This window comes from Idiomarina sp. H2, from assembly GCF_004364275.1.
Lineage (GTDB): Bacteria > Pseudomonadota > Gammaproteobacteria > Enterobacterales > Alteromonadaceae > Idiomarina > Idiomarina loihiensis.
In genome coordinates this window covers 57,672-115,342 of record NZ_SNZY01000006.1, presented here as the reverse complement: position 1 = coordinate 115,342, position 57,671 = coordinate 57,672, and the positions used below count along the sequence as shown (strand labels likewise).

Genomic DNA, 57,671 nt, shown 5'->3' with positions numbered 1-57,671 from the left:
TGACAACTACGCGTTAGAGCAAGGAGATGACGCAGATTTATTTAATGTGCCTTTTATTGACCGTACTTCATGTTTTATCACCAAGCTTCTGGCAAATGCTGATAGGTGGATGCAGAAACCTTATAAAGACATATTTGATTTGATTGTTATGTTTGAAAACTGGGGGGAGATACCACCCGAGGCGTACGCGGAAGCTCACACCCATTATGGAATTGATGCCGTAAATAACAGCTTAAGGCGGGCACTTCAGAACCTTCTGAATAATCATGATACCTATAGAAAAGAAGCAGAAGCTATGGGGGTGAAAAAAGAATACTTTGATAGTGTGGTGGTTCCTGGTTCTGAGCGATTACTTTCATCAGTCAGTGGTATGTAGCCTGACATTCATGTCAGGTGAGATATCTTTCCTGACGTAAACGTCAGGCTTGTATCTGTCAGTGCCATTTGATTAGCTACCGAATGTCACAACCGGGGCTGGTGAGTCAGTACGTCAGGCAAGCATTTAATGCTGCGCCGTAGATTCAGACCCCAGCCCCATTTCTCTTAGACACTGAATGGTATCCAGGTCCCCATTATAAGTGGTGAGGCCGTATGAACAAGCGGAGTAAAAAGAGAGATGACAGCATACGTTGGCATTGATGTAAGTAAAAAGAAATTAGACGTTGGTTTTTATTCCGACAAGCTGGGTAAAAACGGACAGAGGAAGAAGAAAACAAAGGTCTTTAAGAACGACCGTCAGGCGTTCTCTCAGCTGGAGAGCTGGCTAACGCAGCAGACTCAACATAAAGCACAGGACATCGCGATAGGGATTGAAGCGACCGGGATTTATCACGAAGCTTTGATTTATACGCTGAACGAGCAGGGATTTAAACTCTTTATTGCCAACCCGGGGCGGGCAAAGAAATACTTCGAGTCGCTTGGCGTTACCCATAAAACGGACAAATCCGACAGCCTCCTGCTGGCTCGTTTTACGGAAGATAAAGCTCATAACGGTGACATTACCTGGTGGAAGCCTGAATCGCCGGAAGCCCGGCATTTAAAGCTTTTACTCAGACGCCTGAAGGCCTTGCAAAAAGACGCTCTACGCGAGAAGAACCGGCTGGAAGCCTGCGCCAATACCGACACTTCACCACGGGTGGTGAAATCGATTGAAGATATGATAGCCGTGCTTAATGAGGAAATTAAAGCACTGCTAAAAGAAATCGACGACCATATTGACGGGCACCCGCAGTTAAAGAAAAACCGTGAGTTGCTTGAGAGTATTGATGGTGTGGGACCGACGGTCTCCCGAGAGCTGACCAGCTTGTTCAGCGTAAAACGCTTCAGCAGCGCCAAAGAGGCGGCGGCCTATCTGGGGTTGATACCCAGGCTACAGGAGTCCGGCTCACATAAAGGGATGACCCGGTTAAGCAAAATCGGGCCTTCGGCTATACGAGCCTTACTGTACCTGCCGGCCGTAGTTGCCAGCCGTTGTAACCCGGACATCGCTTATCAGAAACAAAGGTTGTTAGCTCAGGGTAAGACGAAAATGCAGGCGCTTGGTGCCGCCATGAGGAAACTGGTACAAATCTGCTTCGGCGTTATCAAGCATCAGGAAGAATATCGACCTCAAACATCATTGAGTGTTTGAAGTCGATTGGTACAAGATGGTATCTACGAAATCAACGTAGTCAGGCTACTTGCATTCCACGCACTAAACGGGTAAAATCCACCCGCAACATGAATCCAGTCACGGAGTGTTGCACATGCTGCGAATTGCCCAAGAAGCCTTGACCTTTGACGACGTTTTGCTCGTTCCCGGTCATTCCGAAGTTCTCCCCCATACCGCTGATTTACGCACGCAATTAACGCGTGGAATTTCTTTAAATATTCCTTTGGTTTCAGCTGCGATGGATACCGTTACTGAATCGGCACTGGCAATTGCGCTGGCGCAGGAAGGCGGGCTCGGATTTATCCACAAAAATATGACCGCAGAGCAACAAGCCGCGCACGTTCGTAAAGTTAAAAAATACGAAAGTGGCATGGTCTCTGACCCGGTTACCGTAAGACCTACTACCACCATTGGTGAAATTAAAAAGCTGACTGCCGAGCATGGCTTTCAGGGTTTTCCTGTGGTTGAAGGTAATGGCGACTTGGTTGGTATTGTTACCGGTCGGGATACGCGTTTTGAAGACGACGACAGCAAAGAGATTCGCCACGTAATGACCGGCAATGATCGCTTGGTAACTGTGCACGAAACGGCAGAAAGCGAAGAAATTCTTCAGCTTATGCACAAACACCGCATTGAAAAAATTCTGGTTGTGGATGACGCGCACAAGTTGAAGGGTATGATCACCCTGAAAGATTTTGAAAAAGCGGAAAACAAACCGAACGCCTGTAAAGATGAACTAGGCTCATTGCGTGTTGGTGCTGCTGTCGGTGTTGGCGCGGGCACAGAAGAACGTATTCAATTACTGGTTGAGGCGGGCGTTGATGTATTGCTTATTGATACTTCGCACGGGCACTCTCAGGGCGTATTAGACCGCGTTAAGCAAACTCGTAAAGACTACCCGGAATTACAAATTATTGCCGGTAACGTAGCAACTGCCGCTGGCGCTAAGGCGCTGGTTGAAGCGGGCGTTGATGCGGTTAAAGTTGGTATTGGTCCGGGCTCAATTTGTACTACGCGTATTGTTACGGGTTGTGGTGTGCCGCAGATTAGCGCTATTAGCGATGCCGTAGATGCCATTAAAGGCTCGGGTGTTCCGATTATTGCTGACGGCGGTATTCGCTTCTCAGGCGATATTGCTAAAGCTCTGGCTGCCGGCGCGCATTGTGTGATGGTGGGCAGCATGCTGGCCGGTACGGAAGAGTCGCCGGGTGAAGTTGAGCTTTACCAGGGACGTTATTACAAATCGTACCGTGGTATGGGCAGCCTGGGTGCAATGAACCAGCGCAATGGTTCGTCTGACCGTTACTTCCAGAAGAGCGATGAAGCCGATAAGCTGGTACCTGAGGGAATTGAAGGGCGTATAGCTTACAAAGGACCAATTTCTGCGATTATTCATCAGCAAATGGGCGGCCTGCGTTCAGCTATGGGCTTAACCGGTTGTCCGACAATTGATGACATGCGCACTAAGCCGCAGTTTGTAAAAGTAACTGCAGCCGGCATGGGCGAATCACATGTACACGATGTGCACATTACCAAAGAAGCACCGAATTACCGCAGTTCATAACAGGATGACTAATGACTAGAGATATCCACGACCACCGAATATTGATTCTGGATTTCGGCTCTCAGTACACTCAGCTGATTGCCCGCCGTATTCGCGAAATTGGCGTTTATTGTGAGCTTTGGGCCTGGGATGTTGACGAAGCTGACATTCGCGACTTTGCGCCTAAAGGCATTATTTTGTCGGGTGGCCCTGAAAGCGTTGCTGAAGAAGGCTCGCCGCGAGCACCGGAATATGTTTTTAACGCTGGCGTACCGGTGTTTGGTATTTGTTACGGTATGCAGACCATGGCACACCAGCTGGGTGGTTCGGTGCAATGCTCGCTGGAGCGCGAATTCGGCTACGCGCAAATTGAGCTGGTAGAGCAAAGCCCGCTGTTTAAAGCTATTGAAGATGCTGTGTCTGAATCTGGCGCGCCGCTGCTGGATGTGTGGATGAGTCATGGCGATAAAGTGGAAATGATTCCGGAAGGTTTTCACACCGTAGCAAAAACCTCGTATTGCCCTTATGCCGCTATGGCGGACGAAGAACGCCGTTTTTACGGCGTACAATTTCACCCGGAAGTGACTCATACGCGTCAGGGCATGCGTATGCTGGAGCATTTTGTCAGCGATATCTGCGCTTGTGAGAAGCAATGGACCCCGGCGAAAATCATTGAGGACGCCGTAGAGCGTATTCGTGAGCAAGTGGGTACTGATAAAGTCATTTTAGGTTTGTCGGGCGGTGTGGACTCTTCTGTGACGGCGATGTTGCTGCACCAGGCCATAGGCGATCAGCTAACCTGTGTATTTGTGGATAACGGTTTGCTGCGCTTAAACGAAGCGGAGCAGGTCATGGAAATGTTTGGTGACCATTATGGCCTGAATATTTTGCCAATACGTGCCGAAGATCGTTTCCTGGATGCTCTGGCGGGCGAGAACGATCCGGAGAAGAAGCGCAAAATTATTGGTAATACTTTCATTGAAATTTTTGATGAAGAAGCCGGTAAGCTGACCGAGGTAGACTGGCTGGCGCAGGGCACTATTTATCCCGACGTTATTGAGTCTGCAGGCTCTAAAACCGGTAAAGCTCATGTCATTAAATCGCACCACAACGTAGGCGGTTTGCCGGAAGACATGAAGTTAGGTTTGGTTGAGCCGCTACGCGAGTTGTTTAAGGACGAAGTGCGTAAAATTGGGCTTGAGTTAGGCTTGCCTTACAACATGCTGTACCGGCATCCGTTCCCGGGCCCCGGCCTTGGTGTGCGTGTGTTGGGTGAAATTAAGAAAGAGTACTGCGACTTACTGCGCCGAGCCGATGCCATTTTCATTGAAGAGCTGCATAATGCCGACTGGTACAACAAAGTTAGCCAGGCTTTTGCTGTGTTCCTGCCGGTACGTTCGGTCGGGGTCATGGGTGATCAGCGTAAATACGATTGGGTTATTGCTATTCGTGCTGTAGAGACTATCGACTTTATGACCGCACGCTGGGCACACCTGCCGTACGAGCTGCTGGAGAAGGTTTCTAACCGGATTATCAACGAAGTAAATGGTATCTCCCGCGTAACTTATGATATTTCTGGCAAGCCACCAGCTACCATTGAGTGGGAATGATATTGCCCTGAATGAATGTTGGGCAATGTGGGATTGGAAATTGCGTCTCACCTGACGTTCACATCAGGTGAGATATAGAAAACGGAAACACGTAGCCTGATGTTCACATCAGGTGAAGTCTTTCACTTTTAGAAGTGGTAAGTCACACCTAAATGCACTTCGTTGTCGATGCTGTTGAAGTTTCCGCGGAAACCAGCGTCGGCAGAGAATTGCTCAGTAAATGCATAGCGCAAACGTGCACCAACAGATGCAAAACCGTCTAAGCCCCAGTCATAACCGGCGTCCACAATAGCTGTGGTTTGCTGGCTTAACTTCGTCATAGTACCTATACCGGCATAAGCGCTGGTGTCGTCGTAGTTGCCAAAGTCATAGTGGCTAACACCGGCTTTCAGGAAAGTGTTGAATTGCTTGCCTGCGCCCATGTCCATGAAGTATTTCGCACCAGCACGAAGTGAGTAGTCACCCATGTCTGTTAGTTGTACTTCGCCCACCCAGTTTGGGGCGATCGTTTTAGAGCCTTCTACGTAGAAGTCGGAATCGTAGAAATCAGAGAAACCGCCGCTAACGTAGTTTAAATCATCAGCTTTGCTGGCTGCTGAAAACATAAGCGAGCCGCTTGCGAGTAGAGCTGTTGTTAGAATAAGCTTTTTCATAGTTTGCCTCCTTGGATATGACATTTGTATTATGGCACCTGAGAGGCTGAATAGCAGCCCTTAAACTGTAAAGGTTCAGTAAAATAAAGGGCTGTAGAGGTTTTTGTGTGCTTACTGACATTATTTTTTTGTGGCGTACATTGTTCGTAGTGATAAGATCTCACCTGACATAAATGTCAGGCTACAGGGTGCGCGTAGCCTGATGTTCACATCAGGTGGGATATGGTTCCTGACATAAATGTCAGGCTACAGGATGTGCGTAGCCTGATGTTTACATCAGGTGAGGTATGGTTCCTGACATAAATGTCAGGCTACAGGGTGCGCGTAGCCTGATGTTTACATCAGGTGCGGTGTCCCCACATTAGATCATTTAACGATATCCAGCCAGACCATGCGGTGGTCTGAAGACGCGCTGCGCTTTTGCATTAGCTCGTTACCGGCTTCATCACCGACAGGCCAGAACACGCCTGCGTCTTTAACGACCAAATCGTTAGACGGTAGCACGTAGTCCACGCGCTTGCGCCAGGCCGCGGTGTGATACTGCGAGCCTTGTTTATCTGGTGAATGCTGTTCACCACCGCGGCTTTGAGGCTTAACATCGTTAACCCGCGGGTGTTGCAGTAATTGCTCAATAGCGCCATCAACACCGCCTGAACCGGCTTCTGCGTTCATGTCACCCATAACGATAAAGCTTTTGTCAGCTCCCAGGCCACCACGCAAGCCATTGTCATCGTACAGATAGTTGTCACTGCCGGGAGTAAGGTAGTCAGCAAATAAGCGAATTTCATCGTAGTTACGCATGCCGTTGCTGTTTTCCGGACCGTCGAACGCTGGCGGTACCGGGTGCGCAGCTAATAAGTGAATGACTTTGTCGCCCACTTGCACAGGAATATCCCAATGCGACTTCGAACTTAAAGGATATTGCGCCATAACTTCCTCGGGGTACCATTGTTCGTCAGTAGGCTGTTCCTGTTCATTCATCACGTAAGGAATATGGCGGCCGGGCATGTCTTTCCACAAAAAGTGCTGAAAGGTTCGGGCTTTATCCGTTAGTAACGGATATTTCGATAAGATAACCATGCCGTACTGACCCGGATACCAGCCAAAGCCCCAGGCGTCGATGCCTTTACCTTGTGCTTTGCCGTCGCGGTTTAAGTCAAAAGGCGAGGGCACCCCCGTATTTACCGGAGCGATATAAGCGTAAGGATACTCAATGGCTTTTTGTCCATTTTGTGAAACCGCCAGATACTTTTCCTGAAAGACATTAACGCCAATTTCCTTATCAACGTAGTCGAACTCGTTCAGCAGAACAATGTCTGGTCGTACACGTTGAAGAATTTCGGCAATACCACGAATTTGTTCATGATTCTGCTGTAACACCTGAGGTACCGGAGATTTCTCCAACTGCGGGAGCTCATCATCACTCAGGTAGTTAGATGCGTCCATACTGACATTAAAAGTCGCAACCCGAAGGGTTTCTGGTTCGCCTTTGCCGGAACCGGCGAATGCATTAAAAGAAGTAGGAATCATAAGAACAACGAATGTTAAAATTAATAAAAACCGTATAAAGCCCATGGGATAACCGTTTGAGAGCAGCCTAAGACAGTGGGTGAGAATAAAGGTTCCCGGATGACTAGGCAAGAGCTAATAATTTGATTAAAATATGTCACATATCTGACACAAAAATGTCTTAGAAGTGTAATGAAACCAGCCCGATCCCATACAGCTCCGACCTCTTGCCGCGTACTGAATACCTTTCAGGCTATCAGCTTCCCGGTAATGAATCAGCTGCTATGTCGTGGCTCGTCATCCAATATCAGGCGAACACTCCTTTTTCCTCTTCTGCGTTCGCAAAAAAGTTCCATCGCTTCATACATTTTAACTGAGTTGTCGCATTTCTTCTTTATCTCGTTTCGTCCATTTAAATACTTTCTTTTTATTGTTGCTAAAAAACTAGGAAATAACTCATGAGATTGAACTCCAAGGTGAGTCGCATTTCTGCAGCTATTGCTTTAGCTGTGGGAATTTCGACAAGCGCTTTTGCTCAAGAAACATCATCGTCTATGCGCGGTGTTATCACTGGCCCACAGGGTAACCCTGCAGCAAACACAAAAATTATTATTATTCACCAGCCGACAGGTACAGTGAATGAGTTTACAACAAACGAAGACGGTACTTTCATAGCGAAAGGCCTGCGTGTTGGCGGACCATACCAGGTCATTCTGGATTCTGAGCAATACCGTGATGCGGTTCTTGAAGATGTTTATTTAAACCTTGGTGACACTTACCGTTTAACACGTCAGCTTGAATCAGCTGATATGGAACGTCTGGTGGTAACTGGTTCAGCAATCTTGATGGAAAGCGGTGGGGCTAGCAGTAGCTTCGGCGAAGACACTATCAATAACATGCCTAGTTTGAACCGGGATTTAAAAGACGTTGCTCGTATTAACCCTTTAGTGACTATTAATGGCGCTGGTGAGATGACGATTGCTGGTGGCGATCCTCGTATGAACAGCATCACGGTAGATGGGATTGGCCAGAACGATGACTTTGGTTTGAATTACGGTGGCTATCCCACAGAACAACCTCCTGTCTCTTTGGGTGCTATAGAACAAATCTCAGTTGACGCTGCACCGTTCTCTGTTAAAAAAGGTGACTTTTCTGGTGGTACAATTAATGCCGTTACTAAATCGGGTACTAATGAGTTTAAAGGTGAAGTTTTTTACGAATACACAAACCCCGATTTAAAAGGTGACGTTGATGTTATTCGTGAAAACTATCGTCAGACTGACGAGAACGGCTACCGTACCTATCGAGAAGAAAGTGTTGAATCGAATGATACGATTTCAACCTTTGGCTTATCTTTGGGTGGCCCAATTATTAAAGATCAACTGTTCTTCTTTACGAATTACGAAGAATGGACAAACGAAGTTGACCTTGATTACGGGTTTGAAAACAGTGGCGCCACTAATGAGTTTTATATCACTGAGGCCGAATTTAATGAGTTCATGAGTGTTCTCGACAATTACGGTTTAAGCGATTCGCTTGGTGGTGATCCTGAAAGTAAAGATCGCAAGTGGCTGACGAAGCTCAGTTGGAATATTAATAATAACCATCGTTTCGATGTCACCTATCAGTGGCAGGACAATGCTGATGAGCGTGAGTTTGCTACCGGCGGTACGACGATTCCTTTGAGTTCTCGTCGTTATACCTACCATACTCGCATGAACAACGTCAGCGCACGTTTGTACAGTGACTGGTCCGCAAATTTCATTACGGAAATTGGCATCACATATAAAGATGTTGAAGCGAACTCGTTGACCAACTCGACTCTGGGTGCCATTGAAGTCGATCTTGAAGAGCGCGGTCCGACATTTGAACTTGGGCGTGATCGTTATCGCCATGCGAATGTCGCAAAAAATGACAACCTAACCTTTAATTTCGATGCAACTTATTTGTATGGAGAGCACGAAATTGTATTTGGCGCGCAAGTTGAAGAGCTGACTTTATATAATAAGTTTGTTCCCGACTCACTAGGTTACTGGAAGTTTGATTCTCTTGAAGATTTTGCCGCAGGCATCGTAGGTATTGACGACGATGGAAACCGCAATTTCGCTTACCAGAATGCGTACACTAATAATCCAGAAGATGCAGCGTATGAAGTTGATAGAACAACCTATGCACTTTATGTTGGTGACACATTTTACGTTACACCAAACCTGGAAGTGAATGGCGGCCTGCGCTACGAGCGTTTGAGCTCGAGTGATAAGCCAACTCTGAATGAGAACTTTGAGCAGGCTTACGCAGAGCAAGGTATAACAAACCAAGAAAATCTTGATGGCCTGGACATTATTTTGCCTCGTGTCGGCTTTAAGTACTTCACAGATAGCAGCTTAGTGGTTCGTGGCGGCATTGGTCGTTTCTATGGTGGCGTGCCAAATGTTTGGTATACCAATCCATTTACAAAGGATGGCGTGACCTTGGTGTCTGCACCGACGAGTGTTATCAATAACTATTTCGATGGTCGTACGAATGTGGACTTTACTCAAGTTCCGGATGAGATTCTGAACTCTATGGAACAAGGTAATGGCAGTACCAACTATACGGATCCAAATTTTGAGTTACCCAGTGATTGGCGTGCTCAATTAGCGTTCGACTATGAGTTGGATATTCCGTACTTAGGTGACATGTTTACTGCCACAACGTCATTTATGTACAAACGTGTGGAAGATCAGCCTGTTTGGTATAATACCGCTATAGAAGAAGTGGGTTATGCCGCTGATGGCGAGCGTATTATTTATGAGTCGCGCTATGATGGTGACCGAGCTCAGAATTACGATATTATGCTGACGAATTCACCTGATGACGGTCGTGCATTTATTTTCTCACAGTCTTTAGCTAAGCAATGGAATAACGGTTTAAGCTTCACTGCTAGCTACACGTATCAGGATGTTGAAGACAATGGCGCGGGTTCATCGTCTCAGGCGGCTAGTAATTATAAGCACTACGTTGCTAAAAGCCGTAATCAGGCATTTTCTGCAACAGGCAACTTTGAAGTTGAACACAGTGTGAAAATTACTTTGGGCTACAAGCAAGAGTTTTTTGCCGACTACGAAACGCGCTTTAACCTGTTCTTTGAACGTCGTTCGGGTCGCCCATTTAGTTATATTATGGGTATGTACCAAGACGGGGACTTTGGTGATAGTGCCTTCGAAAATATGTATACGCAATCGGCCTATCTGCCATATATTCCAGCGAATGGTGAAGATCCAAACGTTGATTGGGATAACTCAATTAGCTGGGATGAAATTAAAATGTTGCTGGATAACGCTGGTATCTCATACGGTGGTGACGAGGGCTATATTCTGGACCGCAATACTCACAACCAACCGTGGGTAACGGATATTGACTTAAGCATCCAGCAGGAAATTCCAGGCTTTATGGATGGTCATAAAGGAATTCTATACTTAACGATTGATAACTTCGCTAATCTGCTGAACAGTGACTGGGGTGTTGAGCGTTACCTGACTTACCCACAAGTTGCTTTGTATGACTTTGGTGGTTTAAGTGATGATGGCAAGTACCAGATTGACTCAGTTTTTAATGGGTACTATCCGAATAATTACAGCTCAGTCGATATGAGCAGCTCTTCGTGGAGCGCTAAGCTAGGTGTTCGCTATACCTTCTAAAGAAAAAACAAGCTAAAACCAATAAAAGCCTCACAATTTTGTGGGGCTTTTTTTTTGAAGCGCGTTCACTAAATTGTCATAAATAAGCTTTACCCTCTTCCTCGCATAAATACCCAAAACCAAAATCGGGAAGAACAAAACTATGTTTAACTCTACTTTCAAGCGTACAGCTGTTGCAGCTGCTATTGCTTTTGGCCTTAGCGGTGCGGCCATTGCACAAGATACTTCATCAGTTGTTCGCGGTAACGTTGTTACTGAGTCTGGTGAAGTTGCTGCAAACGCACGCGTTGAAATTATTCACATTCCAACCGGAACTCGTTCCGTTGCTACAACCAACGAGTCTGGTGCATTTTCTAACTCTGGCTTACGTGTTGGTGGTCCTTACATCATCGTTATCGAAAGCAGTGAAGGCAAAAAAGTTTACGAAGATGTTTATCTTTCTTTAGGTGAACCTTACCGCATTAATGCTCAATTAGAATCTAGTGACATTGAACGTCTTCAAGTTACGGGATCTGCAATTATTGGTGGCGCAAACAGCGGTAGCAGCAGTTATTTCGGTGAAGATGATATTGCGAATTCACCGACCTTTAACCGTGACCTTAAAGAAGTTGCACGTATGAATCCATACGTTAACTTGCTGTCGGGGTCTGAGTCTCCATTAAGCATTGGTGGTGCGAACCCGCGTTATAACAGCATTGCTATTGATGGCGTTGGCGTAAATGATGATTTTGGTTTGAACGGCAATGGATATCCAACCCAGCGTTCTCCAATTTCTTTGGACGCAGTTGAACAAATAGCTGTTGATGTTGCACCTTTTGACGCGGCAGAAGGTGGTTTTTCAGGTGGTCGCATCAACGCAGTTACTAAGTCTGGTACAAACGAATTTCACGGTTCATTGACGTATGAGCGCATGAGTGACGCGTGGGCAGGTGATCCTAAAAACCCTGATGGCGAAGAAGTTCCACTAGACTTTGAACGTGACACTTACAGCTTGGCTCTGGGTGGTCCAATTATCAAAGATGAGTTGTTCTTCTTTGTTAACTACGAAAACTCTAAAGAGCCAGCTCAAATTGAATTTGGCCCAGCCGGCGCGGGCGCGGCAAACGACAGCCGGGTGACTCAGGACGAGTATGAGCGTGTGAAAGAAATTGCGAGTTCACAGTATGGCATTGATATCGGTAACTGGGACTCTGTTAAAGATACTGAAAACGACAACTTGCTAGTAAAATTGGACTGGAACGTTAGCAATGAGCATCGTTTAGCTCTTACTTATAATCGTACCGAAGGTAATAACTTACGTAATGTCAGCAGCAGCGAGTCTTCGTTAAACCTTGATACCAATTGGTATGACTACCAGCAAAACATGGAGTTGTACCGCTTAACCATGTTTTCTGACTGGAGCGCAGATTTATCAAGCGAACTTTACGTTAGTCATAAAGCGGTTGAATCTATTTCAGGTTTAGTGACTAAAGACTTTGGCGATGTTAGCGTTCGCACTGAAAACGGCACCTTAAACTTTGGGCCTGACTCAAACCGTCACGCTAACCAGCTTGAAAACGACAACTTGAAAATTGGTGCGAAATTCAATTACTTAATTGGTGACCACGAAATTGAATTTGGTGGTGAATACGATAAAGTTGACGTATTCAACATCTTCGTTCGTAACTCTTTAGGTTCGTGGACTTTCGAATCGATTGATGACTTTGAAAATGGTACGGCTGATACATTCACTTACGAAAATGCCTATACCAATAACGCAAATGATGCTGCGGCAGATTTTAGTATTGGTCAGTTAAACCTGTATGTGCAGGATAACTGGTATCTGAACGATACTATGGAGTTGGGTTTTGGTATACGTTATGAGCGTTATAGCTCTAGCGACAAACCAACCTTGAACGAAAACTTTGTCGAGCGCTATGGTTATAGCAACCAGGAAAACCTGGATGGTATCGATATTATCCTTCCTCGTGTCGATTTCAAATGGTTTGCTACAGATGACGTTGTTATTCGTGCCGGAGCTGGCCGTTTCTCAGGTGGACGTCCTAATGTATGGATTTCAAACTCATTTTCAAACGATGGTTATACCCTGGTTCAGTTTGACCGGGATGCAGTTGCCGAAAGCGACTATCTGACTAACCAGGACGTTAGCCAGGTTCCTCAATCGGTGCTTGATAGCATGGTTGCCGGTGATGGTGACACCAACAGCATCGACCCTAACTATGAGATCCCATCTGACTGGGTTGCTCGCTTAGGGGTTGACTATCGCTTTGATATTCCGGGTCTTGGTAACGATTTCAACATGACTGCGGAAGTTATGCGCAAATGGATGACGAATAACAGTCAGTGGAAAGATATCTCACGCTGTGTTGCAGGTGAAACGGCTGCCGGAGTTAACATTTATGAGCCATGTGATCCGACAGCTCCTTCAGGTCACTATGATTTAATGCTGACTAATGAAGATAAAAATGGTAAGGCGGTAATCTTCACTGCGTCTTTAGCAAAAGACTGGGATAATGGTTTCAGTGCTTTTGCAGCATACACGCACCAGGATATTGAAGAAGGAAACCCTGGAACTTCTTCAACCGCAACCTCCAACTACCAGTACAACATTGTTCGTGACCGTAATCAGGAGTTAATTGGTACAGCAGATTACCAAATAGAACACAGCATTAAATTGGCTTTAGGTTACAGCACTGAGTTCTTCGATGGATATGCATCTAAATTCAATTTATTCTTCGAACGTCGCTCAGGTACTGCCTATAGTTCTGTGTTAGGTCTGTACAATGACGGTGACTTTGGCGACCAGCAGTACTTCCAAAGAGGAAGTGCTTACTTACCATACATTCCTAATGGTGCAGATGATCCAAATATCAGTCCTGAAAGCACTATCTCATATGAAGATATGATGGCTAACTTTGAGGCAGCAGGATTGACTCAGTACGCTGGTGGATTTGCACCGAAAGGTACAGGTCGCTCACCTTGGGTTACCAACATGGACTTCCAGTTCCAGCAAGAAGTTCCTGGTTTCATGGAAGGCCATAAAGGCATGTTTTACATTACTGTTAACAACCTGCTGAATTTAATTGATAGTTCGAAAGGTAAGACTTTACGTCAGCAATACACAAACCAGGCGGTAGTCGACTTCGGTGGCCTGGATAGCGAAGGTCGTTACATTTATGAACCGGTATTCGGTGGATTCGAAGACTCTAACTGGAGCATCTTCGAAGCTGAAGAGTCTACCTGGCGCGTAAAACTGGGTGTTAAGTACAGTTTTTAATTGAGATTTAAGCGCCAAAAGCGCTAAGTAGTAAGATAAAAGCCGTGCCTTGAGCGCGGCTTTTTTTTATACAAAATTCACAAAACTGTCATAAATAAGCTATACCCTTATTTGCAGTTAAAACCAAAAAAACAGAACCGGGAAGAACACACTATGTTTAATGCCACTTTCAAGCGTACAGCTGTTGCAGCTGCTATTGCTATGGGTCTTAGCGGTACCGTTATGGCTCAGGAAACTTCGTCCAGCCTGCGTGGTGTTGTTACCACAGAGTCCGGACAGGTTGTTTCAAATGCTACTGTTCAAATTCGTAATGATCGCACCGGAAGCGTGAAAACTTTGCGATCTAACGAGCAGGGGACATTCTCTTCACGCGGCTTGCCGGTTGGTGGTCCATACACCATCGTAGTAGAAGGTCCAAACGGCCGCACTCAGGTTGTTGAAGATGTTTACCTGACCTTAGGTGACTCTCAAAATGTTAATATCACGCTTCAGTCTCAGGAAGAGATGGAACGCTTAAGTGTTACTGGCTCTATGACCAGCAACGCGTTGTATGGTAGTAACAGTCCGGCGGCAAACTTTAATCTTCAGGATTTAGAAAACGCTCCGGCAAGTGATCGCGACTTACGTGATGTTGTGGCGATAGACCCACGCATTTATATCAATGAAACAAATTCTGGCGCTATTCAGTGTGGTGGTGCTAACCCACGCTTTAATAGCCTGACCGTTGATGGTGTTCGTATGAACGACAACTTCGGTCTGAACAGCAGTGGTTATCCAACGGAACGCATGCCATTTTCTTACGACGCCATTGAACAGGTTGCGGTAGAATTTGCGCCATTTGATGTTCAGTACGGTGGTTTCACTGCCTGTAATATTAACGCGGTTACTAAAACCGGCGACAACGAAATGTTCGGTGGTGTGTTTTATGACTACACCAACGATTCTTTGCAAGGCGACAAGCTGGAAGGCGACAGTATTAATGTCGGCGACTTCAGTGAAAAACGTTATGGTTTCAACCTTGGCGGCGCGTTTATTGAAGACAAGTTATTCTTCTTTACTGCCTATGAAAAACTGGAAGGTTCTGACACTTTTGACCGTGGTCCTGAAGGCTCCGGTTCGGCGACAGAAGTTGTTGGCGTAAGCCAGGCGGACGTTGACCGTATCGCTGATATTGCACAGAATATCTACGGTTATGACCCAGGCGGCTTCCCTGCGAGCCTACCAGTAGAAGATGAAAAATTCTTAGCGAAATTGGACTGGTATATTAATGATGCTCACCGTGCGTCATTAACTTACAACTATAACGACGGTTACTCTATTGCGGAGTCTGATGGTGATGCGGACGAGCTGGAGTTTTCTAACCACTTCTACGAGCGAGGTTCTAAATTTACCTCTTATGTTGGTGAGTTGTATTCTGACTGGAGTGATAACTTCTCGACTGAGGCGCGTATTGGTTACTCTGAGTTAGATGCTCGTGTTAACCCATTGGGCGGCACAGACTTTGGTGAAGTGCAGATTGGCGTTAATGACGCAACGGTATACTTAGGTGCGGATGACTCTCGTCACGCGAACAAGCTGAAGTACGATACGACTTTTTTCAAATTAAAAGGTACTTACTTAACGGGTGATCACGTTATTTCTGCCGGTATTGAGCGCGAAGAATATGACGTATTTAACCTGTTTGTTCAGGAAGCTGAAGGTGAGTACCGTTTCGGCTCTATTGACGATTTTGAGGCTGGTACGCCGAGTACTGTGATTTACGAAAGCGCTGCAGGAACTAACAACCCGCAAGACGCTGCTGCGGAATTTGCTTATGCCGTAAATACTGCTTACGTTCAGGATGAATATTACTACGCGCCAATGGATATTACCTTCACTTACGGCTTACGTTATGACTGGTATACCAGTGATGACTTGCCGGTGAATAACCCATTGAACCAGGAACTATACGGTTTCTCTAACCAACAAAACATGGACGGCCAGGATTTATTGCAACCACGTTTTGGTTTCAACTGGTTTGTTAACCCGGATTTAGAAGTTCGCGGTGGTGTTGGCTTGTATTCCGGCGGTAATCCGAACGTATGGATTTCTAATAACTACTCAAATAACGGTGTAACTCAGTACGAGGCTTCTCGTAGCTTTGCGGACGAGCCGTTATTTAATGTGCCTCACACTGGCGAAGGTCGTCCAATTTTTGATGTTCCGCAGGAACTTTATGACGAAGTCGCAAATGCCAGTGGTCAGGGCCCAATCAATACTATGGACCCTAACTTTGAATTACCAAAAGAGTGGAAGTACGCCTTAGGTGCAACTTACACCTTGCCGGATAATTACATTCTAATGGCTGATTTCTTATACACTGATAAGAAAGACGCTGCGGTTATTTATAACATGGGTCTTGAGCAGGTTGGTACCGCACCAGACGGACGTCCAATTTTTGAAGAGTTGTCGACTGACGGACGCGATCAGGGCGATGACTTCCTGCTGACGAATGTGGATGGTGACTCGGGCTCACAGACGACTATTTCACTGGCGTTGAATAAGACGCACGACTTTGGTCTGGACTGGACCTTTGGTTATGCATACAACAAAGCGGAAGACGTTAACCCAATGACCAGTTCGGTGTCGTTCTCTAACTACACAAACCTGGCAACAGCTAACGCTCAGAACCCGGGCGTTGCAACCTCTAACTACGAAATACCGCACCGCTTTACCTTTAAAGCGAACTACACTAAAGAGTTCTTCGACGGTTATGCAACGGTTGTGACGCTGTTTGGTACACGCAATAAAGGTCGTCCGTTCTCTTACACAATGAGTGATGGTCCTTTTGGTGACATCGCCTACCAGGGACGTAGCTTGCTTTACGTGCCAACGGGTCTGGATGATCCAAACTTTGCCGTCGGTACGGATCGTGACGGTAACCCATTTGAAACCGGTGCTTTCTTCGATTTTCTTGAAGAGTCGGGGTTGAGCAAGTACGCGGGCGGCATAGCACCACGTAACGAGTTCAACAGTAAATGGTGGACTAAAGTGGACTTGCGTGTTGAGCAGGAACTGCCAGGCTTCATGGACGGACACAAAGCGTCTGCGTTCTTCGTTATTGAAAACTTAGGCAATATGCTGAATGACGACTGGGGCGTGCTGTATGAAGCTCGATTCCCACGCGCCATCAATATCGCTGACGTTGAAATTAATGATGCGGGGCAGTACCAGTTCAACAATTTCCGCGATGTATCAAACGTCCAGTCACGCCAGGGTGAACCTTCACTGTGGTCTGTGCGCATAGGCGTAGAATACAAGTTCTAACAGAAGTAACCTGGCGTTTACGTCAGGAACGATATCCCACCTGACATAAATGTCAGGCTACGGGTGGCATTTCAGATTACGGAATGTCAGGTTACGAGTTAGTGTTACGAATAAACCGCCGTTGGTATTGCCCGCGGCGGTTTATTGTTTTAACCTCCCAGTATCAGACACTTATAAATGCACTCTAATGGAACTGAGCTGGACCAGTCTTTTACCTTCCTTATTGGCAATTGTCTTTGCCATAGTTACCCGAAAAGTTCTGTTGGCGCTTATTGGCGGTATTATTCTGGCCAATATTCTGCTGTTCTGGCCTGCCCCTGAAAATATTGCCTACGGCACTTTAAACAGCACCTGGGATACCCTTATTGACCCCAGTAATATGCTGGTCTGGTTTTTTACTCTGGGTATTGGTGCGTTGTTCGGTGTGCTGGAAAACGGTGGCACGTTTAAAGAATTTGTACTCAAGCTGGAAAAGAAACAATGGATAGAAAGTAAACGCCGGGCCCGGTTAATGACCTGGATTTTAGGCGTTGTGGTTTTTATTGAGTCGAATGTCACTATTATGATTTCCGGCACTACGTCGCGGCCTATTTATGACCGCCTGGGTATTGCCCGCGAAAAGCTCGCCTATATTGTGGATTCTACCTGTGCTGCCATTTGTATTTTAATTCCGCTGAATGCCTGGGGGGCGTTTAATTTAACGCTCATTACGAATCAGGGTGTTGAGCAACCGCTGCTGGTGTTCATTCAGTCTATTGCCTTTAACTTCTATGCCATTTTTGCGGTGCTGCTGGCGCTGTTTGTGGCGTTGTTTGACTGGAATATTGGGCCCATGAAAGCCTTTGAAGAAAATGCAGTGCCTGATCAAGTCTCAAAAAACACCTGGGGTGATGGCCCCGATGAGGAAGCTCGCTTCGGTAAAGGTACAGCGGTGGTTATGACCAGCTTGATTTCGCTGGTGGTGATGGTGCCGGTTATGCTGCTGGTTACCGGGAATGGCGTATTGGTTGACGGCAACGGCACTTTAAGTGTGTTTGTCGCTATTTATGTGGCGCTGGGGATTGCCGTAGCCGGTACGCTGATGACACAACAGGTTGGTCTAGTCGATGTTGGCAAGTACCTGCTCAAAGGAGCCTGGAACATTCTGCCTCTGGCGGTCATTTTGTGGCTGTCTATTGCCCTTGGCGGCTTAACCCGTGATTTAGGTACGGGCGAATTCTTAGCGGCGGCGCTGGATGGTTCGGTGGCATTGTGGATGCTGCTGCCGCTGATATTTGTGCTCTCCGCTATTACCGGGTTTTCTATTGGTTCCAGTTGGGGCACTTTTGCCATTATGCTGCCGCTGGCGATACCGCTGGCAATGACTTTAGGACTACCACCCGCTCCATTTATTGCGGCGGCTATTTCCGGTGGCATATTTGGCGACCATGCGTCACCGATATCCGATACCACCATTATTGCTTCTATGGCGTCGGGCGTGGAGCACATTGACCATGTGCGGACACAGTTGCCCTATGCGTTAGTAGCGGGGCTGGCAGCAACAGTGGCTTACGCTATAACGGGGATGCTTATTTAGGCGTTGCAGATTTGCGGCGGGCGCGGAAAAAACGGCGTAAAATATCGCCGCATTCTTCTGCAAGTACGCCACTATGTACTTCAACTTTGTGGTTCATAGAGGCGTGGTTAATAACCTCAATGGCGGTTCCGGTGGCTCCGGTACGTGGGTCGGTTGCACCGAACACCAGCCGTTTTACCCGGGCATGAGTGATTAAACCGGCACACATGGCACAGGGTTCGAGGGTGACGTACAGGGTGGCGTTGACCAACCGATAATTATCGATGGTCTGGCCGGCAGAGCGGATGGCTTGCGCCTCGGCATGGGCGGACGGGTCGGACAAAGAAATCACCTGATTGTAACCTTCGCCAACAATTTTATCGTCCATGACCAACACCGCGCCAACGGGCACTTCGTCTGCGTTTTGCGCTTGTTCAGCAAGTTCTAAGGCTCGCTGCATGTAGATTTCATCGGTTGTCATGAGGGCGATTTTAGCGCAGGATATTACCCAGTACCAGAACAACAATCCGCACTTATGCAGGAGAGAACAATGAAAAAGCTCGTTATTAGCTTAATGCTGGCCAGTAGCTTTGGTTTCAGCGCTCAGGCCGCGGCGCAGCAGTCGCCGGTCAAAGTCAGCAGTGACTTAGAAGCCCAGGTTATTGAATGGCGTCGCCATATTCATGCGAATCCGGAACTGAGTAACCGTGAGTTTGAAACCGCAAAAATGGTAGCTGAACATTTGCGCTCTCTGGGCATGGAAGTGGAAACCGGTGTCGCGCATACCGGCGTTGTGGGCATGCTAAAAGGCGGTAAGCCGGGGCCAACAATTGCCTTGCGTGCGGATATGGACGCGCTGCCAGTGGTGGAGCAAACCGATGTGCCGTTTAAGTCGACGGTAAAATCAGAGTATCGCGGTAAAGAAGTGGGTGTAATGCATGCCTGCGGACACGACACTCACGTGGCGATGTTAATGGGTGCGGCGGAAAAGCTCGCTGAAATGAAAGATGAACTGGCCGGTAACGTCATGTTTATCTTCCAGCCTGCAGAAGAAGGCGCGCCTGAAGGTGAAGAGGGCGGCGCTGCATTAATGTTAGAAGAAGGCTTATTTGCCGACAACAAGCCGGAAAAAGTCTTTGGTATTCATGTGTGGGCGGGCTTTCCTACCGGGCACGTTGGCTATCGTAAAGGGCCGCTAATGGCGTCTTCCGATCAGTTCGAAATTAAAGTAAAGGGTAAGCAGGCGCACGGTTCTACGCCATGGGCGGGTGTTGACCCTATTGTGACCTCAGCACAAATTATTAATAACGCACAGACTATTATCAGTCGCCAGACCAACATCACCAAAGCGCCGGCGGTGTTGTCCTTTGGTATTGTTGAAGGAGGCGTGCGTAATAACATCATTCCTGATGAAGTTACGTTGATTGGTACTATTCGCAACTTCGATATGGACATTCGTTCGGATATTCACGCTAAACTGAAGCATATTGCGGAGAAAACGGCCGAGGCGAACGGCGCGGAAGCCCACGTGCATGTGAACTTAGGCTATCCGGTAACCAGTAACGATGCGGATTTAATTGACGAAATGCTACCGGTTACAAGAGCCGTGGCTGGTGCTGACAAAGTGCAGGAAGTGCCGTTAGTGACCGGAGCTGAAGATTTTTCTTACTACGCACTGGAAGTACCGGGAATGTTTGTGTTTTTAGGGGTTACCCCACCGGAGCGCGATATGTCAGAAGAACCGAGTAACCACTCGCCGCACTTCTATGCCGACGAAGACGCACTGAAAACCGGTACTGAACTCTATGTGAACTGGGCTCTGGAATCTCTCTAATATGCCGAAGTCTGCAGTATCGCTGTTTGCTATTTTACTGCTGGCCGCTAGTGTAATAACGGCCTGCAGTCCTCAAACCCGCCCCGATGCCATGTCCGTAGTTCAGGAACGTCAGGTATTGCGGGTGGGAACTTTGATAAACCCAACCAGTTATTATTTTGACCATGACCGTGAGCAGGGCTTCGAGTACGACCTGGCGAAACGTTTTGCTGATCGCTTAGGCGTGGAGCTGGAAATGGTGCCGCGCTTTGACGTGAATGATTTGTTTACCATGTTGCGCCGCGGCGAGATTGATATTGTTGCAGCGGGGCTGGACCGGACCTCGACGCGCGCTCAGCTGTTCCGCTTTAGTCCGCCTTACGACATTATTAGCCAGAAAGTAGTTTTTAAACAGGGCTCGCGGCAGCGCCCGCGGGACTTGCAGCAAATTACCGATGGCGAAATTGTGGTGGTGGAAGGCAGCTCTCACCATGAGTTTTTGAAAAGCCTGGGCGACAGTATTCCGACATTAAAATGGCGCGCGACTCGTGATCATGATGCGGTTGAATTGCTGCAAATGGTGATTAATGATGAGATTGATTACACCATTACCGACAGTACCGCGTTAGATATTCAACGGCGGTTTCATCCTGATTTAAGTGTGGCTTTTACGGTCAAACATGACCAGGATATTGCCTGGGCTTTACCTCAGGGTACGGATGATTCTTTATTTTCTGCGGTTATTGAGTATTTTGGCGAAATTCGCTCCAGCGGCCGCTTGGCGCATATTAAAGAGCAGCACTTTGGTCACGTAAAACAGTTTAATTATGTGACCACCAGTTTATTTATTGAAGCCGTAGAGCGTGTTCTGCCGCTTTATATTGAGACTTTTAAGGAGCACTCGGGGTCGCTTGACTGGCGTTTACTGGCGGCTATTTCGTATCAGGAATCGCTGTGGAACCCGCGGGCGGTGTCTCCGACCGGGGTGCGCGGCATGATGATGCTGACTCTGCCGACAGCCAAAGCTATGGGAGTTAAGAGCCGCTTGAATGCTGAGCAAAGTATTCGTGGCGGTGCGCGTTATCTGGAGCGTATGCTGAATCGGGTACCGGCAAGAATTCCGCAGCCGGACAGAACCTGGTTTGCATTAGCTGCGTATAATATAGGGTTCGGTCATTTAGAAGACGCGCGAATTTTAACTGAGCACCAGGGCGGGAACCCTGATCGCTGGGTGGATGTGAAAAAGCGTTTGCCACTTTTGCGGCAAAAGCAATTTTACCGTCATACTCGCTACGGTTTCGCGCGAGGCGATGAACCCGTGACCTACGTAGGAAACATTCGCCGTTTTTACGACACATTAAAGTATTTAGACGAGCAAGGACGGCTGTAACCAGCCCATGACGTAGCCTGACATTCATGTCAGGTGGGATGCCGGTTCCTGACGTAAACGTCAGGCTACAAACGACGATGATGCGGCTGGCTGTAGCCTGACATTCATGTCAGGTGTGATGCCGATTCGTGACGTAAACGTCAGGTTATGAACGACGATAATGAGCTGGGTGTAGCCTGACATTCATGTCAGGTGGGATGCCGATTCCTGACGTAAACGTCAGGCTACGTGAACCACAAAATTAGGTGTTTAATATGAAAAAGATAGCCGCTGCAGTATTGCTTAGCCTGGCGCCAGTAATAGCCTTTGCTCAAAGCCTGGGTGATAAAATTGAGTTGTCGGTACAAGGCAGGCTTATCGAAGCAACTCTGGCTGAGCGGCTGTCATCAGAAAACAGCTATCGCCTTACTTTTGAAGACCGTTATGGTGACGCTCAGCACTTAGGTTTTTTGCACAAGCGGGGCGATAACCAACTTATTTCAATAACCCACCCTGATGTTGGTGAAGTGGAAATTCGTCGCATAGACGGCGAGACCTATATTCATCAAAGAAACCGTGCACCATCAGAGCCGTTAAAACCTAAGCGCCGGCCCGAACCTGTGCAGCTGGAAAAGCAATTTCAGGTGGCTCCGCGCAAAGCGGCGTTGATGAAAGCCAACAACGCTCAAATAACCTCGTTGGTAACTCAGTTCGATAACAACATTGATGTGTTGTTTTTGTACGACGAACGCTTATTGGGTTATGCCGAAGACAACAACGAGGATTTAGCTTTACGTATTGAAGCAGCAGTAACCACAAGTAACGCAATTTTTGAACGCTCACAATTACCGGTTGAAATGTCGGTTGCCGGCGTGGACTTCTTTAACCCTGAATCGACCACGAACTTCCCGACAGAAGACCCTAATGCGATTGTCGATGAACTGGTGGATGATCAGCGGGTTCGTCGGTTAATGGATCGCTATCAGGCCGATGTGGTTCATTTCATTGGTGCTGAAAACTCGGAAGTCTGTGGTTTAGCCTTTGTTGCAACCGATTTTAATGTCAGCGACAACCTAGTGAACAGGGTTAGTGGCGCTGCAGGCGCAGGTTATACGGCATTGTCCTGCACGGGCTCGGGAACCGTTGCCCATGAGGTTGGGCACAACTTCGGGCTCAATCATGACCGCTACACATTAGCCGATAACGCAAGTGGCGGTGGTGGTGATCAGGAGGATTACCACATCCCTTATGGTTTTATTGAAGATAATGGGCGTTTTTACACGACAATGTCTTACGGTGGTGTCTGCCGAAGCGAATTTGGTAGCGGTGCGGAGTGCCGGGATGAGGCCGTATATTCCAGCCCCGACATAGTAGATAGTGATTCAGGACTGCCAATGGGTAAAGCGGCTTCCGAAATTGATGCGGCAGACGCCAGTACCGCGACTCAGCGTAGCACTGTAGTCTGGGCTAATAACGCGTCACGTACTAATGTGAATGCCATGGCAGCCAGCCGCACCGGTAACTCGGAGTTAACTTTAAGCTGGCCGGCGGTTGCCAATGCCGACCGTTATGCGTTAGCTGGTGGTCGCTGTGAGCAATATGAATCAGCCAGTCGTGAAACACTTTTAAATTTGCAAAGTTTTAGTGTGAATTCGATTGCGTTAGGCGGAATACCTAATGGTTCGACGGATATCTGCGTTATTGCGATAGAGGAGTTAACCAATGGTGCCGCACGCTGGCGTTTTGTCAGTAACGCCAGTTTTAGTGGCGATTTCTCAAACTCAGGTGCCAGTTATTTGTTACTTGATAGCAACGTTATGAGTTTGGTTAAAGCTGGTGATCAGGCTAGTTTTAACATTGAGTTATCTGATGCTGATACCAGTAACGAGTCGCTGCAGGTGGCTATTCCGACAACTGCCAGCGGCACTTCGGTGAGTCAGGGCGTGGGTATAGCAACTGCGGAACAATGGTTTGACTGGATAGTTACCGGTAGTGGCAGTACTCGTATGATGACGGTAACTTTAAAAACCGATATTGACGAGATTGCGGGGAATCTGGATAAGGACAATATCTATAATCCGTTTCATTGGCGTCTAAAAGTGGTAAACACCAACTTCAATGATTTCGATGTTTCCAGTGGGCTTTGGAATGACCCTTCCGATATGGTTGGCTCGCAGCCGCGGGCTTTTTTAAGTTCGGGCGATACAGTTGGTGAACTGGAAGACCTGGATGCGCAACTGAGCCTGTTTAATGTCAGTAATGATGTGGTTGTTTCGGTGGTGAACTTAGACGACGATCTGATAAGTAACTTTAGCTTTAACGAGGTGAGCGGGGCGGTTGATGGTGAGCGACGCTTCGCTATAGACGGGGTTGCCGGTATTGTTGATTCTGAGCAGACGGGAATACTGAGAGTCGATTTCAGTGACGGCAGTGACAGCCTGAGAGTTGCGTTGACGGTTGAGCCCAGAGCTATTGCGCCGACAATAACTGGCTTCACGGCTAGTGGCACCACAGAAGGGCAGACGGTTCGCTTGGCGGCAATAGTGAGCGATGCCGACTTGAATCTTGCTCCCGCTAGCTTACGGTTGTTCCGGGTATTGGAAAGTGGTGAAGAGGAAGTAACTGATTTTAGCTTCAATGATGGTGTATTCAATGCTTCATTAGGGCAACTTGCTGCAGGAAGTTATCAGTACCGGTTAAGCGTAAGCGACACTGAAGGTAATACCGATTCAGCGACAACTCGTTTTACCGTTGCCGCCGCTGACTCCGGCAGTAGCGGCGGTCATGGCGGCTGGCTGGTCGTGCTGGTCGCCCTGGCTTTAGGTCTGCGCCGACGCTGATCACGTAGCCTGACATTCATGTCAGGTGAGATGCCGTTCCTGACGTAAACGTCAGGCTACAAACGACGATAATGAGCTGGCTGTAGCCTGACACTCATGTCAGGTGCGATGCTGGTTCCTGACGTAAACGTCAGGCTACAAACGACGATGATGACGCTGGATGTAGCCTGACATTCATGTCAGGTGAGATGCCGTTCCTGACGTAAACGTCAGGCTACAAACGACGATAATGAGCTGGCTGTAGCCTGACATTCATGTCAGGTGAGATGCCGGTTCCTGACGTAAACGTCAGGCTACTGAAATTGCAGCTCTTTATAACTGAAATTGGCTTTGACTTCTTTTTGCATCCATTCCAGCATAACGAAGCAGCGCGATTCACCGTCCAGTTTAACAATTTTTGCGAGGAACCCACGGAATGGGCCTTGCTGAATTTCAACTGTGTCGCCTACTTGAGGTGCCTGTTCATCGGTTAGTTGATCAACCCCGCGCATTTGATCAATCCAGCTTTGTGGAACTTTAGGAATGTTGTCGCCAAAACGCAAAACACCCGCTACACCATAAGTGCTGCGTAGTTTGTAGAACTGCTCAATAATATTATCGGGTTTAACAAAGACATAGCCGGGAAACATACGCTCAACCACTGAAGTACGCACACCCCGTCGAACTTTTTTTACGGTTAACTCGGGCGCAAAAACGCCAAACCCCTGATTTTCCAGATTCAATATGGCGCGTTCTTCCTGCTTAGGCTTGGTTCTTACTATGTACCAAACGTCCGATTCGAGTTCATTCATAACAGGTCCTTTTGTGCGTCGGCGGCCGATTTTTCCATATTAACCCGAGTTACGCAAATTCGCCTTATGCGCCCAAAAATTCGTTGCAAAAAACTGTGGTGGCACGGTAAGCTGATAATGTTCTTCAACGCAATAAAGGCTAAAGTCTATGCGAGCCAGCCGTCTCAGACGCGAAAATAACTCACGCCGTCGCGCCGTTATCCGTAAACGTAAACAACGTATTATTGAGCGCCGCGAAAAGTGGTTCCGTATAGTCAACCGCGAAGGCACCCCGAAAATCGAGTAGCCTGCCCCATCAAGCATCGTAGCCTGACGTTTACGTCAGGGCCGGTATTGCACCTGACATGAATGTCAGGCTACGTAGATCCGGTTCGATATCGCACCTGATATGAATGTCAGGCTACGTAGATCCGGTTCGGTATTGCACCTGACATGAATGTCAGGCTACGTAGATCGGGTTCGATATTGTACCTGACATGAATGTCAGGCTACGTAGATCGGGGTTCGATATTGTACCTGACATGAATGTCAGGCTACTGTATAATCTGCCAGCAAAAATCGCCCAGCTTTGGAGACCTTGCTTGTGGAAATCTACCGCGCTGCACCTGCCTTATCAGCCTTCAAAACAACGAAGCAACTTGAACAACTGAAACAGGCAGGAATTCCTGTCAATGAGCTATATGCTGAGTACCAACATTTTGTTGACTTGCATAACGAACTTAGCGACGAACACCGTTCCGTATTAGTGCAGCTACTGAAGTATGGCCCGGAAATGCCGGCGCATGAACCGCAAGGTGCCATGGTACTGGTAACTCCTCGTATTGGTACTATCTCCCCCTGGGCGTCCAAAGCCACCGATATTGCCCATAATTGTGGTTTAAAAAACATTCACCGGGTTGAACGCGGCGTGGCCTATTACCTGCAGGGTGACTTGTCGGCAGAGGAGCTGAAACGCGCGGCGGCATTGTTGCATGATCGTATGACCGAAAGTGTCTTGTACGATATGAACGACGCCCAGCAGCTGTTCCGTTCACAGGAACCACAACCCTTGTCGTCGGTGGATATTCTGGCCGGCGGTCGCGAAGCACTGGCGCAGGCCAATGTAAGCTTAGGTTTGGCTTTGGCGGATGACGAAATTGATTATCTGGTAGAGAACTTCCGCAAACTGGACCGCAACCCTAACGATATTGAGCTTTATATGTTTGCCCAGGCAAACTCTGAGCACTGTCGCCACAAGATTTTTAACGCCGACTGGACCATAGACGGTGTGGAGCAGCCCAAATCGCTGTTCAAAATGATTAAAAACACCTTTGAAACCACCCCGGATTACGTGCTTTCTGCCTACAAAGATAATGCGGCGGTTATGGAAGGCCACGAAGCCGGGCGTTTCTACCCGCAGCCGGACAGTATGAGTTATGGCTACAGCCATGAGCCGGTGCATATTCTGATGAAGGTGGAAACCCATAACCACCCAACGGCTATTTCGCCTTATCCGGGGGCGGCTACCGGCTCCGGTGGTGAAATTCGCGACGAAGGCGCAACCGGTGTGGGCTCTAAGCCCAAAGCTGGCCTGGTCGGCTTTAGTGTTTCTAACCTAAACATTCCGGGTTTTAAGCAGCCCTGGGAAGAGAATTACGGTAAGCCAGCGCGTATTGTTTCGGCGCTGGATATTATGCTGGAAGGCCCATTAGGTGGTGCTGCGTTTAATAACGAATTTGGCCGTCCGGCGCTAACCGGTTACTTCCGTACCTACGAGCAAACAGTAGACAGCCACAATGGCCGTGAAACCCGCGGTTACCATAAGCCTATTATGATTGCCGGTGGTTTGGGCAACATTCGTGAAGCCCATGTGCAAAAAGGTGACATTCCGGTTGGCGCTAAGCTCGTTGTGTTAGGTGGCCCGGCAATGAACATTGGCTTGGGTGGCGGCGCGGCATCTTCAATGGCATCGGGCGAGTCGACCGAAGATTTAGATTTTGCTTCCGTGCAGCGTGAAAACCCGGAAATGGAACGCCGTTGTCAGGAAGTGATTGACCGTTGCTGGCAGTTAGGTGCCGATAACCCCATTGCCTTTATTCATGACGTTGGCGCGGGTGGTTTATCGAATGCCATGCCGGAGCTGGTGAGTGACGGTGGGCGCGGTGGTCGCTTTGAACTGCGCGAGATACCCAACGACGAGCCAGGCATGACGCCGCTGGAAATTTGGTGTAACGAGTCACAAGAGCGCTATGTTATTGCCATAGCACCGGAAAACCTGGCGCGCTTTGAAGCCTTGTGTGAACGCGAACGTGCAGAATACGCGGTTATTGGTGAAGCGACCGAAGAGTTGAACATTTTACTGAACGACGCCAAGTTTTCGAATCAACCTATTGATTTATCTCTGGATATTTTATTAGGCAAGCCGCCGAAGATGCACCGTGACGTGGCCCGTTTGCAGGCCGAAGGTACGCCATTGCATCTGGAGGCGGCTGACTTGAATGATGCTGCTGACCGTTTATTGCGTTTACCGGCCATTGCTGAAAAAACCTTCTTAATTACCATTGGTGACCGCAGTGTCACCGGCCTGGTGGCGCGTGACCAGATGGTGGGTCCGTGGCAGATCCCGGTTGCAGACGTTGCGGTAACCGCGGCCAGCTATGACAGCTACCACGGCGAAGCCATGGCGATGGGCGAGCGCACACCGCTGGCATTACTGAATTTTGGTGCTTCGGCGCGCATGGCGGTGGCGGAGTCTTTGACCAATATTGCCGCTGCTGACATAGGTGACTTAAAACGCATTAAATTGTCCGCTAACTGGATGTCTGCAGCCGGGCATCCGGGTGAAGACGCGGGTTTGTACGAAGCGGTAAAAGCCGTGGGTGAAGAGCTGTGTCCTGAGCTCGGCATTACTATTCCGGTGGGCAAAGACTCCATGTCGATGAAGACCCAGTGGCAGGAAGACGGCGAAGACAAAGCGGTGACCGCGCCAATGAGTCTGGTGATTACCGCCTTTGGTCGGGTTAATGACATTCGCGCGACTTTAACGCCACAACTGCGTACCGATAAAGGCCAGTCGCACCTTGTACTGATTGATTTAGGTAAAGGCCAGAATCGTTTAGGCGGTTCTGCACTGGCGCAGGTGTATCAGCAACTTGGGCAGCATACGCCGGATTTAGACGACACTGAAGCTTTTAAAGCCTTCTTTAATACCACGCAGCAGTTGGTCACTGAAGGACGTTTACTGGCTTATCATGACCGTTCGGATGGTGGCTTATTTACCACCGTAGCCGAAATGGCGTTTGCCGGAAACTGTGGTGCCAAAGTGGCACTGGACGAGTTAGGCGAAGACAATTTAGCCGCGCTGTTTAACGAAGAGCTGGGTGCAGTTATTCAGGTTAGTGACGAGCAGTATCAGAAAGTTATGGATGCTTATAAAGCGGCTGGTTTGGGCGACTGTGTTAAACGCATTGGTGAGCCGACGCATGAAGATGCCATTGTCTTTACCCGCGACGGGCACAATGTATTAGCGCAGAGTCGCACGCACTGGCGTACGGTGTGGGCGGAGACTACGCACCACATGCAGCGTCTGCGTGACAACCCGGTGTGTGCGGACGAAGAATTCCGTCTGAAACAGCGTGCCGATAATCCGGGCTTGCAGGCTGACTTAACTTTTGACCCGGCAGAAGATGTCGCGGCGCCTTATATTGCCAAAGGTGTGGCTCCGAAAGTCGCGATTCTGCGTGAGCAGGGTGTGAACTCGCACTACGAAATGGCGGCGGCGTTTGACCGCGCTGGTTTTGAAGCCGTGGATGTTCACATGAGCGATATTCTGGCGGGGCGTGTGTCGTTAGACGACATGCAGGCACTAGCCGCTTGTGGCGGCTTCTCTTATGGTGACGTTTTAGGAGCCGGTGAGGGCTGGGCGAAATCGATTTTATTTAACGACCGGGCTCGTGAGCAGTTTGAAGCCTTCTTTAAGCGTAACGATACGCTGGCACTGGGTGTGTGTAATGGTTGTCAGATGTTATCCACACTGAAGCAGTTAATTCCGGGTACTGAACACTGGCCGCGTTTTGTGACTAACCGCAGTGAGCGTTTTGAAGCGCGTTTTAGTTTGGTGGAAGTGCAGAAGTCTCAGTCGGTCTTCTTAGGCGATTTGGCCGGATCGCGGATGCCAATTGCGGTGTCTCATGGTGAGGGCAGAGCTGAGTTTGCGAATGCTCAGCAACAGTCACAGTTAGAGCAAAATGGTCAGGTCGCGTTGCGTTATATTGATAACTGGGGCGAAGTGGCCGAGCAGTATCCGGCGAACCCGAATGGTTCACCCAAAGGCATTACCGCGGTGACCAGTGACGATGGCCGGGTAACGGCAATGATGCCACACCCCGAACGTGTATTCCGTACCGTAGCCAACAGCTGGCACCCGGACGAGTGGGGCGAAGACAGCCCATGGATGCGCATGTTCCGCAACGCCCGCAAGCACATCGGGTAACGAGGCGTGTAGCCTGACGTTTACGTCAGGAACGACATCTCACCTGACATGAATGTCAGGCTACGAAGCTGGATCCCCCGGACAGGTAGCCTGACGTTTACGTCAGGTACTTGCTGTTATTTTTATGCCTAGTGCTTTAGTAACAGCCAGTACACTTTTAAGTGTAGGGTTGCCTTTTTCACTGAATGAACGGTATAGCTGTTCTCTGGATAGCCCAGTTTTTTGGGCTAATTCTGTCATACCTTTTGTTCTTGCCGCTATGCCAATAGCATTGGCAATGTAGCCTGCGTCTTCCGTTTCCAAAGCATCGGCAACGAATGCCGCTACAGACTCGGCGTCGTCCAAATAAGAGGCCGCATCAAATCTTCTGAAAGTCGTTGCCATTGTTGTTGCTCCAATATTCGTAAAGTAAGTGTGCTTTTTTAATGTCCCTGCTTTGGCTTTTTTTATCGCCTCCGGCGAGTAACAAAATGAGCACCCCCCTGATCTTCATAAAAATAAACTCGGTAGCCGGAACCAAAATGCATTCGTAATTCGCTTAGCCCATGACCAATAGGCTTTACGTCACAGGAGCTTCCTTCTATTAACCGGTTAATATGTGAAATAATTCGGCCTTTGATTGCTTGATCTTTTATGCTTGATAACCATTGCCGAAATTTATTAGATTCATATACTGATAAGCTCATTGTAGTTTTTAAATTACACCTTAGCAAATAAGATAGATAAATTAGCAGAAGCAGAGAATGCTGGTATGTAAGCGGAGGAGTTTCGTAGCCTGACGTTTACGTCAGGAACGGCACCTCACCTGACATGAATGTCAGGCTACGAAATCAAAACTATCAGGCTATAAGACTACTGTATTTTTATGCGGTGGGTTGGCTTGTAAGGTTTTCCGCAAAGCACTTTCGTAGCTGGGTTTTAAGTGGGTAACCCAAAGCTCAGCGGGTTGCTGTTTCAGGCTACTCAAGGCGCTTTGCAGCAAGCCCGGGGTCATGTGTTTGGTTTTCTCTGCTACGTGCAATAATTCATCGGGAAAAGCGCATTCCAGCATTAAGGTGTCAATGTGGCCTAAGCGGTTTAGCTGTTTGGTCAACTGCTTGCCCGCAATGGTATCGGCGGCAAAAACAAAGTGTCTGCCCTGACTTTTTACGCTGTAGCCGACAGTTGGCACACTGTGCTCTACGGCAAAGGCGGTTATCTCTGAGCTTTGCGCCGCAGCGTTTTTAGTCCAATTGCTTTCAATTGTAATGCTCTGGTCTGGCTGAATTTCTTCAAACCTTACTATAGCGTCAGGGCCTTCTGTCATACTGCCGAGCTCAGGCCAGATATCGCCGTTAAAAATATTATTTTCCAGCTTTTCCAGCGTATGAGCCTGTGCGTAAACCGTAACGGGTAAGTGTTCACTTCCGTATTGATTACTTAAAAACGTGGGGAGAGCTGCAATATGGTCCATATGCGAGTGGGTGAGAAACACATGCCTGACCTGATGCATTTGCGCCAGGCTGAGTTGATTCAGACCAGTGCCGGCATCAATCAGAATGTTATGATTAATCTGAATGCAGGTAGAGCCGCCTTTATTGTCGCCGGCAAGGCCACCGCTGCATCCAGGCACTTGAATATTCACAATTTGTTCCCATCTTGGTTTACACTGTAGTGACAGATTATCACATTAATACAGCCGAGGAGGCTACATGGAAAACGCACCAACGAAAAGCTCTCCCGTTATGCCACAACTCATTATTTTGACCTTATTCTGGATTGGTCTGCAGTTGGTGGCTACTTGGGTAAAAGACGATTTTTCTCATGTAAGCCAGTACATCAGCGAAATTAACGCAACCGGCAGTGTGGCAGCGGGAGCTTTTGGCTGGGTAGGGTTTATTCCGCTGGCGATGGTTTCCTTCGGTGTGTTATTAACTGCACGTCCGCATATACGGGTTAAAGGCATTAGCCATATTGGCTGGAGCCTTTTGTTTTTCTATCCGGTGGCTTACCTTGGTGCGGCACTGGCGCCTTGCGATTTAGGTTGCCCGACGGATGGCTCCAGCTCACAGGCACTGCACAATGTTATTAGTATGGTCAGCTATTTCGGTTTTGCGCTGGGTACGCTTTTACTCACCTTTACGCCAAAAACTACCTGGCCGGTGCGCTGTGCTTTTGTGCTTTTGTCGGTGATTATCGCGTTAGGCTTCGTGTTAATGATTAACCCTGAACTGGGCGAAGTACGCGGCGCAATACAGCGTTATATTGGTGTGGCGCAACTGGTGGTGTTCTGGCTGCTGTTGTGGCTTAAGCCGGCAGAGGCTGACGGAGGCAGTAATGAGTAATTCGGTTCGGTTAAGTGTCGAAGGCATGAACTGCGGCTCCTGTGCCAGTCGGATTGATAAAGCCCTGAACGGTCTGGAAGGAGTTGAACAGGCTTCGGTTAATCTGGCGTCGGACAGTGCTGAAGTGACTTATTCAGATAGTCTTGCTGTCGATGATTTGATTAAGGCAGTGAAGAGCGCAGGCTACGATGCCCATGAAGTTGTGGACCGCGACAAGCAAATGCGAGAACAGCGTGAGCATCAGGCGCAGGAAATGCGTTCGCTGAAACATCAGCTCTGGCTTTCCATTTTGTTGACGTTACCGGTGTTTATTCTGGCGATGGGCAACCATATGGTGCCGGTGTTTTCCGAGTGGGTGCATAATTCACTGGGCTTACAAACCAGCTGGTGGATACAGTTAGTACTTACTACTCTGGTTCTCGCGGTTCCCGGAGCACGTTTTTACCAATTAGGGGTTCCCGCACTATTCCGCGGTGCTCCCGATATGAACTCGCTGGTGGCACTGGGCGCAACAGCCGCCTGGGGCTACTCAATTGTGGCTACGGCGATGCCGTCGTGGCTGCCGAGTGAGTCAGTGAACGTTTACTTTGAGGCTTCGGCCGTTATTGTCACGCTGATTCTGGCCGGACGCTTTATGGAAGCCCGGGCTAAGAGCCATACCTCCGACGCCATTCAACGACTGATGAGCCTGCAGAGCAAAACCGCACGTGTGGTACGCAATGGCGAGGTCACTGAAGTGGGTATTGATGAGCTGGGGAAAGGCGATGAAATTGAGGTGCGTCCCGGTGAGCGTATTGCGCTGGACGGTGAGGTTTTATCCGGCGATAGCTACGTGAACGAAGCCATGATAACCGGCGAAGCGGAACCTGTGCATAAGCAGAAAGAAGACAAAGTGGTTGGTGGTACGCTGAATGAAAAAGGTACGCTGCGCTTTAAAGTGACGGCGACCGGCGAAGGCACAGTGTTGGCGCAGATCATCCGTATGGTGGAGCAGGCGCAGGGCAGCAAACTGCCGATTCAGGATACCGTTAACCGCATTACTTTATGGTTTGTGCCTGCGGTCATGCTCGTGGCGCTGCTGACCTTTGTGGTGTGGTATTTTGCGGCCAGTGAGTCAGCACTTACATTTGCTCTGGTAAACGCGGTGGCTGTGTTAATTATTGCCTGCCCATGCGCTATGGGGCTGGCAACACCAACGTCGATTATGGTGGGAACCGGTCGCGGAGCCGAAATGGGCGTGCTGTTCCGTCAGGGCAGTGCATTGCAGGCGCTGCAGCAGTCAAAAGGCGTGATTTTTGATAAAACCGGCACTTTAACTGAAGGCAAGCCAACCATTACTGAGTGGCTTACGGTAGGGGCTTTTGATGAAAAAGAGGTACTAACACTGGCGGCCTCAGTGGAAGCGAAATCCGAACATCCTACCGCCGAAGCGCTGGTGAACCATGCCAAAGAGCAGAACATCAAAGTCAGCGAGCCGGACAGTTTTGAAGCCATTTCCGGCTTAGGTGTTACCGGTAAAGTAGCGAGCAAAACACTTTATATTGGTACCCGCGAGCTGATGCAGGACAATGACATAGCTCTGGATAACGAACCCGATGATGCGAAAGCGTGGTCACAAAGTGGCCGCACCCCCATTTATGTGGCGGTTGATGGCAAACTGGCAGCGGTATTTACGCAGGACGACCCGATAAAACCCAGCGCCAAAGAATTGATCAAGCGCCTGCATGCCGACGGATTGAAAACCGCCATGGTAACCGGCGACGCCGAGTCCACCGCAAAGCGCATAGCCAAAGAGCTGGGCATTGACGAGGTGGTGGCTAACGTAAAACCTGAGGGTAAGGTCGAAGCGGTTAAGCGCCTGAAAGAAGCATGGGGTCAGGTGATATTTGTCGGCGACGGTATTAACGACGCACCGGCACTGGCCTCTGCGGATGTGGGCTTTGCTATTGGTACCGGTACAGACGTGGCGATTGAATCTGCCGATGTTGTATTAATGTCCGACAACCTGACCGTGGTGCAACAGGCGTTTGCGTTGTCGGGAGCGACCATGCGCAATATTCGCCAGAATTTATTTTGGGCGTTTGCGTATAATACCGCGTTAATTCCGGTTGCGGCCGGTGTGTTGTATCCGTTTTTTGGTATTTTACTGTCACCTATGCTGGCAGCCGGTGCTATGGCGCTCTCCAGCGTGTTTGTCATAACCAACGCGTTGCGCCTTAAAACCGTTAATCTGGAAACATCAGTTGGAAAGGAATAAGCAGACATGAAAGTCGGGGTTTTTGATAGCGGTGTGGGGGGCTTAACCGTAGCTCGGTCACTGCAACAAAGTGGCTGTTTCAGTGAACTGTTGTATTACGGAGACACCGCCCGGGTGCCTTATGGTAGCAAGGACAGCAATACTGTTACGCGTTATGCGCTGGAAGCTGTGGAGTTTTTTAACGGTGCCGATGTGGACTGTCTGGTGGTGGCCTGTAACACCGTAAGTGTGACCGCACTTGAGCAGATGCAGAAGTTCTCCAATAAGCCGGTGTATGGCGTACTTGAGCCGGGGGTTATGGCACTGCAACAACTGCAGGGCATTGATACCAGTGCCCGGGTGTTGGTTATTGCCACACGCTCGACCATTAATTCCGGAGCCTACCAACAGCAGATTCAGGCTCTGGGCTACAATCAGATAGATGCCATGCCCACGCCGTTGTTTGTGCCTATTGTCGAAGAAGAGTTATACGACGGGCCTATCTTGCAGGAAACCTTTAAGCATTATTTCGGCAAGATTGAAACGCCCGATGTGGTATTGCTGGGTTGTACCCATTTTCCGTTAATAGCCGAGAGCATTTCAGCTTACTTTAACGGCGCTAAAACCATCCATTCCGGCGAAGCCATGCTGGCCTGGCTAAAACAACATCTGGACCTAAGCGCCCAGTTTGAAACGACACCACTGCACATTATAGCCACCGAAAATGTCGACGCCGTCAAACGTACCGCCACTCGCTGGGGCCTGAAGCTGTAACCTGGATCCTACGTAGCCTGACATTTATGTCAGGTGAGATGCCCGTGTTTTCCTCAATATCTCACCTGATGTAAACATCAGGCTACCCCAATAGCAACCGGTGTGGCGTTGATGTTATGATATTCGTATTACTTTGGCTTTCAGGAGTTTGTACTTATGCCGCAGACGCAGCGTCCGCTTTATATTCCGTATTCTGGCCCTAATTTGTTGGAAACCCCTTTATTGAACAAGGGTAGTGCGTTCAGCAAGGAAGAGCGCGCCGCGTTTAACCTGACGGGTTTGTTGCCGCCACGCTATGAGAGCATTGAAGAGCAGGCCGAACGGGCTTATATGCAGTACAAAAGCTTTGAAACGCCGCTGAACAAGCACATTTATCTGCGTGCTATTCAGGATAACAACGAAACCTTGTTCTATCGCCTGCTAACCAACCATCTTGAAGAGATGATGCCGATTATCTACACCCCGACGGTGGGTGATGCCTGTGAGAAGTTTTCTGATATTTACCGCAGTTCCCGGGGCTTGTTTATTTCGTATTCTGAGCGCGACCAGCTGGATGATATTTTGCGCAACGCCACTAAACAAAAAGTGAAAGTGATTGTGGTGACCGATGGTGAACGGATTCTGGGGTTAGGTGACCAGGGCATTGGCGGTATGGGTATTCCCATTGGTAAGTTATCGTTGTACACCGCCTGTGGCGGTATTAGCCCGGCCTATACCTTGCCGGTTATGCTGGATGTTGGCACCAATAACGAAAAACTCTTGAAAGACCCAATGTACATGGGCGCCCGCCACAAACGTATTGAGCAGGACGAATACGACGAGTTTCTCGATAAATTCATTAAGGCGGTGACAAAACGCTGGCCGGGTGTGATGCTGCAGTTCGAGGATTTTGCTCAACCTAATGCGATGCCACTGCTACGCCGCTATCGTGACGAAGTCTGTTGCTTTAATGATGATATTCAGGGCACAGCGTCGGTTACGGTAGGTACTTTGCTGGCCGCGTGCCGTCAAAAAGGTAAAAAGCTGAGCGAACAGAAAGTGGTGTTTGTGGGGGCTGGCTCTGCCGGTTGTGGTATTGCCGAGCAAGTGATGATTCAGATGACAGCCGAAGGTTTAACGGAAGAGCAGGCGAAGAAGCAGATCTTTATGGTGGATCGCTTTGGTCTGGTCATGGACACCATGGATGGTCTGCGTGATTTCCAAATGGCGTTAGCACAAAACGGAAAAGACTTAGCTGACTGGGAGTACAGTGGCGATTATCCGTCACTGCTGGATGTGATGCATTGCGCTGAACCGGATATTTTAATTGGTGTGTCGGGCAAGGCGGGGCTGTTCACCGAGCAGGTTATTTCGACTATGGCCAAAAATGTTGAACAGCCTATTATATTTCCATTGAGTAACCCGTCTAAACACGTGGAAGCGCACCCTGCGGATGTCCTGAAGTGGAGCGAAGGCCGGGCCATTGTGGCAACCGGAAGTCCTTTTGGTGAAGTTGAATATGACGGCCGGATTTACCCAATAGCCCAATGCAACAACAGTTACATTTTCCCGGGCATTGGTCTGGGTGTGTTATCGGTTAAGTCGCAACGGGTAAGTGATGAAATGCTGCGGGTAGCCAGTAAGACGTTGGCCGCGGCGTCGCCCAGTGCGAACGGTAAAGGCGAAGCCTTGTTGCCAGCTTTTAACGATTTAACTCAGTTAAGCAAAGACATCGCCTTTGCGGTGGGTAAAGTGGCTCAACAGGAAGGTTTAGCGCTGGAAATTGATGACGACACGCTGCGTGAGCGCATCGACAACAATTTCTGGAAGCCGGAATACCGTTTTTACAAGCGCGTGAGCATTTAAGCGTGCGCTAAGTCGATGGCCTGTTGTAAATCGCTCAACAGGTCATCGGCGTTTTCAATGCCTACCGACAAACGCAGTAAATCCAGCGGCACCGGCGTATCCGGCCCTTCAATACTGGCGCGATGTTCAATCAGACTCTCTACGCCACCTAATGACGTAGCGCGGTGCCAGAGCTGAGTTTTAGCCGCCACCGCAATCGCTGCTCTCTCGCCACCCGCTAAACGAATAGATAGCATACCACCGAAACCGCCTTGCATTTGCTTAACGGCTATTTCATGGCCTGCAAAGCTTTTCAGGCCGGGATACAATACTTCAATAACCTGCGGGTGCTGCTCTAGTTGCTCTGCAATATATAACGCACTTTGACAACTTTCCCGTACTCTTAAAAATAACGTGCGCATGCCGCGCAGCAACTGTGCTGCGTCCTGTGGCCCCGGTACGGCTCCGGATTGGGCTCGTATAGCCACTAAGCGCTTCCAGAAGTCATTATCTTCCCGGGCTGCCAGTGCACCGGAAATCACGTCCGAGTGACCATTAAGGTATTTGGTGGCGGAGTGCATAACAATATCAGCGCCAAGATCCAGAGGCTTAGTCAACAAAGGGGTCGCGACGGTGGAATCAACCGCAAGCAAAGCGCCGCAATTGTGTGCGATATCAGCTACGGCGCCGATGTCAGTAATTGTCCATAAAGGGTTACCCGGTGTTTCCAGCCAAATGAGAGTGGGGGCTTTTTCATTCACAGCACGCCGTAATTCGTCCAAATTAGCGGTATCAACAAAGCGAACCTCCAGTCCGTTATCAACACCGAAAGTTTGCAGCCATTTACGCAAAGCCCAGTACATGACTTTGGGGGCAATAACTGAGTTGCCGGGCTTTAATGCCTGAAAAACCGCCGTGGCAGCGGCCATGCCCGAAGCGAACAAGCGTGCATCAACGGCATTCTCCAGCTCTGCCAGGAGCTTTTCTGCGGGCCGGTAAGTAGGATTGTCAGCCCTTGAGTACACCCGACCGCTACGATATTGATTGTCGTCATCACGCAGATAAGTCGTTGATGTGTATACTGGAGGGATAATTACTCCATTTTCATTGTCAGAGTGACTACCACCCTGAGCAAGGAGTGATTGCGGCGAAAAAGGACGTTTCGTCATATAAATTCTCGTTAAAGTAATCTCAACGCGAGATATCACGTATATAAGAAAGGAATCATTTCATACTAACCGAAGAGGTATTGCAATGCGTTACATAATTTCCGCACTACTAGGCTCTATGTTGTTTGTCGCAAACGCCGCGCAGGCGAACGAATGTGAGCTCAAGATAGATAGCAATGACAACATGAGATTTGATACAAAAGAGATGTCCGTGCCAGCTAGCTGTGACGAAGTAACAGTAACCCTGCATCATACAGGTAAACTGGATAAAAAAGTGATGGGCCATAACTGGGTACTGAGTGAAGCTGGCGATATGCAGTCTGTTGTACAAGAAGGTATGTCAGCAGGTATGGACAATAACTATGTGCCAGATTCTGATGCCGTAATTGCTGCAACTGACGTTGTTGGCGGTGGTGAAGAAACGTCGGTGACGTTTTCTACCGAAGGTATGAGTGCAGACACTGATTATAAATTCTTCTGCACCTTCCCTGGTCACTCAGCGATTATGCAAGGTACCTTTGCGATTAAAGAGTAACTTTTGCAACATTGCTTAACCGCAAATTGACTAGTAATAACTGCAGCCTCCGTGGCTGCAGTTTTTTTGGAGCTCCATTTGACTGCTATGAAGTTTTTACTCATTACCTTAGTGTTTTTGTTGTCGCTGCAAAGTGAAAGGAGTCAGGCGCAACAATTTGGTTCACGCGAAGCCTTGGTGATAGCGCAACACGTTAGTTTTGAGCGTGAACGTAATCGGGTAGAAGCCGTTGGTACGGCAGAAGCTGTGCGCTCCATTACCATTTATCCCGCCGTTGGTGACCGGGTGGTCGCAGTCAATTTTAAGCCCGGTGACAAAGTAGAGAAAGACGAACTATTGGTCGAACTGGATGCCCGCCGTCAGCAGGTAGCAGTAGAGCAGGCACAAATTAATTTGCGTGACGCAGAACGCACGGTTGAGCGTTTACGCGCGAGTCGCGAACAGGGGGCTGTGCCTCAGTCTGAGTTAGACAACGCTATCTTATTAAGAGATTTAGCCCGGGTTGAACTGGATAACGCAAAAATTGAACTGGAAGACCGTTTTATCCGTGCACCCTTCTCAGGCATTATTGGTATCACAGACGTTGAAGTGGGCGATCGTATTGATCAACAAACGGCTATCGCAACTTTAGATGACCGTTCAACCTTATTAATTGATTTTCGTATTCCGGAAGCCGCGGTTTCGTTGTTGCAGGACGGGGCCGAATTGAAGGTGGAACCCTGGCGTTATTCCGGTACGCCGGTAACCGCAGAAATAACCGAACTGGATTCCCGCATTAATGCTACCAGCCGAATGTACCGAGCGCGCGCAAAAATTAATAATGACAGTGATGAGTTTTTGCCGGGTACCAGTTTCAGAACGGCGATAGAACTTGCCGGTCAGGAGTTCGCCTCAATACCCGAAGCGGCTTTGTCCTGGGGGGTTAATAATCCTTTTGTCTGGGTTATCGAAGACGACAAGGCACACCGAATTGACGTGCAAATAGAACAACGTCTGGCTGGCCGGGTGTTAGTTTCAGGTGATATTCAGCGCGATGATTTACTGATAGTTGAAGGGGTACAAAGTTTGCGTGAGGGTCAGCCTGTTACTTTTGATCGGGCAACGCTCGATACGCAAGAGGCCGTTGAATAATGTCAGATAAGCAAATGAATAACCCGCAGGATGCCAACGACTTACCTTCGGTCTCCATTCGTCGTCCGGTACTGATTGTTGTTCTTAATGTGCTTATTGCCATAGCGGGTCTGGCAGCGCTCATGGGCGTTGAAGTGCGCGAACTGCCTGACGTCGACCGGCCGGTAGTCGGGGTTAGCGCGAATCTTCCCGGCGGTGCGCCGGAAACCGTTGATGCCGAAGTGACCAGTATTCTGGAAGGTGCGGCTGCGCGCGTCTCGGGTGTGGAATCTATTCAGTCTTCGAGTGAAGAAAACAGCGCGCGTATTTCTATCGAATTCCGTCCCGGAGTCGATTTAGACGTGGTTGCGGCTGAGGTTCGTGAAGCGGTTAACCAGGTGCGCCGGGAATTACCCGATGATGTTGAACAAATTAACGTGCAGAAGGCGGACAGCGACGCGCGCTCTGTTCTGGATATTGCGGTTAGCAGCGATACCCTGACTCAGGAACAGCTTACGCGCCGCCTGGAAACCGATTTATCGCCGGCGTTTCTGGCTATAAATGGTGTTGCCGATGTTCGCCTGAACGGTGACCGCGAGCGGGTACTACGGGTGGATCTCGATCCTCTTAAACTAGTGAGTTTTGGTTTATCTGTCACTGACGTAGCCGATGCGTTGCGGCTGGCGCCTTTTGACGTACCGGCCGGAAGCTTACGTTCAACCGATCAGCGGCTGATCATCAGAGCCGACGCAACCGCCATTACCGAAGAGCAAGTTGAGAATATTATTGTCCGCGACGACACGCGTATTGGTGATGTCGCCCAGGCCTACTTTGCGCCTGCCGACGCTAACAGCTTTGTTCGTCTTGACGGTAAACCCGTTGTTGGTTTGGGGGTGATACGCCAGGCCGGTTCCAATACCATTGAAATTTCTGATCAGGCGTTAGCCGTGCTAGAGCGCTTGCGTGACCGTTTTCCTGATATGGAAATGAACATTATTAATGACGACGCGCAGTTCATTCGTAAATCGGTAGCGGAAGTAGTGACCACCCTTGCTATTACTGTCGTGTTGGTTGTCGCAACTTTGTGGGTTTTTATTGGCTCCTTCCGGGCGACCATTATTCCTGCGTTCTCCATTCCGGTTGCCCTGTTCGGGGCTATTGCGGCTATTTGGCTGATGGGCTTTTCCATTAATATTCTGACTTTGCTGGCGCTGGTGCTGGCAACCGGGTTGATAGTGGATGATGCCATTGTTGTTACTGAGAATATTCAACGCCGCCGCAGCATGGGGCTTGGCAGCCGTGCCGCTGCAGTACTTGCTACGCGCGAGGTGTTTTTTGCCGTAGTGGCGACCACTGCTGTTTTGGTTGCCGTCTTTGTGCCTATCGCGTTTTTACCCTCAACGGCAGGGCGTTTATTCCGTGAATTTGGCGGTGTGCTTGCCGCGGCTGTGGTTATTTCATCTTTTGTCGCCTTATCTCTGGTACCGGCTTTCACCGCTCGGTTGCCTAAATCGGCCGGGCAGAAGAATCGTTTCGCAAAAATTGGTAATGGCTTTAAACGGTTTTATAAACGAACCCTGCACAAGGCGCTCGATTTTAGCTGGGTTGTGGTCGTGCTATCTTTGTTATCTGCTGGCGGTGGTGCACTGCTTTATAATGAAATTGACAGTGAGCTTATGCCCAACGAAGACCGCGGAGCGGTTCGGGTATTCTCGCGTGGACCCGACGGTGTTGGCCTTAAATTTATGGATCGTCAGGCTCGTAAGCTGGAAGAAGTACTGCTGGAATATAAAGAAAGCGGTGATATAGAGTCAATTTATACTGTTGTGGGTCAGTGGGATCCTAATTTGGTTTTCATTACGGCGAATTTGAAGCCCTGGGAAGAGCGGGATATTAGCCAGCAGGAAATCATCAATAACATCAGAGAACCGTTAAGTCAGGTTCCGGGTGCTCCGGGGCGCGCCTTTGGTGACAACAGCCTGAACTTAAGAGGTCAGGGCGGTGGTCTGGAAATGGCTATTACCGGCGAAAACTATGATGATATTTTTAAAGTTGCCCGAGAGTTTACGGCCTTAGTAAAAGAAAGAATGCCCGATTTGGGAGATCTTAATGTGTCGTACCAGCCCACTCAGCCGCAACTGCGGGTTAAAATTGACCGTCGCCGGGCTGCAGAACTCGGAGTTTCCTTAAACGATATCTCGTCTACGTTACGGGCGGCGATTAATGGTGATGATGTCGCCGACTTAAACGTGGGAGACCAGCAAATTCCGGTGATGCTGCGTACCCGAAACAACTTGATTCAGTCGCCACAGGACATGCAGAACCTTTATGTGTCGTCCAGTAGCGGAGACTTAGTCCCTATTTCCAGCGTTTCGGAAATTATTGAAGAAGGGGTGTCCGCGGAACTGGAACGTCAGGCGCAGCGACGGGCAATAGAAATTGACGCACAACTGCCCGATGGGTTGCCAATGTCACAAGCCGTGGAGCAGTTGCGTGCCATTGCCGAAGAAGTGCTGCCCGACAGTATGGGGCTGGTGTTTTTAGGTGAGGCGGCGACTTTCGAGGACACCTCACAGGAAATTGCCATGACTTATGTTCTGGCGTTCCTGATAGTGTTACTGGTACTGGCCGCTCAGTTTGAGTCACTAAACAGTGCGGTGGTTGTTATGCTGACCGTGCCTTTTGGTATAGCGGCAGCCATTTACGCCTTATTCCTGACCGGCACCTCCATGAACATTTATTCGCAAATAGGGTTGGTGATGCTGATTGGTCTGCTGGCGAAAAACTCGGTCTTGCTGGTTGAGTTCGCTGACCAGCTGCGTGATCGGGGGCTGGCGGTTCGTGAGGCGATAGAAGAGGCTTCGCTAATACGCTTACGGCCTATTATGATGACTCTGGTGTCCACTGTGCTGGGTGGCCTGCCACTTATTCTATCTTCTGGTGCGGGTGCCGAAGCGCGTAACTCAATTGGTTGGGTTGTGTTCGGTGGCTTAGGCCTGGCAACACTGTTTACGCTTTACCTGACACCGGTGCTTTATCTGTGGTTGGCACGCTTTACCAAGCCGCGTGCAGATGAGGCCGCTCGTCTGGAAACCGAAATGGAAGCGGCGAGAGAAAGCGGTCATTAGCTTTGAGTGATAATCCAGTGCTGGATATTCCAGCACTGGCGCATTTCATCAAGTTTTCCTGTTTTCTCAATATGAGTTAACGCTTTATTGAGTTACTCCAGGCGCTCCGTATCCTCACTTCTTCTGCAGGGCTTACCGCAGCGAAAGTAACGCTCAGCAGAGCCGATGCCGTTAACGTTGACGAAAGTCGCATTCAGGAATCCATGACCTTTAGTTTGGTTTTGATGTAATCAGCGTGGCTGATATAGAGTAAATCGGCCAGTTTACGCAACATGCTTTCCTCATAAGGGTCAAGTTCACCATCAGCGTAGGCAACGACCCATAAACTTTCCAATAATTCCACTCGCTTTTCGTAAACCAGTGCCTTTAGCTGAGCGGTAAATTCGTACAGTGAAGCGGCTTCTTTTACTGTTTTAACGGCTTTTTTTATAGCACTTTCGGCCTGTTCGCCTTTAATGTCATATTCGTGCTCAAGTTCGTATAGCAGATGCTGGCGTTCTTCGTCTGATAACTTACCGTCGGCAAGGCTGATTTCAGTCATTAATACCAGTGAAAGGAATGCATTGTCTGACATACCATCCGCCTTATTCAGGCTGGCCTGTTCGGCGGCAGTAGTGTTTTGAAAAAAGTTTTGCAGAGCTTTGAGCATACAACGTCCTATTTAGGTAAATTAGGTAAGAAAAAAGAAAATTCAGTGCCTTCGCCAGGCGTTGATTGGACAGAAATATCGCCTTTGAGTTTCCGTGTTACTAAATTATAAACAATAGATAAGCCCAGCCCGGAGCCGCCAGTCTGGCGAGATGTGGTAAAGAAAGGTTCAAAAATGTTTTTTATGGTTTCGCTGTCCATACCTTTGCCGTTGTCACGAAAAGAAAAACGGACACCGTTATTTTCCTCTGCGGTCAGGATGTCAATTCGATGATTTTCGTCAGCTTCGGCAAAGGCGTGGTCGTTGGTGTTACTGACCAGGTTAGTTACAATTTGTGCCAGCGCCCCCTGATACGTATTCAGAACAATATCTTCATTGCAATGAATAGTGATGGTGACTTTTTTCTTTTTCACCATAGGGTTCAGGCTTAACACCAGTGCGTGTAAGTAGTCGTTGAGCTGGCATTTCACCAGCTCAAAACTGGACTGATCGACTGCGGTTTTCTTAAAGTTCTGAATGAGTGTGGCAGCGCGTTCAAGGTTACTGCTCAGCAGTTGATAAGCTTCAAAGGTGTTGTCGATAAAGGTTTGTAACTGCTTACGTGAGATAGAGCCATTGACGAAACCCTGATTCAGTTTTTTCAGACGGTGTTCGCAATGGGTTACGGCGGTTACTGAAACGCCCAGAGGGGTATTCACTTCGTGAGCGACACCGGCCACCAGCTTACCTAAAGCCGCCATTTTCTCGGTTTCAATCAGCCTTTCCTGAGCCTGTTTAAAGTCATCCAGTGCTTTGGTCAGAGATTGAGTACGCTCTTCTACCATGCTTTCCAGCTGTTCATTTTGTTGAATCAGCAGGGCTTCAAACTTCTCACGTTCATCGGCACTGACTGCGCGACCATAAATATCCGCCAGCATACCGACAAAAGCAATTTCACTGGCGGTCCAGATGCGGTTTTTCCGGCGGCTTTCGCAGCACATAACACCAATCATTTCGCCTTTATGGCGTAAAGGAACATCAAGCAAACCGTAAACGCCCGTTTCCTGCAAATAACCATCATTTAATTCAGTGGTAGCCGGATGACTGCGGGCGTCGTTAGCAATAATGGTGCGTTCGGACTCTAATGCCTGAAAATAGGACGGTAACTGGCTTTTATAAAGTATCTGAACATCCGTACCTGGTGATTTTTCGTCAATAAGTTTGGCGGCGATCATACTTTGTTTATCGGGCTGTAACAGCCAGATGCTGACCCGGGTAATATCCAGCCCTTTTAGCGCTGAGTTTAAGATTAACTCAGACGCTTTCTCTAAGTCGCCGCCGTCAATGTCCGGTGACTTAGACACGTCGAGCAGGATACTTTCTAAGGCATCGTTCATATTCAATCCGGTTGTCTGAATATTTTCTCACTATAACTTACTGACTTATAAAGTCCATTAATCGACCTTTCCTCACCATTTAACGTTAGCGGCTGGACTTTTGGATCTTAACTCCTTACAAAGGTAAGACATTTTTAATGAGGCTATACCATGAAAAAAACAACACTAACCTTAGCTTTGGCGTCGCTGTTAAGCGTTGCACCGCTAGGCATGGCAGAAGAACAAACTCAGGGCTGGGATGTCAGCAACCCCGAAGGTGAATTCAAAAGTATTGATATCTCGGTCAATTCCGGCACCTGGATGAATATCGACGTAAGCCCGGATGGCAAGTACATTGTGTTTGATTTACTGGGCGATATTTATCGTATGCCTTTTGCCGGCGGCAAGGCTGAAAAGCTTATTGGTGGTATTGCCTGGCATATGCAGCCGGTGTATTCACCAAATGGCCGCTACATCGCTTTTACTTCGGATCAGGGCGGCGGCGACAACATTTGGGTGATGGACGCCGATGGCAGTAACGTCCGCGCGGTAACGGAAGAAACCTTCCGTTTATTAAACAGCCCGGCCTGGAGTCCTGACAGCGAGTTTCTGGTGGCGCGTAAGCATTTTACCGCCAGTCGTTCGTTAGGTGCCGGTGAAGTCTGGATGTACCATCGCAGCGGCGGCTCGGGTGTGCAGCTAACCGAACGCCCGAATGATCAAAAAGACTTAGGCGAGCCGGCGTTTTCTCCCGATGGTAAATACATCTATTTTTCGCAGGATGATACCCCCGGCAAGACCTTCCACTACAGCAAAGATTCACTGGAAGGTATTTACACCATTAAGCGGTTTGAGCGTGAAACTGGAGAGATTGAAACGCTGATAAGCGGTGCCGGTGGGGCTATTCGCCCAACACCGTCACCCGACGGACGTTACTTGGCTTACATTAAGCGTGAAGACTTTGACAGCGTGCTGTATGTGCTGGACCTGAAGACCGGCGAACACAAGCGGGTTTACGGGAAAATGGAACGCGACATGCAGGAAACCTGGGCCATTCATGGGGTTTACCCGACCATGGACTGGACTCCGGATTCGAAGCAATTAGTGTTTTGGGCTGGCGGACACATTCAGAAGCTGAATATTGATGACGGTAACGCGCGCATTATTCCGTTTAAAGTTGAAACCCAGAAGAAAGTCCAGCACGCGTTGCGCTTTAAGCAAAACGTTGAAGCGGACGAATTTGATGTGAAAATGTTGCGTATGGCACAAGTGTCGCCACAGGGTGACGCGGTTATTTATGAAGCTCTGGGGAGCCTGTATCAGCGCTCTCTGCCTAACGGTGAACCACAGCGCTTAACCAACAGCGAAGACTTTGAGCTGTACCCGCAATACTCGCGTGATGGAGAAAAAGTCGTGTTTGTCCGCTGGAATGACGAACAGCAGGCGCAGGTTATTGTTCGAGACTTAAACTCCGGCGCCGAGCAGGTACTGAATACCGGGCAGGGTAACTTTGTTGAACCCACGTTCTCCCCGGACGGTAAGCATGTGGTTTACCGCAAAATACGTGGGGGTTACTTAATTTCCGATAAGTTTGGTCTGGAAAACGGGGTGTACCGCGTTGCGGTGTCTGAAAATGCAGAACCTGAGCAAATAGCCGAAAGCGGACACTTGCCTCAGTTTGGTGCGCGTAACGACCGGGTTTATTTAATGACACCGGGCGCGAAGCCAACCCTGAGTGCGATTGATTTGCGCACACTGGAGCAACGCGAGCTGTATCAGTCGGAGTTAGCCACCGAATTTCGTGTGTCGCCTGACGGTAAACAACTGGCCTTTGCAGAACGCTTTAAGGTATTTGTGACGCCGTTAGTTGAGCGTGGCAGTGTTATCAATGTAGGGCCGGGTGACAATCAAATGCCGGTGCGTCAGCTGTCCGTTCGTGCCGGTGAGAACCTGTCCTGGACGGCAAACAGTGACCAGATTTACTGGACATTGGGGCCGGAGTTTTACCACACCTCGGTTGATGAAGCCTTCAATGCTGAAACCGACAGCGAAACCCTGAAAGTAGAGAATGGTCAGAATATTGGTTTTGAAACTGACGCTATGGTGCCGGATACCACCGTCGCCTTTGTGGGTGGTCAGGTCATTACCATGAACGGCGATACCGTTTACGAACAAGGTACTGTGGTGGTTCGCAATAATAAAATTGTGGCGGTGGGTGCGGAAGCCGATGTCAGTGTACCTTCCGGCGCGGAAGTTATTGATACCACGGGCAAAACAGTGATGCCGGGTTTGTTCGATGCGCACGCGCACGGCGGTCAGGGGCAGGCGGAAATTATTCCACAGCAAAACTGGGGGCAATACGCGAATTTGGCCTTTGGTGTAACCTCAATTCACGATCCGTCTAACGATACGACCGAGTTTTTTGCGGCTTCTGAGTTGCAAAAAGCCGGCAAAATTGCAGCACCACGACTGTTCTCAACCGGAACGATTTTATACGGTGCTAATGGACCGGGTTACACCTCGCATGTGGATAGTTTAGAAGATGCGAAGTTCCATTTGGAACGCCTGAAGAAAGTGGGCGCGTTTTCTGTGAAGAGTTATAACCAACCACGTCGTAACCAGCGTCAACAGGTAGTTGAAGCCGGACGTGAGCTGGAAATGCTGGTGGTGCCGGAAGGTGGCTCATTGCTGCAGCATAATCTGAGCATGATCATGGATGGCCACACCACGGTCGAGCATTCACTGCCGGTAGCTAATATCTATGATGATATTCGTCAGTTATGGCAGCAAAGTGATGTAGCTTATACACCAACCCTGGGTGTGGCTTATGGCGGTATCTGGGGCGAAAACTACTGGTACGCGGAAACCGATGTATGGAAGCATCCCAAGTTGACACAGTATGTTCCTATGGACTTTTTAGTGGGTAAGGCAATGCGCCGCGAAAAAGCGCCGCATAACCACTACAACCACTTTAATAATGCCGAAGTTGCCACAGAGCTGCAGGACTTAGGTGTCGAAGTCCTTGCTGGTGCTCATGGTCAGCGTGAAGGTTTGGCGCAGCACTGGGAAATCTGGATGATGGCGCAGGGTGGCATGGAGCCATTGGAAGCGCTGCGCACGGCAACCATTGATCCGGCCCGTGTTTTTGGTATGGACCATGCGTTAGGTTCACTGGAAGAGGGCAAACTGGCGGATATTATCGTGATTGACGGTAACCCGCTGGAGAACATCCGGGATACCGATAAAGTGACGCACACCATGGTTAATGGCGTTTTGTACGACGCCACCACCATGGATCGTCTGTTACCCGAGCCTCGTAAACGTAAGGCTTTCTTCTGGGAAGACTAAGTGTTTACGCAGCTAAGAGGCCGCTGCGGTTTCGGCTACCACTTGCCGGAACCAGCGGTGGCCTGCATCGTGTTGCAATAAGGGTGACCAGATCATGGTCAGGGTTAAGCCTGGTATATGAAAAGGCGGTTCTTTCATGACCAGTTGGCTGTCCTGCGAATACAGTTCTGCTGCGCGGGTTGGCAGGGTAGCCACCAGACCCTGGCGTGCCAGATACATGGCCACATGATAGTTACGGGTAAACACCTTAATTTTGCGGCGTTTATCCAGCTTGTCTAAAGCGTCGTCCACCCAGCCCAGCTTCTGTACGTCGTGTGGATCCATCCCTACACCCACACCAAAACCGGTTTTACTCACCCAGACGTGCTGCGCCTTTAAGTAATTGTCCAGTGTGTAGTCTTCCAGCAGCGGGTGATCTTTACGGATCAAACAGGAGAATTCATCACTCCACAGGTTTTTTTGATGAAAGGACTGTGGCAGCTGTTCAAAGCGGTTAATGGCTAAATCCACCTTGCCGTTCTCCACGTCGTGAAAGCTGATGTCGCTGGGGGTCATGATGTCCAGTGAGACATTGGGTGCCTGCTCATCGAGCTTTTCCAGCAGTTTTGGCATGAGCGTAGAGGCGGCATAGTCGGACGCCATAATACGAAACACCTGATCGCTGGTGGGGGCGTCAAACTCTCGCACCGGCTGAATCATTTCCTCAACCGAATACAACACACCACGCAAGGCTTCCTGCATGTCCAGCGCTCGTTGGGTGGGCACCATACCTTCACTGGTGCGCACTAAAATAGGGTCATTCAGTAGGTTGCGTAAACGCTTAAGGCCGTTGCTCATGGCAGGCTGGGTAATATTAAGCTGAGCTGCGGCACGGGTTACGTTCTTCTCCCGCAGCAGCACATCTAAGTAAACCAGCAGGTTCAGATCAATGTCTTTGATGGTGTTCATAACTATCCAGAATAAGTGGAATATAAAAAATCTATCGGGATTATAAATAGGGTGAATGTATAACGCCAGCCTTGTTTCGTTACTCTGGATTAAGAAAGAGACTTGCTTATTTCTTTTAATCCACCATAATTAATTTATTAAGCTTTAATAAATGATATTTGGTGGTTAAAGTGAATGGTGCAGATGGCTTTTTAAAAACGGTTGGTGATCTCATTAAGCGTCAGCGCTCATTAACAATGGATCAACAGGATTTTGCCAAGCGGCTGGGCTGCGGCGTTAATACGGTTTATCGCATGGAAAACGGGCATTCAGTTAACTCGCTGACATTATTTACCGCTCTAGAATTGCTGGGGTTGCTGGAGCATTTTACTCCAGTTCTGGATGATCAGTATGCAAGGGTGGCAAACGCGCCTCAGCGAAAACGCCGAAAAAACTCAGAGGATTTTTCTAATGACTTCTAAAGCCTATGTTTTTATCGAAGGATTAGAGAGTGAGCCTGTCATTTGTGGTGTTATTTGGTATGACCCGGAAAACAAAATTGGCCGTTTTCGCTACGGTCAGTCCTATTTAGCCCGAAAGGATGCTTTTGCGCTGGATCCTGTTCATTTGCCGTTAACGGACGAACTATTTGAGACGCGCGCTAACAAAGGGCTGTTTGGTGTTTTAACCGATGCCGGAGCTGATGCCTGGGGACGAAAGCTGATTACCCAGTTGCGCACAACCAAACCCGAAAATGAGTTGGAGTTTTTAATTGCCGGCGCATCTATGGGTGTGGGCGCTATTAGTTTTAGCCTTTCTCAATCCAAGTCAAAAGCTAAGGTATCCAGGAACACACTGAATGATATCGATCTGTTGCTGGCCGGGAAAAACGCAATTCTGAATTCAGAAAATGTCTCTGTTGAGGTGAAAAAGGCGTTTCAATACGGCGAGTCAATGGGTGGTGCCAGACCAAAAACTGTACTCCAGCATAACGAACAAGCTTATTTATTAAAATTTAACCGCCCCGACGACCTCTACAACGTTGCCAGAGTAGAAAGCGCAACAATGGCAATGCTAAATGACGTCGATGGAGTCAATGTTGCCAGCACCCGGCTGCTTACCGGTGAAGAAGACGTGCTGATGAGCGAACGGTTTGATCGTCGGGGTCTGGATGTCTCGCATCACTTTATTAGTGCAAACTCTTTGCTGACCGAGGGCAATGTCAGCGAAGCCATGCTAAAGACAACATACTCCTATGGTGCATTGGCTGAGTATTTGAGAAAGGTCAGTCAGCGCGCTGAAGACGCAACAGAACTCTATAAGCGCATGGTATTTAATGTGTTTATTGGTAACACAGACGACCACGGTAGAAATCATGCCTTACTCTGGGATTTAAATTTTGGCGGTTGGAAGCTTTCGCCAGCCTATGACGTACTGCCTATTAATAATGCTCGGCAACATGCTTTGGGTATTGGTGAATATGGGCGTGAAGGCAGTATTAATAATGTGTTGTCGCAATGCCGACGGTTTGGTGTTACTCCACATAAAGCAAAGAGCTTGGTTAAAAACATTCAGGAACTGGTGGCTGAATGGCCCGCTTATTTTAAAAACAATGGCGTAGCTGACGGCGACATTGAACGATTAAAAGCCGTTATTCCGGATACTTTCAGGTTAAACACCTGAATTCAGGAGATGTGACCATGACACTTAGCTCCGAGACCCTGGCAAAAAGTATTCTCGATGGCTTTCATAGCCACTATCGGCGTTTTCAGGCGTTGACCCATGGCGCGCGTAAGCGTTTCCTGCAGCGTGACTGGACGGCGGTTGTGTCGGCGGCTTCGGAGCGTATTCATTACTATGATCATCAGGTGGGTACAACGGCGAAAAAAGTTGAACGTCGTGTAGGAACTGATTTGGATGAAAGTTTGTGGCGGGCAACCCGGCAGCGTTATCAACACTTGCTTAAGTTTCACCCACAGGCGGAGCTGGCCGAAACCTTTTATAACTCGGTGTTTTGCCGGGTGTTCGACCGCGCCTACTTTAATAACGACTACATTTTTGTGGAAACCGTTTTGGCGAACCACATTCCGGTACCAGTGGAAAACGAATGTCACTCTTATTTTCCGGTAGTTGAGGGGTTGGAGGGAACACTGACACGGGTGTTTGAGGATATTGGTTTAGGTGGTGAATTTGAGAATTTTGAAAATGATATTGAACAGCTGCGCGATAAGTTCTTTGAGCGCGCAACAGAAACCGATATTGAAGCCCACAATCTGCGTATCGATGTTTTGAAATCACCGTTCTACCGCAACAAAGCCGCGTATATTGTCGGTCGGGTGGTTACAGAGAACAATCATTACCCTTTTATTGTACCGGTGCTGATTAATTCGCAGGGCAAGCTTTACGTGGATGCTTTTATTACCCGTTCTGATCGCATGGCGACGATTTTTGGTTTTGCGCGCTCGTATTTTATGGTGGAAACTGAGGCGCCTTCGGCACTGGTTCGGTTTTTGAAGGGACTAATGCCGCATAAAACCCTGGCCGAGCTGTATTCATCGGTCGGTTTTCATAAGCAGGGCAAAACCGAGTTCTACCGGGAGTTTTTGCATCATTTGCGTCGTACCGACGACCAGTTGGCAGCAGCTCCGGGGGTAAAAGGCATGGTCATGACAGTATTCACTCTGCCGTCTTTTCCTTATGTGTTTAAAGTCATTAAAGACAAGTTGGGTGGTACCAAGGAGTTTGGCAGGCAGACGGTTATTGACCGTTACCGTATGGTTAAGCGACACGACCGGGTCGGGCGTATGGCCGATACGCTGGAGTTTGTTGATGTGGCGTTGCCACTTAAGCGTATCTCTGCGGACTTATTAGAGGAATTTAAGCAAACCGTCGCGAACTCTATTTCGATAGAAGGCGACACTCTGGTAATTCACCAGTTGTTTGTTGAGCGCCGGATGACGCCACTGAATTTGTATTTAGAATACGCCAATAACGAAGAAGTGGATGCAGCCATGGATGACTATGGACGCGCATTAAAAGAGATGATGGCGGCGAATATCTTCCCCGGCGACATGCTGCTGAAAAACTTTGGTGTCACACGCCATAAACGCGTGGTGTTTTATGATTACGATGAAGTGCGGTACTTAACCGACATGAGTTTCCGTAAGCTGCCGGAAAACGACTGGGAAGTGTCGATGGCTCCGGATGACGTGTTCCCCGAGCAGATAGCGCAGTTCGCAGTGCCGCAGGCCAAATATCGTGACAGTTTGCTGAAACGCCATCCGGAACTGGTTGATCCTGCTTATTGGTGCGGTATACAAAAAAACATCCGCAAGGGTGAACTCACGGATGTCTTTCCTTATGCTGCCGACCTGCGTTTTACGCGGAAGTTTTAAACTGATCTTCCTCGGTTGAGCCTTTCAGTGCGGTAACTGAAGATAGCCCGCCCTGAATCACGTTGGTTAGCTCGTCAAAGTAACCGGTGCCGACTTCCTGTTGGTGCGCCACAAAGGTGTAGCCTTTGTCTGCGGCTTCAAATTCCTGCTGCTGCAGTTTAACGTAGGCCGACATGTCGTTGCGGGCATAGTCATGGGCCAATTCAAACATGTGGTACCACATATTGTGCACACCGGCTAAGGTAATAAACTGGAACTTGTAACCCATTGCGGCAAGCTCTCGCTGGAACTTAGCTATGGTGTCGTCGTCCAGGTTACGTTTCCAGTTAAACGACGGCGAACAGTTATAAGCCAGCAGCTTGCCAGGGTATTTGGCATGAACGGCTTCTGCAAACTGACGGGCTTCGTCTAAATCGGGCTTAGCGGTTTCACACCAGATAAGATCCGCAAACGGAGCATAAGCTAAGCCGCGTGAAATGGCTTGTTCAATGCCCGGCTTCACGCGATAGAACCCTTCGGCAGTGCGTTCACCGGTAATAAAAGGTTTGTCGTTCGGGTCAAAATCGGAGGTCAGCAAATCGGCGGCGTTGGCGTCAGTACGGGCTACGATGAGCGTTGGTGTACCGGCAACATCGGCAGCTAAACGTGCGGCGGAAAGCTTCTGTACGGCTTCCTGAGTTGGCACCAGCACTTTGCCACCCATGTGTCCGCATTTTTTCACGGATGCCAGTTGGTCTTCAAAATGCACACCAGCAGCACCGGACTGGATCATGCGCTTCATCAACTCGTACGCATTCAGCACGCCACCAAAACCCGCTTCAGCGTCGGCAACAATCGGTGCAAAGTAGTCAACGTAGTTGTCGTCTTCCGGCGTCACGCCTTTTGACCATTGAATCTGATCGGCACGGGCGAACGAGTTGTTAATGCGCTCAACTACCGTCGGTACCGAGTCCACCGGGTACAGGGACTGATCCGGATACATGCTGCAGGCTGAATTGTTGTCGGCAGCGACCTGCCAGCCGGAAAGGTAAATGGCCTGTAGGCCTGCTTTAACTTGCTGCACCGCCTGGCCACCGGTTAAAGCGCCCAGCGCGTTGACGTAGTCTTTGCCGAATTTTTCCTGCGCTTTGCCGTGAATGAGCTGCCACAGTTTATCGGCGCCGTTGCGGGCATAGGTGTATTCCGGTTGCACTGTACCGCGTAAGCGCACCACATCCTCCGCACTGTAGGGGCGTTCAACGCCTTTCCAGCGCGGGTCAGTGTCCCATTGCTTTTGCAAGTCTTTAACCTGTTGTGAGAAAGAAAGGTTTTTGGTTGTCATAAGTAAAGTCCTTGTTGTTCCGTTATCTGTTGCGAATTTTATGGTTATTTCAGTTGTTGGTAGCCGGGCAGGGTCAGAAAGTCGACCAGCTCGTCGGCGGTGGTAATTTCTTCTAAAAGCTGTAATGCCGGCTCAAAAGGTTCGTCGTTCCAGCGTTGTTCACCCACTTCGTTTTTCACCACGTCTGCTTCTTCCTGCAGGTATTGCCGGAACAGCGCTTTAGTGACCGGGGTGTTGTCGGAAAGCGTTTTGCCGTGGCGGATCCACTGCCAGATAGAGGTACGCGAGATTTCAGCCGTGGCGGCGTCTTCCATCAGGCCGTAGATGGGAACGCAGCCTTTACCGTTCAGCCAGGAGGCTATGTATTGCAGTGACACCCGAATGTTGGTGCGCATGCCTGCTTCAGTGCGCTTGCCTTCGCATGGCTGCAATAACAACGCCTGATCAATGCCGGTATCGTTTTCACGCAGTACGTGAAGCTGGTTATCGCCTTCAATTCCGTCGACAAAAATTTCCCGGACGGTATCAGCAAGTCCCGGATGAGCAATCCAGGTACCGTCGTGCCCGTTATCACGCTCCAGGGTTTTGTCGGCGTGGACTTTAGCGAGGATCTTCTCATTTTCGGTTGGATCTTTGCTGGGAATAAAGGCCGCCATGCCGCCCATAGCCAGAGCGCCGCGCTGATGGCAAGTTTTGACCAGCAGACGAGAGTAGGCGTTAAGAAATGGCTTATCCATGCTGACCACCTGGCGGTCGGGCAATACGCGTTCAGGGTGTTCCTTCAGGGTTTTGATGTAACTGAAAATATAATCCCAGCGGCCGCAATTAAGCGCTGCAATGTGGTCCTTCATGGCGTGCAGTATTTCGTGCATTTGAAAAACCGCGGGCAGGGTTTCAATGAGTATGGTGGCTCGAATGGTACTGGTTTTTAAGCTGAACTTTTTCTCGGTGAAATGAAAAACATCGGCCCACCATTTGGCTTCGTCGCTGTGCTCCAGTTTGGGCAGGTAGTAATAAACGCCGGAGCCCTGCTGCAGGCGTTGCTGGTAATTCAGTAAAAAGTACAGCGCAAAGTCCATTAACGCGCCTGGAATTGCCTGACCATTACGCTGCACATGCTTTTCCGGTAAGTGCAGGCCGCGAACTCGTGCAATGAGCAGTGCAGGATCAGAGCCAACTTCATAGTGTTTGCCACTGTCGGGGTCGGTGTAGGTCATGCCGCCAATGTTGGCGTCACGCAGGTTAATTTGACCGTTAACCATGCCTTCCCAGGTAGGTGATTGCGAATCTTCAAAGTCGGCCATGTAACAGTCGACATTGGCATTCAGAGCGTTGATGACCATTTTGCGGTCGACCGGTCCGGTAATTTCTAAACGTCGCTTTTTCAAATCAGCCGGCAGCTCCGCAATGCGCCAGTTTCCTTCACGGATGTCTTTGGTGCCCTGATCAAAGTTTGGTAACTGCCCCTGATCATATTGAGCCTGGCGCTGCTGACGTTTTTTCAGAAGCGATTCAAGCCGGGGTTGAAAGGTATCGACAAGTTCGGCCAGAAACGTCTGGTTCTCATCGCTAAACAGCGTTTTGGCCTGATCATCTAGCGGTTGACTAAAATCAAACAAGTTGTTCATTTTTAAATCCGTTGTTATAGGTTTGTTAACACGGATTTAGATTAGACGCTGGTCACACCATTAGTCTAATTTATGCTGTTGATTGGCAGTATTCATTAAGGATATTATGGTGGGCTGACGTTTACGTCAAATCAGATATTGAACCTGACATAAATGTCAGGCTACGTAGCCCTGTAGCCTGATGTTCACATCAGGTGAGATATTGGACCTGACATAAATGTCAGGCTACGTAGCCCTGTAGCCTGATGTTCACATCAGGTGAGATATTGGACCTGACATAAATGTCAGGCTACATAAGCCCTGTAGCCTGATGTTCACATCAGGTGAGATATTGAACCTGACATAAATGTCAGGCTACGTGAGCCCTGTAGCCTGATGTTCACATCAGGTGAGATATTGGACCTGACATAAATGTCAGGCTACGTAGCCTTGTAGCCTGATGTTCACATCAGGTGAGATATTGGACCTGACATAAATGTCAGGCTACGTAGCCCTGTAGCCTGATGTTCACATCAGGTGAGATACCCCACCTGAGGTAAATGTCAGGCGGGGTAAAGTGTCAGGAACAACATTAAATTTTAAAACGCTCCACTAATTCGTTAAGACTAACCGCCAGACGAGAGAGCTCCTCGCTCGATGCACTCGTTTGTTCTGCACCTGAGGCTGTCGAGTTAGATAAATCACGAATACTGACGAGGTTTTTGTCCACGTCTTTAGCGACATTCGCCTGCTCTTCAGCGGCACTGGCAATTGAAACATTATGATTATTAATTTCGCTGACAGCGGTTGCTATTAACTGCAGTGCTTCGCCGGCCTCACGCGCAACGTCCAGGGTTTTAGTGGCGCGTTCTAAGCTCCTGTCCATCGTCGCTACAGAACGGTCGCTGGATTCGTTAATGGCTTTCACCATGTCTTCAATCTCAACGGTCGACTGCTGCGTTTTATGAGCTAATGAGCGAACTTCATCAGCAACAACCGCAAATCCGCGACCCGATTCACCAGCCCGGGCGGCTTCAATAGCTGCATTCAGAGCCAGCAAATTGGTTTGTTCAGCGATACCACGAATAACTTCCAGGACTTTAGCGATACTTTTTACTTTGTCAGCGAGCTCCGTCACGTTACCGGAAGAGTCTCCAATTTCCTGAGACAATTCTTCAATAGCGCGCACTGTCTGACGAACCCGGTCATTTCCTTGTTGTGCCTGTTGATTCGCTTCGTCAGAGGCTTCAGACGCGTTTTGCGCGTCCTGCGCCACAGTTTCAACCGCTGTTGTAAGTTCGTTAACGGCTGTTGCAGCTTGTTCCAGCTCTTCTGACTGTTGCTGGATTGTGCGGGTGGATTCCTGAGTTACAGAACTCAGCTCTTCGGAAGTTGATGCCAATTGCTCTGAAGATTCGGCAATTTTACCGATGGACTCGCGTAATTGTTCTTGTGTTATACGTAACTGACGAAGCAACTGAGCGGGCTCGTCTTTACCATCAATTTCAATGGTTTGAGTTAAATCACGGGAAGCAATGGTTTTAGAAAATCTGACTGCCTCACCGATAGGTCTGACAATACTACGGGTCAATATAAACGCAAATAAAATCAGCAATACAACAACGACAAATAAAACGATAATGACTGCGGTATTGGCATTTTCAGCCACCTCGTTAGATTGATTTTTTGAGTCGTTAATTATTTCCCTTTCTCTGTCTAGCATTTTATTGACGCTAGCCGTAATTTTTGTTGTAAGCGGTATCATGCTTTTTTCACGGAGCGACGTAATAGCGTCGCCCAGTTGTGCGTCAATCAGCTTTTCCTGTTGCTCGAGGTATTGCCAATATTGATCATTCAGTTCCATATAATTCTGGTATTCAGCCAGAACTTTGTCATCATTT

At 48.8% G+C, this 57,671-nt stretch carries 37 protein-coding genes (2 of these 37 cut by a window edge); 24 read left to right on the top strand and 13 right to left on the bottom strand.

Features of this window, described 5'->3' with window-relative positions; all coding sequences use genetic code 11:
* The 4 genes from DET62_RS09525 to guaA form a co-directional block, all read left to right on the top strand.
* Positions 1-376 carry the 3' portion of a nucleotidyl transferase AbiEii/AbiGii toxin family protein gene (locus tag DET62_RS09525; RefSeq protein WP_110013724.1) on the top strand. Its footprint begins 332 nt before the window's first position, so only the last 376 of its 708 coding nucleotides appear in the window; its start codon lies off the left edge, out of view; the stop codon is at positions 374-376.
* A gap of 240 nt (positions 377-616) precedes the next feature.
* Positions 617-1,630 carry an IS110 family transposase gene (locus DET62_RS09520; RefSeq protein WP_110013723.1) on the top strand — a complete coding sequence of 338 codons (1,014 nt, stop codon included), beginning with the start codon at positions 617-619 and terminating at the stop codon, positions 1,628-1,630.
* A gap of 115 nt (positions 1,631-1,745) precedes the next feature.
* Entirely contained in the window at positions 1,746-3,215 is a 1,470-nt protein-coding gene (gene guaB, locus DET62_RS09515; RefSeq protein ID WP_011233835.1) for an IMP dehydrogenase, read from the top strand.
* A gap of 11 nt (positions 3,216-3,226) precedes the next feature.
* Positions 3,227-4,804, top strand: coding sequence for a glutamine-hydrolyzing GMP synthase (guaA, locus tag DET62_RS09510; protein WP_110013722.1), 1,578 nt, complete (start codon positions 3,227-3,229; stop codon positions 4,802-4,804).
* 128 nt (positions 4,805-4,932) lie between these two features.
* Here the strand turns inward: guaA and DET62_RS09505 are convergent, their stop codons facing one another.
* Positions 4,933-5,457, bottom strand: a complete 525-nt coding sequence (locus DET62_RS09505; RefSeq protein WP_110013721.1) for a hypothetical protein — start codon at positions 5,455-5,457, stop codon at positions 4,933-4,935.
* A gap of 366 nt (positions 5,458-5,823) precedes the next feature.
* Positions 5,824-6,987, bottom strand: coding sequence for an endonuclease/exonuclease/phosphatase family protein (locus DET62_RS09500; RefSeq protein ID WP_243734973.1), 1,164 nt, complete (start codon positions 6,985-6,987; stop codon positions 5,824-5,826).
* 437 nt (positions 6,988-7,424) lie between these two features.
* On the opposite strand from DET62_RS09500, the gene DET62_RS09495 reads away from it, so the two are divergent.
* From DET62_RS09495 to DET62_RS09480, 4 genes are all read left to right on the top strand, one after another.
* Positions 7,425-10,646, top strand: coding sequence for a TonB-dependent receptor (locus DET62_RS09495; protein ID WP_110013719.1), 3,222 nt, complete (start codon positions 7,425-7,427; stop codon positions 10,644-10,646).
* Between the two features lie 142 nt (positions 10,647-10,788).
* On the top strand, positions 10,789-13,923 hold the full coding sequence (locus DET62_RS09490) for a TonB-dependent receptor (protein WP_110013718.1): 3,135 nt from the start codon (positions 10,789-10,791) through the stop codon (positions 13,921-13,923).
* A 153-nt stretch (positions 13,924-14,076) separates the two neighbouring features.
* The gene (locus DET62_RS09485; protein ID WP_110013717.1) at positions 14,077-17,229 is read left to right on the top strand and encodes a TonB-dependent receptor; all 3,153 of its coding nucleotides are present in this window, start codon (positions 14,077-14,079) and stop codon (positions 17,227-17,229) included.
* Between the two features lie 187 nt (positions 17,230-17,416).
* Entirely contained in the window at positions 17,417-18,805 is a 1,389-nt protein-coding gene (locus DET62_RS09480; RefSeq protein WP_110013716.1) for a Na+/H+ antiporter NhaC family protein, read from the top strand.
* Here the strand turns inward: DET62_RS09480 and tadA are convergent.
* Entirely contained in the window at positions 18,798-19,265 is a 468-nt protein-coding gene (tadA, locus tag DET62_RS09475; protein WP_110013715.1) for a tRNA adenosine(34) deaminase TadA, read from the bottom strand. The two genes, DET62_RS09480 and tadA, sit on opposite strands and share 8 nt — an antisense overlap.
* Positions 19,266-19,334: 69 nt before the next feature.
* Between tadA and DET62_RS09470 the strand changes: the two genes are divergently transcribed.
* From DET62_RS09470 to DET62_RS09460, 3 genes are all read left to right on the top strand, one after another.
* Complete coding sequence (locus DET62_RS09470; protein WP_110013714.1) at positions 19,335-20,618, top strand: amidohydrolase; 1,284 nt, start codon at positions 19,335-19,337, stop codon at positions 20,616-20,618.
* Between the two features lies 1 nt (position 20,619).
* The gene (gene mltF, locus DET62_RS09465; RefSeq protein ID WP_110013713.1) at positions 20,620-21,987 is read left to right on the top strand and encodes a membrane-bound lytic murein transglycosylase MltF; all 1,368 of its coding nucleotides are present in this window, start codon (positions 20,620-20,622) and stop codon (positions 21,985-21,987) included.
* 254 nt (positions 21,988-22,241) lie between these two features.
* On the top strand, positions 22,242-24,806 hold the full coding sequence (locus DET62_RS09460; RefSeq protein ID WP_110013712.1) for a zinc-dependent metalloprotease family protein: 2,565 nt from the start codon (positions 22,242-22,244) through the stop codon (positions 24,804-24,806).
* A gap of 293 nt (positions 24,807-25,099) precedes the next feature.
* On the opposite strand, the gene DET62_RS09455 is transcribed toward DET62_RS09460, so the two are convergent.
* On the bottom strand, positions 25,100-25,597 hold the full coding sequence (locus DET62_RS09455; RefSeq protein WP_110013711.1) for a transcriptional activator RfaH: 498 nt from the start codon (positions 25,595-25,597) through the stop codon (positions 25,100-25,102).
* A gap of 148 nt (positions 25,598-25,745) precedes the next feature.
* On the opposite strand from DET62_RS09455, the gene DET62_RS14455 reads away from it, so the two are divergent.
* Positions 25,746-25,883 (top strand): hypothetical protein, encoded by a 138-nt coding sequence (locus DET62_RS14455; RefSeq protein WP_166635829.1) that lies wholly within the window; start codon positions 25,746-25,748, stop codon positions 25,881-25,883.
* Between the two features lie 297 nt (positions 25,884-26,180).
* Positions 26,181-30,068: a phosphoribosylformylglycinamidine synthase gene (purL, locus tag DET62_RS09450; RefSeq protein ID WP_110013710.1), complete on the top strand. Its 3,888-nt coding sequence runs from the start codon at positions 26,181-26,183 to the stop codon at positions 30,066-30,068.
* A 102-nt stretch (positions 30,069-30,170) separates the two neighbouring features.
* Here the strand turns inward: purL and DET62_RS09445 are convergent, their stop codons facing one another.
* Together DET62_RS09445 and DET62_RS09435 are read right to left on the bottom strand one after the other, a co-directional pair.
* Positions 30,171-30,452, bottom strand: a complete 282-nt coding sequence (locus DET62_RS09445; RefSeq protein WP_110013709.1) for an addiction module antidote protein — start codon at positions 30,450-30,452, stop codon at positions 30,171-30,173.
* 460 nt (positions 30,453-30,912) lie between these two features.
* A complete protein-coding gene (locus tag DET62_RS09435; RefSeq protein WP_110013708.1) occupies positions 30,913-31,692 on the bottom strand; it encodes a 3',5'-cyclic-nucleotide phosphodiesterase in 780 nt (259 codons plus the stop codon).
* Positions 31,693-31,759: 67 nt separating this feature from the next.
* Here DET62_RS09435 and DET62_RS09430 point away from each other — a divergent pair, with 67 nt between their 5' ends.
* From DET62_RS09430 to DET62_RS09415, 4 genes are all read left to right on the top strand, one after another.
* Positions 31,760-32,392, top strand: coding sequence for a DUF998 domain-containing protein (locus tag DET62_RS09430; protein ID WP_110013707.1), 633 nt, complete (start codon positions 31,760-31,762; stop codon positions 32,390-32,392).
* Positions 32,385-34,649, top strand: a complete 2,265-nt coding sequence (locus tag DET62_RS09425) for a heavy metal translocating P-type ATPase (protein ID WP_110013706.1) — start codon at positions 32,385-32,387, stop codon at positions 34,647-34,649. The genes DET62_RS09430 and DET62_RS09425 overlap by 8 nt, the downstream gene beginning before the upstream one ends.
* Before the next feature lie 6 nt (positions 34,650-34,655).
* Positions 34,656-35,402: a glutamate racemase gene (gene murI, locus DET62_RS09420; RefSeq protein WP_110013705.1), complete on the top strand. Its 747-nt coding sequence runs from the start codon at positions 34,656-34,658 to the stop codon at positions 35,400-35,402.
* A 156-nt stretch (positions 35,403-35,558) separates the two neighbouring features.
* Entirely contained in the window at positions 35,559-37,247 is a 1,689-nt protein-coding gene (locus tag DET62_RS09415) for an NAD-dependent malic enzyme (RefSeq protein WP_110013704.1), read from the top strand.
* Here DET62_RS09415 and DET62_RS09410 read toward each other — a convergent pair.
* The gene (locus DET62_RS09410; protein WP_110013703.1) at positions 37,244-38,395 is read right to left on the bottom strand and encodes a PLP-dependent aspartate aminotransferase family protein; all 1,152 of its coding nucleotides are present in this window, start codon (positions 38,393-38,395) and stop codon (positions 37,244-37,246) included. The genes DET62_RS09415 and DET62_RS09410 overlap by 4 nt on opposite strands.
* Positions 38,396-38,480: 85 nt before the next feature.
* Here DET62_RS09410 and azu point away from each other — a divergent pair, with 85 nt between their 5' ends.
* The 3 genes from azu (at position 38,481) to DET62_RS09395 (ending at position 43,168) form a co-directional block, all read left to right on the top strand.
* Positions 38,481-38,930, top strand: coding sequence for an azurin (azu, locus tag DET62_RS09405; RefSeq protein ID WP_110013702.1), 450 nt, complete (start codon positions 38,481-38,483; stop codon positions 38,928-38,930).
* Positions 38,931-39,017: 87 nt separating this feature from the next.
* Complete coding sequence (locus tag DET62_RS09400) at positions 39,018-40,061, top strand: efflux RND transporter periplasmic adaptor subunit (protein ID WP_110013784.1); 1,044 nt, start codon at positions 39,018-39,020, stop codon at positions 40,059-40,061.
* Positions 40,061-43,168 (top strand): efflux RND transporter permease subunit, encoded by a 3,108-nt coding sequence (locus DET62_RS09395; protein ID WP_110013701.1) that lies wholly within the window; start codon positions 40,061-40,063, stop codon positions 43,166-43,168. The genes DET62_RS09400 and DET62_RS09395 overlap by 1 nt, the downstream gene beginning before the upstream one ends.
* A 193-nt stretch (positions 43,169-43,361) precedes the next feature.
* On the opposite strand, the gene DET62_RS09390 is transcribed toward DET62_RS09395, so the two are convergent.
* Together DET62_RS09390 and DET62_RS09385 are read right to left on the bottom strand one after the other, a co-directional pair.
* Positions 43,362-43,817 (bottom strand): TerB family tellurite resistance protein, encoded by a 456-nt coding sequence (locus DET62_RS09390; protein WP_110013700.1) that lies wholly within the window; start codon positions 43,815-43,817, stop codon positions 43,362-43,364.
* Positions 43,818-43,825: 8 nt separating this feature from the next.
* The gene (locus tag DET62_RS09385) at positions 43,826-45,193 is read right to left on the bottom strand and encodes a GAF domain-containing sensor histidine kinase (RefSeq protein ID WP_110013699.1); all 1,368 of its coding nucleotides are present in this window, start codon (positions 45,191-45,193) and stop codon (positions 43,826-43,828) included.
* A gap of 150 nt (positions 45,194-45,343) precedes the next feature.
* On the opposite strand from DET62_RS09385, the gene DET62_RS09380 reads away from it, so the two are divergent.
* Positions 45,344-48,520: an amidohydrolase family protein gene (locus DET62_RS09380; protein WP_110013698.1), complete on the top strand. Its 3,177-nt coding sequence runs from the start codon at positions 45,344-45,346 to the stop codon at positions 48,518-48,520.
* Positions 48,521-48,532: 12 nt separating this feature from the next.
* Here the strand turns inward: DET62_RS09380 and DET62_RS09375 are convergent, their stop codons facing one another.
* The gene (locus DET62_RS09375; protein WP_110013697.1) at positions 48,533-49,468 is read right to left on the bottom strand and encodes a LysR family transcriptional regulator; all 936 of its coding nucleotides are present in this window, start codon (positions 49,466-49,468) and stop codon (positions 48,533-48,535) included.
* A gap of 170 nt (positions 49,469-49,638) precedes the next feature.
* Here DET62_RS09375 and DET62_RS09370 point away from each other — a divergent pair, with 170 nt between their 5' ends.
* From DET62_RS09370 to aceK, 3 genes are read left to right on the top strand one after another with little or no spacing between them, the layout of a single operon-like run.
* Positions 49,639-49,929 carry a helix-turn-helix transcriptional regulator gene (locus tag DET62_RS09370; RefSeq protein WP_110013696.1) on the top strand — a complete coding sequence of 97 codons (291 nt, stop codon included), beginning with the start codon at positions 49,639-49,641 and terminating at the stop codon, positions 49,927-49,929.
* Positions 49,919-51,130 (top strand): type II toxin-antitoxin system HipA family toxin, encoded by a 1,212-nt coding sequence (locus DET62_RS09365; RefSeq protein WP_110013695.1) that lies wholly within the window; start codon positions 49,919-49,921, stop codon positions 51,128-51,130. The genes DET62_RS09370 and DET62_RS09365 overlap by 11 nt, the downstream gene beginning before the upstream one ends.
* A gap of 17 nt (positions 51,131-51,147) precedes the next feature.
* Entirely contained in the window at positions 51,148-52,842 is a 1,695-nt protein-coding gene (gene aceK / locus DET62_RS09360; RefSeq protein WP_110013694.1) for a bifunctional isocitrate dehydrogenase kinase/phosphatase, read from the top strand.
* On the opposite strand, the gene aceA is transcribed toward aceK, so the two are convergent.
* The 3 genes from aceA to DET62_RS09345 all read right to left on the bottom strand — a co-directional run.
* Positions 52,826-54,163 (bottom strand): isocitrate lyase, encoded by a 1,338-nt coding sequence (gene aceA / locus DET62_RS09355; protein ID WP_110013693.1) that lies wholly within the window; start codon positions 54,161-54,163, stop codon positions 52,826-52,828. The genes aceK and aceA overlap by 17 nt on opposite strands.
* Positions 54,164-54,207: 44 nt before the next feature.
* Entirely contained in the window at positions 54,208-55,791 is a 1,584-nt protein-coding gene (gene aceB / locus DET62_RS09350; protein ID WP_110013692.1) for a malate synthase A, read from the bottom strand.
* Between the two features lie 571 nt (positions 55,792-56,362).
* Positions 56,363-57,671 carry the 3' portion of a methyl-accepting chemotaxis protein gene (locus DET62_RS09345; RefSeq protein ID WP_110013691.1) on the bottom strand. Its footprint extends 317 nt past the window's final position, so the window shows 1,309 of its 1,626 coding nt (coding positions 318-1,626); its start codon lies beyond the right edge, outside the window; it ends in the stop codon at positions 56,363-56,365.

Bases quoted from the DNA above. Each gene is read 5' to 3' on its own strand.
- DET62_RS09520 (WP_110013723.1), top strand. From the start codon at position 617: ATGACAGCATACGTTGGCATTGATGTAAGTAAAAAGAAATTAGACGTT.
- guaB (WP_011233835.1), top strand. From the start codon at position 1,746: ATGCTGCGAATTGCCCAAGAAGCCTTGACCTTTGACGACGTTTTGCTC.
- guaA (WP_110013722.1), top strand. From the start codon at position 3,227: ATGACTAGAGATATCCACGACCACCGAATATTGATTCTGGATTTCGGC.
- DET62_RS09505 (WP_110013721.1), bottom strand. From the start codon at position 5,457: ATGAAAAAGCTTATTCTAACAACAGCTCTACTCGCAAGCGGCTCGCTT.
- DET62_RS09500 (WP_243734973.1), bottom strand. From the start codon at position 6,987: ATGATTCCTACTTCTTTTAATGCATTCGCCGGTTCCGGCAAAGGCGAA.
- DET62_RS09495 (WP_110013719.1), top strand. From the start codon at position 7,425: ATGAGATTGAACTCCAAGGTGAGTCGCATTTCTGCAGCTATTGCTTTA.
- DET62_RS09490 (WP_110013718.1), top strand. From the start codon at position 10,789: ATGTTTAACTCTACTTTCAAGCGTACAGCTGTTGCAGCTGCTATTGCT.
- DET62_RS09485 (WP_110013717.1), top strand. From the start codon at position 14,077: ATGTTTAATGCCACTTTCAAGCGTACAGCTGTTGCAGCTGCTATTGCT.
- DET62_RS09480 (WP_110013716.1), top strand. From the start codon at position 17,417: ATGGAACTGAGCTGGACCAGTCTTTTACCTTCCTTATTGGCAATTGTC.
- tadA (WP_110013715.1), bottom strand. From the start codon at position 19,265: ATGACAACCGATGAAATCTACATGCAGCGAGCCTTAGAACTTGCTGAA.
- DET62_RS09470 (WP_110013714.1), top strand. From the start codon at position 19,335: ATGAAAAAGCTCGTTATTAGCTTAATGCTGGCCAGTAGCTTTGGTTTC.
- mltF (WP_110013713.1), top strand. From the start codon at position 20,620: ATGCCGAAGTCTGCAGTATCGCTGTTTGCTATTTTACTGCTGGCCGCT.
- DET62_RS09460 (WP_110013712.1), top strand. From the start codon at position 22,242: ATGAAAAAGATAGCCGCTGCAGTATTGCTTAGCCTGGCGCCAGTAATA.
- DET62_RS09455 (WP_110013711.1), bottom strand. From the start codon at position 25,597: ATGAATGAACTCGAATCGGACGTTTGGTACATAGTAAGAACCAAGCCT.
- DET62_RS14455 (WP_166635829.1), top strand. From the start codon at position 25,746: ATGCGAGCCAGCCGTCTCAGACGCGAAAATAACTCACGCCGTCGCGCC.
- DET62_RS09445 (WP_110013709.1), bottom strand. From the start codon at position 30,452: ATGGCAACGACTTTCAGAAGATTTGATGCGGCCTCTTATTTGGACGAC.
- DET62_RS09430 (WP_110013707.1), top strand. From the start codon at position 31,760: ATGGAAAACGCACCAACGAAAAGCTCTCCCGTTATGCCACAACTCATT.
- DET62_RS09425 (WP_110013706.1), top strand. From the start codon at position 32,385: ATGAGTAATTCGGTTCGGTTAAGTGTCGAAGGCATGAACTGCGGCTCC.
- murI (WP_110013705.1), top strand. From the start codon at position 34,656: ATGAAAGTCGGGGTTTTTGATAGCGGTGTGGGGGGCTTAACCGTAGCT.
- DET62_RS09415 (WP_110013704.1), top strand. From the start codon at position 35,559: ATGCCGCAGACGCAGCGTCCGCTTTATATTCCGTATTCTGGCCCTAAT.
- DET62_RS09410 (WP_110013703.1), bottom strand. From the start codon at position 38,395: ATGACGAAACGTCCTTTTTCGCCGCAATCACTCCTTGCTCAGGGTGGT.
- azu (WP_110013702.1), top strand. From the start codon at position 38,481: ATGCGTTACATAATTTCCGCACTACTAGGCTCTATGTTGTTTGTCGCA.
- DET62_RS09400 (WP_110013784.1), top strand. From the start codon at position 39,018: ATGAAGTTTTTACTCATTACCTTAGTGTTTTTGTTGTCGCTGCAAAGT.
- DET62_RS09395 (WP_110013701.1), top strand. From the start codon at position 40,061: ATGTCAGATAAGCAAATGAATAACCCGCAGGATGCCAACGACTTACCT.
- DET62_RS09390 (WP_110013700.1), bottom strand. From the start codon at position 43,817: ATGCTCAAAGCTCTGCAAAACTTTTTTCAAAACACTACTGCCGCCGAA.
- DET62_RS09385 (WP_110013699.1), bottom strand. From the start codon at position 45,193: ATGAACGATGCCTTAGAAAGTATCCTGCTCGACGTGTCTAAGTCACCG.
- DET62_RS09380 (WP_110013698.1), top strand. From the start codon at position 45,344: ATGAAAAAAACAACACTAACCTTAGCTTTGGCGTCGCTGTTAAGCGTT.
- DET62_RS09375 (WP_110013697.1), bottom strand. From the start codon at position 49,468: ATGAACACCATCAAAGACATTGATCTGAACCTGCTGGTTTACTTAGAT.
- DET62_RS09365 (WP_110013695.1), top strand. From the start codon at position 49,919: ATGACTTCTAAAGCCTATGTTTTTATCGAAGGATTAGAGAGTGAGCCT.
- aceK (WP_110013694.1), top strand. From the start codon at position 51,148: ATGACACTTAGCTCCGAGACCCTGGCAAAAAGTATTCTCGATGGCTTT.
- aceA (WP_110013693.1), bottom strand. From the start codon at position 54,163: ATGACAACCAAAAACCTTTCTTTCTCACAACAGGTTAAAGACTTGCAA.
- aceB (WP_110013692.1), bottom strand. From the start codon at position 55,791: ATGAACAACTTGTTTGATTTTAGTCAACCGCTAGATGATCAGGCCAAA.